This is a genomic window from Citrobacter sp. Cpo037 (assembly GCF_030332945.1).
GTDB classification, from domain to species: domain Bacteria; phylum Pseudomonadota; class Gammaproteobacteria; order Enterobacterales; family Enterobacteriaceae; genus Citrobacter; species Citrobacter portucalensis.
The window spans coordinates 1-57,671 of the sequence record NZ_JAOWGW010000070.1 but is presented as its reverse complement, the minus strand read 5'-3'; the positions used below and the strand labels follow the sequence as shown (position 1 = coordinate 57,671).

At 52.2% G+C, this 57,671-nt stretch carries 52 protein-coding genes and 1 rRNA gene; 22 read left to right on the top strand and 31 right to left on the bottom strand.

What is annotated here, in order from left to right:
* The first annotated feature begins 73 nt into the window (after positions 1-73).
* Positions 74-406, top strand: a complete 333-nt coding sequence (locus OGX94_RS17205) for a YceK/YidQ family lipoprotein (RefSeq protein ID WP_164084788.1) — start codon at positions 74-76, stop codon at positions 404-406.
* 1 nt (position 407) lies between these two features.
* Here the strand turns inward: OGX94_RS17205 and OGX94_RS17200 are convergent, their stop codons facing one another.
* Positions 408-1,634: a YidR family protein gene (locus tag OGX94_RS17200; RefSeq protein WP_063941193.1), complete on the bottom strand. Its 1,227-nt coding sequence runs from the start codon at positions 1,632-1,634 to the stop codon at positions 408-410.
* A 99-nt stretch (positions 1,635-1,733) separates the two neighbouring features.
* On the opposite strand from OGX94_RS17200, the gene cbrA reads away from it, so the two are divergent.
* Positions 1,734-2,852: a colicin M resistance lipid reductase CbrA gene (gene cbrA / locus OGX94_RS17195; protein WP_257662160.1), complete on the top strand. Its 1,119-nt coding sequence runs from the start codon at positions 1,734-1,736 to the stop codon at positions 2,850-2,852.
* 4 nt (positions 2,853-2,856) lie between these two features.
* Here the strand turns inward: cbrA and yidA are convergent, their stop codons facing one another.
* The 5 genes from yidA to dnaA form a co-directional block, all read right to left on the bottom strand.
* Positions 2,857-3,669 (bottom strand): sugar-phosphatase, encoded by an 813-nt coding sequence (yidA, locus tag OGX94_RS17190; protein ID WP_003827086.1) that lies wholly within the window; start codon positions 3,667-3,669, stop codon positions 2,857-2,859.
* Between the two features lie 210 nt (positions 3,670-3,879).
* Positions 3,880-6,294, bottom strand: a complete 2,415-nt coding sequence (gene gyrB, locus OGX94_RS17185) for a DNA topoisomerase (ATP-hydrolyzing) subunit B (RefSeq protein WP_008786542.1) — start codon at positions 6,292-6,294, stop codon at positions 3,880-3,882.
* A 28-nt stretch (positions 6,295-6,322) separates the two neighbouring features.
* The gene (gene recF / locus OGX94_RS17180; RefSeq protein ID WP_200920959.1) at positions 6,323-7,396 is read right to left on the bottom strand and encodes a DNA replication/repair protein RecF; all 1,074 of its coding nucleotides are present in this window, start codon (positions 7,394-7,396) and stop codon (positions 6,323-6,325) included.
* A gap of 138 nt (positions 7,397-7,534) precedes the next feature.
* Positions 7,535-8,635 (bottom strand): DNA polymerase III subunit beta, encoded by a 1,101-nt coding sequence (gene dnaN, locus OGX94_RS17175; RefSeq protein ID WP_003023863.1) that lies wholly within the window; start codon positions 8,633-8,635, stop codon positions 7,535-7,537.
* 4 nt (positions 8,636-8,639) lie between these two features.
* Positions 8,640-10,043, bottom strand: coding sequence for a chromosomal replication initiator protein DnaA (gene dnaA / locus OGX94_RS17170; protein WP_003827078.1), 1,404 nt, complete (start codon positions 10,041-10,043; stop codon positions 8,640-8,642).
* A gap of 222 nt (positions 10,044-10,265) precedes the next feature.
* Here dnaA and OGX94_RS25000 point away from each other — a divergent pair, with 222 nt between their 5' ends.
* From OGX94_RS25000 to OGX94_RS17125, 10 genes are all read left to right on the top strand, one after another.
* The gene (locus OGX94_RS25000; RefSeq protein ID WP_418219453.1) at positions 10,266-10,421 is read left to right on the top strand and encodes a hypothetical protein; all 156 of its coding nucleotides are present in this window, start codon (positions 10,266-10,268) and stop codon (positions 10,419-10,421) included.
* A gap of 228 nt (positions 10,422-10,649) precedes the next feature.
* Positions 10,650-10,790, top strand: coding sequence for a 50S ribosomal protein L34 (gene rpmH / locus OGX94_RS17165; RefSeq protein ID WP_003023858.1), 141 nt, complete (start codon positions 10,650-10,652; stop codon positions 10,788-10,790).
* 17 nt (positions 10,791-10,807) lie between these two features.
* Entirely contained in the window at positions 10,808-11,167 is a 360-nt protein-coding gene (gene rnpA, locus OGX94_RS17160) for a ribonuclease P protein component (protein ID WP_003844432.1), read from the top strand.
* Positions 11,131-11,388 carry a membrane protein insertion efficiency factor YidD gene (gene yidD, locus OGX94_RS17155; protein ID WP_003023846.1) on the top strand — a complete coding sequence of 86 codons (258 nt, stop codon included), beginning with the start codon at positions 11,131-11,133 and terminating at the stop codon, positions 11,386-11,388. Before rnpA ends, yidD begins: the two co-directional genes overlap by 37 nt.
* A gap of 2 nt (positions 11,389-11,390) precedes the next feature.
* On the top strand, positions 11,391-13,037 hold the full coding sequence (gene yidC / locus OGX94_RS17150; RefSeq protein WP_003827058.1) for a membrane protein insertase YidC: 1,647 nt from the start codon (positions 11,391-11,393) through the stop codon (positions 13,035-13,037).
* 105 nt (positions 13,038-13,142) lie between these two features.
* On the top strand, positions 13,143-14,507 hold the full coding sequence (mnmE, locus tag OGX94_RS17145) for a tRNA uridine-5-carboxymethylaminomethyl(34) synthesis GTPase MnmE (protein ID WP_164563293.1): 1,365 nt from the start codon (positions 13,143-13,145) through the stop codon (positions 14,505-14,507).
* A gap of 183 nt (positions 14,508-14,690) precedes the next feature.
* A complete protein-coding gene (locus OGX94_RS17140) occupies positions 14,691-15,872 on the top strand; it encodes an MFS transporter (RefSeq protein WP_003827053.1) in 1,182 nt (393 codons plus the stop codon).
* Positions 15,841-16,800, top strand: a complete 960-nt coding sequence (yidZ, locus tag OGX94_RS17135; RefSeq protein ID WP_126956572.1) for an HTH-type transcriptional regulator YidZ — start codon at positions 15,841-15,843, stop codon at positions 16,798-16,800. The genes OGX94_RS17140 and yidZ overlap by 32 nt, the downstream gene beginning before the upstream one ends.
* 166 nt (positions 16,801-16,966) lie before the next feature.
* Positions 16,967-17,713, top strand: coding sequence for a 4'-phosphopantetheinyl transferase family protein (locus tag OGX94_RS17130; protein ID WP_003827048.1), 747 nt, complete (start codon positions 16,967-16,969; stop codon positions 17,711-17,713).
* Between the two features lie 30 nt (positions 17,714-17,743).
* The gene (locus OGX94_RS17125) at positions 17,744-18,310 is read left to right on the top strand and encodes an NADPH-dependent FMN reductase (protein WP_003827046.1); all 567 of its coding nucleotides are present in this window, start codon (positions 17,744-17,746) and stop codon (positions 18,308-18,310) included.
* 56 nt (positions 18,311-18,366) lie between these two features.
* On the opposite strand, the gene adeP is transcribed toward OGX94_RS17125, so the two are convergent.
* Positions 18,367-19,704, bottom strand: a complete 1,338-nt coding sequence (gene adeP, locus OGX94_RS17120) for an adenine permease AdeP (protein ID WP_003827042.1) — start codon at positions 19,702-19,704, stop codon at positions 18,367-18,369.
* 167 nt (positions 19,705-19,871) lie between these two features.
* Between adeP and yieH the strand changes: the two genes are divergently transcribed.
* The gene (gene yieH / locus OGX94_RS17115; RefSeq protein WP_003827040.1) at positions 19,872-20,537 is read left to right on the top strand and encodes a 6-phosphogluconate phosphatase; all 666 of its coding nucleotides are present in this window, start codon (positions 19,872-19,874) and stop codon (positions 20,535-20,537) included.
* 121 nt (positions 20,538-20,658) lie between these two features.
* Here the strand turns inward: yieH and phoU are convergent, their stop codons facing one another.
* The 20 genes from phoU to asnC all read right to left on the bottom strand — a co-directional run bounded on the left by phoU (position 20,659) and on the right by asnC (position 41,174).
* Complete coding sequence (phoU, locus tag OGX94_RS17110; protein ID WP_003023824.1) at positions 20,659-21,384, bottom strand: phosphate signaling complex protein PhoU; 726 nt, start codon at positions 21,382-21,384, stop codon at positions 20,659-20,661.
* A gap of 14 nt (positions 21,385-21,398) precedes the next feature.
* Positions 21,399-22,172: a phosphate ABC transporter ATP-binding protein PstB gene (gene pstB, locus OGX94_RS17105; RefSeq protein WP_003023821.1), complete on the bottom strand. Its 774-nt coding sequence runs from the start codon at positions 22,170-22,172 to the stop codon at positions 21,399-21,401.
* 46 nt (positions 22,173-22,218) lie between these two features.
* Positions 22,219-23,109: a phosphate ABC transporter permease PstA gene (gene pstA, locus OGX94_RS17100; RefSeq protein WP_003827037.1), complete on the bottom strand. Its 891-nt coding sequence runs from the start codon at positions 23,107-23,109 to the stop codon at positions 22,219-22,221.
* Entirely contained in the window at positions 23,109-24,068 is a 960-nt protein-coding gene (pstC, locus tag OGX94_RS17095) for a phosphate ABC transporter permease PstC (RefSeq protein WP_003827035.1), read from the bottom strand. Before pstC ends, pstA begins: the two co-directional genes overlap by 1 nt.
* 143 nt (positions 24,069-24,211) lie before the next feature.
* Complete coding sequence (pstS, locus tag OGX94_RS17090; RefSeq protein WP_003827033.1) at positions 24,212-25,252, bottom strand: phosphate ABC transporter substrate-binding protein PstS; 1,041 nt, start codon at positions 25,250-25,252, stop codon at positions 24,212-24,214.
* A gap of 334 nt (positions 25,253-25,586) precedes the next feature.
* Positions 25,587-27,416: a glutamine--fructose-6-phosphate transaminase (isomerizing) gene (glmS, locus tag OGX94_RS17085; RefSeq protein ID WP_003827031.1), complete on the bottom strand. Its 1,830-nt coding sequence runs from the start codon at positions 27,414-27,416 to the stop codon at positions 25,587-25,589.
* A 240-nt stretch (positions 27,417-27,656) separates the two neighbouring features.
* Entirely contained in the window at positions 27,657-29,027 is a 1,371-nt protein-coding gene (glmU, locus tag OGX94_RS17080) for a bifunctional UDP-N-acetylglucosamine diphosphorylase/glucosamine-1-phosphate N-acetyltransferase GlmU (protein ID WP_003827028.1), read from the bottom strand.
* Between the two features lie 663 nt (positions 29,028-29,690).
* On the bottom strand, positions 29,691-30,110 hold the full coding sequence (locus OGX94_RS17075) for a F0F1 ATP synthase subunit epsilon (protein WP_003023809.1): 420 nt from the start codon (positions 30,108-30,110) through the stop codon (positions 29,691-29,693).
* 20 nt (positions 30,111-30,130) lie between these two features.
* On the bottom strand, positions 30,131-31,513 hold the full coding sequence (atpD, locus tag OGX94_RS17070; RefSeq protein ID WP_003023806.1) for a F0F1 ATP synthase subunit beta: 1,383 nt from the start codon (positions 31,511-31,513) through the stop codon (positions 30,131-30,133).
* Positions 31,514-31,539: 26 nt separating this feature from the next.
* A complete protein-coding gene (gene atpG / locus OGX94_RS17065; protein ID WP_003023804.1) occupies positions 31,540-32,403 on the bottom strand; it encodes a F0F1 ATP synthase subunit gamma in 864 nt (287 codons plus the stop codon).
* Between the two features lie 50 nt (positions 32,404-32,453).
* Positions 32,454-33,995: a F0F1 ATP synthase subunit alpha gene (gene atpA / locus OGX94_RS17060; protein ID WP_003827026.1), complete on the bottom strand. Its 1,542-nt coding sequence runs from the start codon at positions 33,993-33,995 to the stop codon at positions 32,454-32,456.
* A gap of 12 nt (positions 33,996-34,007) precedes the next feature.
* Positions 34,008-34,541, bottom strand: coding sequence for a F0F1 ATP synthase subunit delta (atpH, locus tag OGX94_RS17055; protein WP_003827024.1), 534 nt, complete (start codon positions 34,539-34,541; stop codon positions 34,008-34,010).
* 14 nt (positions 34,542-34,555) lie between these two features.
* Positions 34,556-35,026 (bottom strand): F0F1 ATP synthase subunit B, encoded by a 471-nt coding sequence (gene atpF / locus OGX94_RS17050; RefSeq protein WP_003827022.1) that lies wholly within the window; start codon positions 35,024-35,026, stop codon positions 34,556-34,558.
* Positions 35,027-35,085: 59 nt separating this feature from the next.
* Positions 35,086-35,325, bottom strand: coding sequence for a F0F1 ATP synthase subunit C (atpE, locus tag OGX94_RS17045; RefSeq protein ID WP_003023794.1), 240 nt, complete (start codon positions 35,323-35,325; stop codon positions 35,086-35,088).
* A 46-nt stretch (positions 35,326-35,371) separates the two neighbouring features.
* The gene (gene atpB, locus OGX94_RS17040; protein ID WP_003023792.1) at positions 35,372-36,187 is read right to left on the bottom strand and encodes a F0F1 ATP synthase subunit A; all 816 of its coding nucleotides are present in this window, start codon (positions 36,185-36,187) and stop codon (positions 35,372-35,374) included.
* 7 nt (positions 36,188-36,194) lie between these two features.
* A complete protein-coding gene (gene atpI / locus OGX94_RS17035) occupies positions 36,195-36,575 on the bottom strand; it encodes a F0F1 ATP synthase subunit I (protein ID WP_003827019.1) in 381 nt (126 codons plus the stop codon).
* Positions 36,576-37,189: 614 nt separating this feature from the next.
* Entirely contained in the window at positions 37,190-37,813 is a 624-nt protein-coding gene (gene rsmG, locus OGX94_RS17030) for a 16S rRNA (guanine(527)-N(7))-methyltransferase RsmG (RefSeq protein ID WP_003827017.1), read from the bottom strand.
* Between the two features lie 102 nt (positions 37,814-37,915).
* Entirely contained in the window at positions 37,916-39,805 is a 1,890-nt protein-coding gene (gene mnmG, locus OGX94_RS17025) for a tRNA uridine-5-carboxymethylaminomethyl(34) synthesis enzyme MnmG (RefSeq protein WP_257662158.1), read from the bottom strand.
* 372 nt (positions 39,806-40,177) lie between these two features.
* The gene (gene mioC / locus OGX94_RS17020) at positions 40,178-40,627 is read right to left on the bottom strand and encodes an FMN-binding protein MioC (protein ID WP_003827013.1); all 450 of its coding nucleotides are present in this window, start codon (positions 40,625-40,627) and stop codon (positions 40,178-40,180) included.
* A gap of 88 nt (positions 40,628-40,715) precedes the next feature.
* On the bottom strand, positions 40,716-41,174 hold the full coding sequence (asnC, locus tag OGX94_RS17015) for a transcriptional regulator AsnC (RefSeq protein ID WP_003023780.1): 459 nt from the start codon (positions 41,172-41,174) through the stop codon (positions 40,716-40,718).
* A gap of 151 nt (positions 41,175-41,325) precedes the next feature.
* On the opposite strand from asnC, the gene asnA reads away from it, so the two are divergent.
* Complete coding sequence (gene asnA, locus OGX94_RS17010; RefSeq protein ID WP_257662157.1) at positions 41,326-42,318, top strand: aspartate--ammonia ligase; 993 nt, start codon at positions 41,326-41,328, stop codon at positions 42,316-42,318.
* A gap of 3 nt (positions 42,319-42,321) precedes the next feature.
* On the opposite strand, the gene viaA is transcribed toward asnA, so the two are convergent.
* Positions 42,322-43,773 carry an ATPase RavA stimulator ViaA gene (viaA, locus tag OGX94_RS17005; protein ID WP_286569625.1) on the bottom strand — a complete coding sequence of 484 codons (1,452 nt, stop codon included), beginning with the start codon at positions 43,771-43,773 and terminating at the stop codon, positions 42,322-42,324.
* On the bottom strand, positions 43,767-45,263 hold the full coding sequence (gene ravA / locus OGX94_RS17000; protein ID WP_257662155.1) for an ATPase RavA: 1,497 nt from the start codon (positions 45,261-45,263) through the stop codon (positions 43,767-43,769). The genes viaA and ravA overlap by 7 nt, the downstream gene beginning before the upstream one ends.
* A 329-nt stretch (positions 45,264-45,592) precedes the next feature.
* Between ravA and kup the strand changes: the two genes are divergently transcribed.
* The 7 genes from kup (at position 45,593) to rbsR (ending at position 53,557) form a co-directional block, all read left to right on the top strand.
* Entirely contained in the window at positions 45,593-47,461 is a 1,869-nt protein-coding gene (gene kup, locus OGX94_RS16995; RefSeq protein WP_003827003.1) for a low affinity potassium transporter Kup, read from the top strand.
* 192 nt (positions 47,462-47,653) lie between these two features.
* On the top strand, positions 47,654-48,073 hold the full coding sequence (gene rbsD, locus OGX94_RS16990) for a D-ribose pyranase (protein WP_003827001.1): 420 nt from the start codon (positions 47,654-47,656) through the stop codon (positions 48,071-48,073).
* A 7-nt stretch (positions 48,074-48,080) separates the two neighbouring features.
* Complete coding sequence (gene rbsA / locus OGX94_RS16985) at positions 48,081-49,586, top strand: ribose ABC transporter ATP-binding protein RbsA (RefSeq protein ID WP_003023764.1); 1,506 nt, start codon at positions 48,081-48,083, stop codon at positions 49,584-49,586.
* 5 nt (positions 49,587-49,591) lie between these two features.
* Positions 49,592-50,557, top strand: coding sequence for a ribose ABC transporter permease (rbsC, locus tag OGX94_RS16980; protein ID WP_003826999.1), 966 nt, complete (start codon positions 49,592-49,594; stop codon positions 50,555-50,557).
* A 24-nt stretch (positions 50,558-50,581) separates the two neighbouring features.
* Complete coding sequence (gene rbsB, locus OGX94_RS16975) at positions 50,582-51,472, top strand: ribose ABC transporter substrate-binding protein RbsB (protein ID WP_003023760.1); 891 nt, start codon at positions 50,582-50,584, stop codon at positions 51,470-51,472.
* Between the two features lie 141 nt (positions 51,473-51,613).
* Positions 51,614-52,543: a ribokinase gene (rbsK, locus tag OGX94_RS16970; protein WP_003826997.1), complete on the top strand. Its 930-nt coding sequence runs from the start codon at positions 51,614-51,616 to the stop codon at positions 52,541-52,543.
* Between the two features lie 3 nt (positions 52,544-52,546).
* Positions 52,547-53,557, top strand: a complete 1,011-nt coding sequence (gene rbsR, locus OGX94_RS16965) for a ribose operon transcriptional repressor RbsR (RefSeq protein WP_257662154.1) — start codon at positions 52,547-52,549, stop codon at positions 53,555-53,557.
* Here the strand turns inward: rbsR and mdtD are convergent.
* A complete protein-coding gene (gene mdtD / locus OGX94_RS16960) occupies positions 53,505-54,932 on the bottom strand; it encodes a multidrug transporter subunit MdtD (RefSeq protein WP_257662153.1) in 1,428 nt (475 codons plus the stop codon). The genes rbsR and mdtD overlap by 53 nt on opposite strands.
* A gap of 1 nt (position 54,933) precedes the next feature.
* Positions 54,934-55,638 (bottom strand): FadR/GntR family transcriptional regulator, encoded by a 705-nt coding sequence (locus OGX94_RS16955; RefSeq protein ID WP_003023753.1) that lies wholly within the window; start codon positions 55,636-55,638, stop codon positions 54,934-54,936.
* Between the two features lie 481 nt (positions 55,639-56,119).
* Here OGX94_RS16955 and OGX94_RS16950 point away from each other — a divergent pair.
* Positions 56,120-57,661 (top strand): 16S ribosomal RNA (locus OGX94_RS16950).
* Positions 57,662-57,671 lie beyond the last annotated feature (10 nt).

Genomic DNA, 57,671 nt, shown 5'->3' with positions numbered 1-57,671 from the left:
AATGGTGATGTTATTTTCGCAACGGATCGCTTTAACTCACCATGCAAACACGATAAATACAGATGAATAAATGATGATTAAAAAAATGTTGGTAACACTGACGATGTGTAGTGGGATGGTGTTTGTAAGCGGCTGTTCCAGCATCATGTCACATACAGGTGGCAAAGAAGGGACGTATCCTGGCACGCGAGCCAGTGCCACAATGATTAGCGAAAGTGATACGAACTGGGGAACCAAGTCGCTGGCGATTCTGGATATGCCTTTTACCGCGGTGCTCGATACGGTATTGCTACCTTGGGATCTCTTTCGCAAAGATAACTCGGTGAGATCCCGCGTAGAAAAGAGCGAGGAGAGAACCCAGGCCACGAACGCCGTTATTCCCCCGGCAGAAATGTCTGCTCCATAAATTAACGCCCGGTTTCAGTCACCCACAGCTGGCGGAAACCCTCGACGTCTTCCATCCACGCAACCTGTCGACCATCAGGGGAGAAGACGATCGCATCGGCCGACGGCGGGTTATCATGACGTTCCGTTAAAAAATCAATTTCGCCCGTTTGAACATCACAACAGGCAATTCTGTTCTCCAGTACAAATCCCAGCCATTTCCCCGATGGGTGCCAGTTAAAGGCTGACTGAATATTCGTAGCGCACTGGGTAAGCTGACGCAGCGATCCGCCCTGTGGGGAAATCAGCCATAGCTGCACAATACCGTTGTCATCACGCATTAAAAACGCAATCTCAGATGCCTTTGGATTACTGCGTACCCAGTGGCGAGGCTGATTCACCAGCCCCGGAAAGGCGCGCTCATGGGTAAACGTCAGACGGCGTTGGCGAATACCGGATGGCGGCGCAGGCATGGTCATGTCAGTCCCCTCCAGAGGCGCGTCCCCCGGCTGTTTCCAGCCGCTTTCATCCTGTGGCAAATCAACAATAAACAGCTCCGGTACTTTCTCGCCAGTGGCTGATAGCGTATCACCGATAAACGCCAGCCTGTTTTCTCCAACCCAGCCCTCTTCATAGGCGCGGTTAATCTCATCGCTACCCGGTTTTGGCGTTGGTGTCGTCTGGCTCACCAGCACACACCAGTAGCTACCGCTGTATTCACGGGGATGCTGCGCGGAGACATTCACCGGACCATACGGTGCAGCCACGCCGACGTTGCGTAAATCGAGCGCCGGAGAGCGCTCATGCAGAACATGGTCGTTATAGGTGAAACTGACAAACTCACCGTTTGGGCTAAAGACATGCACATGACTCCCGCCGCGCAGCGCACCTGGCGTATAGGGCGCAGTAATATCCATTGCATCCAGATTCTCCACCCCAGCCTGCGTAACAATCACCCCACGGCGATGATGGAAGTCGTAATACCATGTTTCATCAGGATTTTCAGGCCCGTGAATGAATACATATTTTTCCGACTTTGGATGAACGGTCACCACGCCAACGTGCGATCCCTGAGTAGCCCGGTAAATCACCTCCAGCTCGCCAGTATGGATATTGACGCGCTCAATTGTTTCACCGGTAAAGGAAGCGCCGGAAGGGCGCACATCAAAGACCAGCCACTGGCTGTCCGGTGTCCAGGTGTTGATATTGGTAAGCTGATGATTACGCGGCGTAAAGGTGATTTGCTTCATGGGATGCCCTGATACAAGACGATTAAAACAATCATACTTCACAAGCACTTCACTTTCAGGCTTTAGCGTATCGCCATCTTCATTTTTGCGGACAGAAAGATGGAACATTTTGACGTAGCGATTATCGGTTTAGGTCCGGCAGGCGCAGCGCTGGCGCGACAGTTAAGCGGAAAAATGCGCGTGATTGCGTTGGATAAAAAACGCCAGTGCGGTAACGAAGGTTTCACTAAACCCTGCGGCGGTCTGCTGGCCCCGGACGCCCAGCGTTCGTTTATCCGCGACGGGATAACCTTACCCGTTGATGTTATCGCCAACCCGCAGATTTTTAGCGTTAAAACGGTTGATGTTGCCGCTTCTTTGACGCGTAACTACCAGCGCAGCTACATTAATATCAACCGCCATGCTTTTGATTTATGGCTTAAATCTCTCATCCCTGATGATGTGCAGGTGTATCACGACAGCCTGTGCCGGAAAATCTGGCGCGAGGGCGATAAATGGCATGTTATCTTCCGCGCCGACGGTTGGGAGCAGCAGATCACTGCACGTTATCTGGTGGGGGCAGACGGTGCGAACTCACTGGTGCGCCGTCATCTCTATCCACAGCACCAAATCCGTAAATATGTCGCGATTCAACAATGGTTTGCGGAAAAGCATCCCGTACCGTTCTATTCCTGTATTTTTGATAACGATGCAACTGACTGTTATTCCTGGAGTATCAGCAAAGATGGCTATTTTATCTTTGGTGGCGCCTACCCCATGAAGGACGGACAGGCACGCTTTGACGCGCTGAAAGAGAAGCTGGAAGCGTTCCATTTCCAGTTCGGCAAACCGGTGAAAAGTGAAAAATGTACGGTGCTATTCCCCTCACGCTGGAAAGACTTCGTCTGCGGCGAGGACAACGCATTTTTGATTGGTGAAGCGGCCGGTTTTATCAGCGCCAGCTCGCTGGAAGGGATTAGCTATGCGCTGGACAGCGCGGAGATCCTCAAATCGGTACTGCTGCGGGATACGCCAGATATGAATCACGCTTACCGTAAAGCCACCCGCAAGTTACGACTCAAACTGTATGGCAAAATCCTGAAAAGCCGGGCCCTGACGTCGGCATTTTCCCGTAAATGGATTATGCGCAGCGGCGTTGCGCGTATTCCCCAGGGAGACCATTCAGCACCACAAATCATGGCTGAAACGGGGCAAATACGACGAAGCATTTGCCCATAACATCTTAATTCAGTGCAAACTTCTCTATGGCGTACGCGACGCCATCTTCAAGATTGGATTTGGTCACGAAGTTGGCGATTTCTTTGACTGATGGAATAGCGTTGTCCATGGCAACGCCCACACCTGCGTATTCAATCATCGCGATGTCGTTTTCCTGATCGCCAATCGCCATCACCTCTTCGGCTTTAATGCCTAACGCATCGGCCAGCGATTTTACGCCCGTCCCTTTATTGACGCGTTTATCGAGGATTTCGAGGAAATACGGCGCACTTTTCAGCACGGTGTACTTCTCTTTTACTTCCGCAGGTAGACGAGAGATAGCTTTATCGAGGATCTCCGGCTCGTCAATCATCATCACTTTCAGGAACTGGGTTGCGGGATCCATTTTCTCGGCTTCACAGAACACTAGCGGGATGGTCGCGACAAACGATTCGTGCACCGTGTAGTAGCTGATATCACGGTTCGCGGTATACAGCGTATTGCGATCGAGGGCGTGGAAATGCGAGCCGACTTCCCGGGAGAGCTGCTCCAGGTAACGATAATCATCATAGCTCAGCGCGGTTTGCGCCACGGTACTGCCATCCCCTGCTTTCTGCACCAGCGCACCGTTGTAGGTAATGCAGTAGTCACCGGGCTGTTCCATATGTAGTTCTTTCAGATAGCTGTGAACGCCGGCATACGGGCGTCCCGTGGTCAGCACCACATTCACACCACGCGCGCGTGCCGCGGCAATCGCCGTTTTGACCGCTGGTGAAATGGTGTGATCGGGTAGCAGAAGTGTGCCATCCATGTCGATAGCAATAAGTTTGATAGCCATGAGTTCCCCGGATTAAATGAGTCCGTCCTCATGCTAACGCGATTCCGCTCAAAAAACAGCTACGAAAAGGGGGATAGAAAGGGGAATCGAGATTCCCCTTTTTGTAGATTGGTTGTCGTTTGTAGGTCTGATAAGCAACGCGCCATCAGGCACAATACAACGTCTTGCCGGATGGCGGCGTAAACCGCCTTATCCGGCCTACAGATTGGCTTAAATATCGATGTTCGCCGCTTTCAGGGCGTTTTCTTCGATAAATGCGCGACGCGGTTCAACGGCATCGCCCATCAGCGTGGTGAACAGCTGGTCGGCAGCAATCGCATCCTTCACGGTAACGCGCAGCATACGACGGCTTTCCGGATCCATGGTGGTTTCCCACAGCTGTTCCGGGTTCATCTCGCCCAGACCTTTATAACGCTGGATAGCGAGGCCACGACGAGACTCTTTCTGCAGCCATTCCAGCGCCTGCTCAAAGCTGGCAACCGGCTGGCGACGCTCGCCACGTTCGATAAACGCATCGTCTTCGATCAGCCCACGCAGCTTCTCGCCAAGCGTACAAATACGATGGTACTCGCCACCGGTCACAAATTCATGTTCCAATGGATAGTCAGTATCGACACCGTGGGTACGCACCCGGATCACCGGTTCGAACAGGTTCAGTTCAGCGTCTTTACGCACGAAGCTATTCCAGGTGCTGCCGTGCATTTCGTTTTCATTAAGCACGTTAACCAACTGGGAAACCCAGGCCGTAACTTTCGCTTCATCAGCCAGATCGGCTTCAGGCAGCGTCGGTTGATAAACCAGCTCTTTCAGCAGCGCTTTCGGGAAACGACGTTCCATACGGCCAATCATTTTCTGCGTCGCGTTGTATTCAGAAACCAGTTTCTCTAACGACTCACCGGAAAGGGCCGGTGCGCTGGCGTTGGTGTGCAGCGTTGCGCCATCCAGAGCGATAGAGATCTGATACTGATCCATCGCTTCGTCATCTTTAATGTACTGTTCCTGCTTGCCTTTTTTCACTTTGTACAGCGGTGGCTGTGCAATGTAAACGTGGCCGCGTTCAACGATTTCCGGCATCTGACGATAGAAGAAGGTCAACAGCAGCGTACGAATGTGCGAGCCGTCGACGTCGGCATCGGTCATGATGATGATGCTGTGATAACGCAGTTTGTCCGGGTTGTACTCGTCACGACCGATGCCACAGCCGAGCGCGGTGATCAGCGTCGCAACTTCCTGAGAGGAGAGCATCTTGTCAAAGCGCGCTTTCTCGACGTTGAGGATTTTACCCTTCAGCGGCAGAATCGCCTGGTTTTTACGGTTACGGCCCTGCTTCGCAGAACCGCCCGCGGAGTCCCCTTCCACAAGGTACAGTTCGGACAGCGCCGGGTCACGTTCCTGACAGTCCGCCAGCTTGCCCGGCAGACCGGCTAAGTCGAGCGCGCCTTTACGGCGGGTCATTTCACGCGCACGACGTGCAGCTTCACGAGCACGCGCAGCATCAATAATTTTGCCGACAACGATTTTCGCGTCAGACGGGTTTTCCAGCAGATATTCGCTCAGCAGTTCGTTCATCTGCTGTTCTACCGCCGATTTCACCTCAGAGGAGACCAGCTTGTCTTTGGTCTGTGAGGAGAACTTCGGATCCGGTACTTTCACGGAAACAACGGCAATCAGGCCTTCACGGGCATCGTCACCGGTAGCGCTGACTTTCGCTTTTTTACTGTAGCCTTCTTTGTCCATGTAGGCGTTCAGGGTACGGGTCATCGCCGCACGGAAGCCTGCAAGGTGAGTACCGCCGTCACGCTGTGGAATGTTGTTGGTGAAGCAGTAGATGTTTTCCTGGAAACCATCGTTCCACTGCAGCGCAACTTCAACGCCGATACCGTCTTTTTCGGTGGAGAAGTAGAAGATATTCGGGTGGATCGGCGTTTTGTTTTTGTTGAGGTATTCAACAAACGCCTTGATGCCACCTTCGTAGTGGAAATGGTCTTCTTTGCCGTCACGCTTGTCGCGCAGACGAATAGAGACGCCGGAGTTCAGGAATGACAGCTCACGCAGACGTTTCGCCAGAATGTCGTATTCAAATTCAACAACATTGGTAAAGGTTTCGTGGCTTGGCCAGAAACGGACCTGAGTCCCCGTCAGTTCTGTTTCACCAGTTACTGCCAGCGGCGCCTGCGGCACACCGTGCACGTAAGTTTGCTGATGCACTTTGCCTTCACGACGAATCACCAGTTCCAGCTTCTGTGACAGGGCGTTAACGACGGAAACACCCACGCCGTGCAGACCGCCGGAAACTTTATAGGAGTTATCATCGAATTTACCGCCTGCGTGCAAAACGGTCATGATAACTTCCGCTGCCGAAACGCCCTCTTCCGGGTGAATACCGGTTGGGATACCACGGCCATCATCGGTAACGGACACGGAGTTGTCAGCGTGAATCGTTACCACGATATCTTTACAGTGACCCGCGAGCGCTTCGTCGATAGCGTTATCTACCACCTCGAATACCATGTGGTGCAGACCGGTGCCGTCATCCGTGTCGCCGATATACATACCCGGGCGCTTACGCACCGCATCCAGTCCTTTCAGGACTTTGATACTGGAGGAGTCATAAGAATTCGACATCAACGTTTCTCGCTCATTTTATCTTGGGTTAATCCGTTATTTTACCCTTTTCCACGGTAAACATCTTCGAATTTTCATCGGACATGTCTATAACGTGTTCAGCGCTTATTGCGCTGACAAAGACCTGAGATTGCGTGGCTTTTAAGCGGCTGGCCAGCAGTCCGCGACGCGCGTCATCCAGTTCAGAGGCAAAATCATCTATCAGGTACAGGCAGCGCCGCCCGCTTTCACGGGTCAGGAACTCCCCTTGCGCCAGACGTAAGGCGCACATCAGCAGCTTTAGCTGCCCACGCGACAACGTATCTTCCACCGGCGCACCGTCGGCGCGAATGCGGAAATCCGCCTTATGCGGGCCGTGCGCAGTGTAGGTCAACATGCGATCGCGTTCAAAACTGCGTTCCAGCACTTCGGCATAATCAGTCTCTTTCTCCCAGCCGCGCTGGAATGAGAAGGAGAGCGAAAACTCGGGAAGAAACTGCTGGCAGGTATCCGCCATATCCTGCGCGATACCGGCGCTGTACTCCGCGCGCCAGGTGCTGATTTGTTCCGCCAGTGGGATCAGTTCTTTATCCCACAGGCGCAGTTGCTCATAACGACTCACCTGGCGCAGCGCTGCATTGCGCTGCTTGAGCAGTCGCTTCAGGTTGCTCCAGGCGGTGAAAAATCCGACTTCATTGTGAAAACATCCCCAGTCAAGGAATGCTCTTCTGTATTTGGGGCCGCCATTGAGTAAAGTAAACCCCTCAGGCGTGATCAGCTGCATCGGCATCAGGTGCGCCAGTTCTGCGACCTTGTGCCCGTCAGTGCCGTCAATGCGCACTTTGCTGTCGCCCAGTTTGTCTTTAGTCAGGCCAATCGACGTCTCACGTTCTTCACCCTGCAAGCGCCCGTGTAAAACAAACGACTCCTGCTCGTGGCGAATCACGCGGCCAATCTGCAAACTGCGAAACGCCCGACCGTGGCCGAGCGTATAGATAGCTTCCAGTACGCTGGTTTTGCCGCTGCCGTTCGCGCCAACCAGGAAGTTAAAGCCAGGGGATAAAGCGAGATCCGCGCTTTCAATATTGCGGAAATCTTTGATTAGCAGTCGGGATAGCGACATATCAACTCATAACCAGGGCGTTATCGTCGCAGTTAGTCTGGTTACGGCCAGCGCACAGCAACCGGAGCGTACTGAAGTACGTGAGGATTGCGAGCACTGCCCGGAGCCAGAATAACAAGTAAGATAGCCCGATATTCTTTACAAGCGCATAGGCATGACGACATAGGCTGCGGATTGGCTGGCCGCATCTTCAATCTGTACGCTCGATACGGAATCGGTCAGCAGAATACGCACGTTCTCGCACTTCAGCGCGTTCAGAACGTCCAGTACATAGCTAACGTTAAAGCCGATTTCCAGTTCTGTACCAGGATAGGAGACATCCAGAATTTCTTCTGCTTCTTCCTGTTCCGGGTTGTTGGCGGTGATTTTGAGCTGGTTTTCGCTAACATACAGACGCACGCCGCGGAATTTCTCGTTCGAGAGGATCGCCGCACGCGCAAACGCCTGTTTGAGGATATCGCAACCGGCTTCCAGATGTTTGTCCGGGTTCTTCGGCAATACGCGGCGATAATCCGGGAAACGGCCATCAACCAGCTTGGAGGTGAAGATGAAATCACCAACGTGCGCACGAATGTTGTTGCTGCCAATCTGCACGCGCAGCGGGTTATCGCCGCCGTCGAGCATACGCATCAGTTCAATCACGCCTTTACGCGGTACGATCACCGAATGGCTTGGCAACGGTTGACCAACAGGCATTGAACAGACCGCCAGGCGGTGGCCGTCGGTCGCCACGGTACGCAGCTCTTCCCCTTCGGTTTCAAACAGCATGCCGTTTAAGTAGTAACGTACGTCCTGATGCGCCATCGAAAACTGCGTGGCTTCAATCAGGCGCTTCATCGTCGCCTGCGGCAGGGTGAATTCGACTTCGCTCTGCCAGTCGTCCAGATTCGGGAAGTCGGCGGCAGGCAGCGTAGACAGCGAGAAACGGCTGCGGCCAGAACGCACCAGCATACGGTCGCCTTCCAGTTGAACGGCAATTTCCGCGCCTTCCGGCAATCCACGGCAAATATCGAAGAATTTACGCGCCGGAACGGTGGTAGCACCAGGTTCATGAGGCTGGATCAGCGCCACGCGCGCCACCATCTCCATTTCGAGATCGGTACCGGTCAGCGAAAGCGTGCCGTCAGCAACCTGCAGCAGCAGGTTTCCGAGAATAGGCAGTGTAGGACGTCCACCCAGCGGGCCGCTGACCTGCTGAAGCGGTTTTAATAAATGTTCACGTTCAACGGTAAATTTCATAGCGTCACGAAGATAATGTTCTGATTAAATTGGAGAAATCTTCTTTAATATCATGGCTTTCTTCACGCAACTGCTCAATCTTCCGGCAGGCATGAAGCACGGTAGTATGGTCACGCCCACCAAACGCGTCGCCGATTTCCGGCAAACTGTGGTTAGTGAGCTCTTTTGCCAGCGCCATCGCCATCTGGCGCGGGCGAGCTACCGAGCGAGATCGACGCTTAGAAAGCAGATCCGCAATTTTGATTTTGTAATACTCCGCCACCGTCTTCTGAATATTGTCGATGGTGACCAGCTTTTCCTGCAAAGCCAGCAGATCGCGCAGCGCTTCGCGCACGAAATCGATAGTAATCGCCCGGCCGGTAAAATTGGCGTTGGCGATCACGCGGTTCAGTGCGCCTTCCAGCTCACGTACGTTAGAGCGTAGACGCTTGGCAATAAAGAACGCTACTTCACCTGGCAGACGAATGTCGTTTTCGTCGGCTTTTTTCATCAGGATCGCAACACGCGTTTCCAGTTCAGGCGGTTCGATCGCGACAGTCAGTCCCCAGCCAAAGCGGGATTTCAGACGATCTTCAACGCCGTTGATCTCCTTCGGATAGCGATCCGAGGTCAGGATGATCTGCTGATTGCCTTCCAGCAGGGCGTTAAAGGTGTGGAAAAACTCTTCCTGCGATCGCTCTTTATTCGCGAAGAATTGGATATCGTCAATCAGCAGCGCGTCAACGGAACGGTAGTAGCGTTTAAACTCTTCGATCGCGTTGTTTTGCAGGGCTTTGACCATATCCTGCACAAATCGCTCGGAGTGCATATACACCACTTTGGCGTTTGGCTTACGCGCCATAATGCCGTTACCGACAGCGTGCAGCAGGTGGGTTTTACCCAGACCCGTACCGCCATAAAGGAATAACGGATTGTAGGCGCCGCCAGGATTGTCCGCCACCTGACGTGCCGCCGCGCGCGCCAATTGGTTAGATTTACCTTCAACGAAGTTATCAAACGTGTGTTTGACGTTGACGTTAGAACGATAGGTAGGTTCTGCCGGAGCCGGGACGTTATCCCAGCCTGGACGCGCCGCCGGAGCAGCACGTTGCGGTTGCACTTGCTGAGCCACGTGGGCGGGCGCAACAACGTTGTTGACCGGCGTTTTCAGCGTTTGCGTGACGGGTTTAGTGCCGACTTCAAAGCGCAGCTGTGGGGCATCCGCGCCACAGAAATTATTGAGTAATCCATTAATATTATTAAGGTATTTATCCCTTACCCAATCGAGCACGAAACGGTTTGGCGCATACAAAGCCAGCGTGTTATCGCTCAGTTCCGCCTGCAACGGGCGTATCCACATACTGAACTCTGTGGCTGGTAACTCATCCTGCAATCGGGCAAGACACTGCTGCCAAAGCGAAAGTGACACGGCGGACTCCACTCGAACAAAAGTCGATAAATGACAAAGGCTGAAACATTCATGATTGTTGACGCACATCGACAAGACCCTATGCAAAGGGTGACGTGCGAATTGCTATCTGCAATTTTTACCCGATCAGGATCCATTGAAACGATCAGGACCGCGGATCATAGCGTAAACTGAGAAAGAGATCTTCTGTTTCTCACAGATTCTTCCCGATTTATCCACAGGATGATCCAGAATCGGCTAAGTGTAAACGATCCTGGAGAAGTGCTGCAGGTTTTAGCGCGCATATTGAAAAAATTAATGAGTAAAGATGCTTTACTGCTTAAACGATCTAATAAAGATCCCGAGCGATCCTTGCGCTTTATCCACCAGCCCGTATAATTCTTACCCCCAGCGAGTAACGGTCGCCTTACGGCGTCAACGCTGCCTGTTTTTTACGCGAAACCATGCGGAAAAAAGCGGGAAATAAGGAAAGAGAATTGACTCCGGAGTGTACAATTATTACAATCCGGCCTCTTTAATCACCCACACTGTGGCGTAAGTCGTTCGAAATTCGTTCGGGTATACGCAAAAGTCAGTGAATTTATTCAAGTTTAGGTAGAAATCGCCATGAAACGCACTTTTCAACCGTCTGTACTGAAGCGCAACCGTTCTCACGGCTTCCGTGCTCGTATGGCTAATAAAAATGGTCGTCAGGTTCTGGCACGTCGTCGTGCTAAAGGCCGTTCTCGTCTGACCGTTTCTAAGTAATAAAAGCTAGCCCCTGAGTGGTTAAGCTCGCATTTCCCAGGGAGTTACGTTTGTTAACTCCCACTCATTTCACATTCGTCTTCCAGCAGCCACAACGGGCTGGCACGCCGCAAATCACCATCCTCGGCCGCCTGAATTCGCTGGGGCATCCCCGTATCGGTCTTACAGTCGCCAAGAAAAATGTTAAGCGTGCGCATGAACGCAATCGGATTAAACGTCTGACGCGTGAAAGCTTCCGTTTACGTCAGCACGAGCTTCCAGCAATGGATTTCGTGGTGGTGGCGAAAAAAGGGGTTGCTGACCTCGATAACCGTGCTCTCTCGGAAGCGTTGGAAAAATTATGGCGTCGCCATTGTCGCCTGGCTCGCGGGTCCTGATAGCCCTCATTCGGGTCTATCAACGCCTGATCAGTCCGCTGCTTGGGCCGCATTGCCGTTTCACTCCAACCTGTTCGAGCTACGGAATTGAGGCATTGCGCAGGTTTGGAGTGATAAAAGGCAGTTGGTTGACGGTGAAACGCGTATTAAAATGCCACCCTTTACACCCTGGTGGTGACGATCCCGTCCCGCCCGGACCATTTGATACCAGAGAACACTAACGATGGATTCGCAACGCAATCTTTTAGTCATCGCTTTGCTGTTCGTGTCTTTCATGATCTGGCAAGCCTGGGAGCAGGATAAAAACCCGCAACCTCAGGCCCAACAGACCACGCAGACAACGACCACCGCAGCGGGTAGCGCCGCAGACCAGGGCGTACCGGCCAGTGGCCAGGGGAAACTGATTACGGTTAAAACTGACGTGCTTGATCTGACCATCAACACCCGTGGTGGTGATGTGGAACAGGCTTCACTGCCAGCTTACCCGAAAGAACTCGGTTCTACCGAACCGTTCCAGTTACTGGAAACCACGCCACAGTTCATCTACCAGGCACAGAGTGGCCTGACAGGTCGTGACGGCCCGGATAACCCGGCTAACGGCCCGCGTCCGCTGTACAACGTCGATAAAGACGCGTTTGTACTGGCTGACGGTCAGAACGAACTGCAGATCCCGATGACCTATACTGACGCAGCGGGTAACACATTCACTAAAACGTTTGTTCTTAAGCGTGGTGAATATGCTGTCAACGTTAACTACAGCGTGCAGAACGCCGGCGAAAAACCGCTGGAAATCTCCACCTTTGGTCAGCTGAAGCAATCCATCAATCTGCCATCTCATCGTGACACCGGTAGCAGCAACTTTGCGCTGCACACTTTCCGTGGCGCGGCGTACTCCACGCCGGATGAGAAGTATGAGAAATACAAATTCGACACCATTGCTGAAAACGAAAACCTGAACGTCAATGCTAAAGACGGCTGGGTCGCAATGCTGCAACAGTATTTCGCAACGGCATGGGTTCCGCGTAACGACGGCACCAACAACTTCTATACCGCTAACCTGGGTAACGGCATTGCCGCTATCGGCTATAAATCACAGCCGGTACTGGTACAGCCTGGCCAGACTGGCGCGATGACCAGCACCCTGTGGGTCGGCCCGGAAATTCAGGATAAAATGGCGGCCGTTGCACCGCACCTGGATCTGACCGTGGACTACGGCTGGTTGTGGTTCATTTCTCAGCCGCTGTTTAAACTGCTGAAGTGGATCCATAGCTTCCTGGGTAACTGGGGCTTCTCCATCATCGTTATCACCTTTATCGTTCGTGGCATCATGTACCCGCTGACCAAAGCGCAGTACACATCCATGGCGAAGATGCGTATGCTGCAGCCGAAGATTCAGGCTATGCGTGAACGTCTGGGCGATGACAAACAGCGTCAGAGCCAGGAAATGATGGCCCTGTACAAAGCTGAGAAGGTAAACCCGCTGGGCGGCTGCTTCCCGCTGATCATCCAGATGCCAATCTTCCTGGCGTTGTACTACATGCTGATGGGCTCCATTGAACTGCGTCATGCGCCGTTCGCCCTGTGGATCCATGACCTGTCTGCACAGGACCCATACTACATCCTGCCGATTCTGATGGGCGTGACGATGTTCTTCATTCAGAAGATGTCTCCGACCACCGTAACCGACCCGATGCAGCAGAAGATCATGACCTTCATGCCGGTCATCTTCACCGTGTTCTTCCTGTGGTTCCCGTCAGGTCTGGTGCTGTACTATATCGTCAGCAACCTGGTAACCATTATTCAGCAGCAGCTGATTTACCGTGGTCTGGAGAAACGTGGCCTGCATAGCCGCGAGAAGAAAAACTCCTGATTCGGTGTAGGCCGGATTAGGCGAAGCCGCCATCCGGCAAACGGAACATAAAGTAAAGGGCGGTCATTAGACCGCCTTTTTTATTGCATTAAGAAGAGACAAACCATGAGCCATAACGACACCATCGTCGCTCAGGCCACGCCACCGGGACGTGGTGGCGTGGGTATCCTGCGTATCTCCGGCCTGAAAGCGCGTGAGGTCGCAGAAACCGTACTTGGGAAACTGCCCAAACCGCGTTATGCCGATTATCTGCCGTTCAAAGACGCGGATGGCAGCGCGCTGGATCAGGGGATTGCCTTGTGGTTCCCCGGCCCAAACTCCTTTACCGGTGAAGACGTTTTAGAGCTTCAGGGCCACGGCGGTCCGGTGATTCTTGACCTGCTGCTCAAACGTATTCTGACCATTCCCGGGCTGCGCATTGCCAGACCGGGTGAATTCTCCGAGCGAGCGTTTCTCAATGATAAGCTCGATTTAGCCCAGGCCGAGGCGATTGCCGACCTGATCGATGCCAGCTCAGAGCAAGCCGCTCGCTCGGCGCTGAACTCGTTGCAGGGCGCATTTTCCGCACGGGTAAATCATCTTGTGGAAGCGCTCACTCACCTGCGCATCTATGTTGAAGCAGCGATCGACTTCCCGGATGAAGAAATCGACTTCCTGTCTGACGGCAAGATTGCAGCGCAACTCAACAGCGTTATCACCGATCTTGATGCCGTGCGTGCGGAAGCGCGTCAGGGCAGCCTGCTGCGCGAAGGGATGAAGGTGGTGATTGCCGGTCGGCCAAATGCCGGGAAATCAAGCCTGCTGAACGCGCTGGCTGGCCGTGAGGCGGCCATTGTCACCGATATCGCTGGGACTACTCGCGACGTGCTGCGTGAGCATATTCATATCGACGGTATGCCTCTGCACATCATCGACACCGCCGGTCTACGTGATGCCAGCGATGAAGTTGAACGCATCGGTATCGAACGTGCCTGGCAGGAAATTGAACAGGCCGACCGTGTACTGTTTATGGTGGATGGCACCACCACCGACGCCGTGGACCCGGCAGATATCTGGCCAGACTTTATTGCCCGTCTGCCAGCCAAACTGCCGATCACCGTGGTACGTAACAAAGCGGATATTACCGGTGAGACGCTGGGCCTTAGCGAAGTAAATGGCCACTCACTGGTTCGCCTCTCCGCGCGTACCGGTGAAGGCGTTGACGTGCTGCGTAACCATCTCAAACAGAGCATGGGCTTTGAAACCAATATGGAAGGCGGCTTCCTGGCCCGTCGTCGTCACCTGCAGGCGCTGGCAGAAGCGGCGGAGCATCTCGAGCAGGGTAAAGCCCAACTGCTCGGAGCATGGGCCGGAGAATTGCTGGCTGAGGAGCTACGCCTGGCGCAGCAGAACCTCAGTGAGATCACCGGAGAATTTACCTCCGACGATCTGCTGGGACGGATTTTCTCCAGCTTCTGTATTGGTAAGTAACGTTGTGTTGCCCGGTGACGCGATGCTAACCGGGCCTACAGGCCCCGTAGGCCGGGAGAAGGCGTTTACGCCGCCACCCGGCAACAACAATTTCCCATGTGGAAATCACTGTTGTCCAAATGGCAACTCGTGCAGTTGACTCTCTGACCGTATGCTTAGCGCCACATTTCTTATGAGGTCGCTATGACACGCTTTCTAATCTGCAGTTTCGCCCTGGTTCTTCTTTATCCTGCCGGTATTGATATGTATCTGGTGGGGCTGCCCCGTATTGCTGCCGATTTACAGGCCAGCGAGGCACAACTGCATATCGCGTTTTCGGTTTATCTGGCGGGAATGGCGACGGCGATGCTGTTCGCCGGTAAAATTGCCGACCAGTCAGGTCGCAAACCGGTCGCCATAGTCGGCGCACTCATCTTTATTTTCGCCTCTGCACTATGTTCTTTCGCCGAAAGCGGTACGCCATTCCTCATAGGTCGTTTTATTCAGGGCGTAGGTGCGGGCTGTTGCTACGTGGTGGCTTTCGCTATCCTGCGCGACACACTCGACGATCGCCGTCGGGCGAAGGTACTGTCGTTGTTGAACGGTATTACCTGTATCGTGCCGGTGCTGGCTCCGGTGATGGGGCATCTGATTATGCTCAAATTCCCGTGGCAGAGCCTGTTCTACACGATGATGGGTATGGGCGTTGCCGTTTGCCTGCTGTCGGTATTTGTCCTGCGAGAATCGCGCCCAGCAACGCTTATGGCGACGACGGAAAAGAACCACACAACCGAATCACTGGTAAACCGTTTTTTCTTAAGCCGTCTGGCCATTACCACCCTCAGCGTGTCGGTGATCCTGACCTTCGTGAACACATCTCCGGTGCTGCTGATGGAAGTGATGGGCTTCGACCGTGGTGAGTACGCTACCACGATGGCCATGACCGCAGGCATCAGTATGGCGGTCTCTTTCTCTACGCCATTTGCTCTGAGCGTATTTAAGCCTCGCGTTCTGATGCTGACCTCACAGGTGCTGTTTCTGTGTGCCGGCGTGGTGTTAACCCTTGCCACTTCACACGCAGTAACGCTTTTCGGGCTGACGTTAATCTGCGCTGGATTCTCGGTCGGCTTCGGTGTTGCGATGAGCCAGGCGCTTGGGCCGTTCTCGCTGCGCGCGGGCGTCGCCAGCTCGGCATTAGGTATTGCGCAGGTTTGCGGTTCCTCGCTGTGGATTTGGCTGGCGGCGGTTCTTGGCCTTGATGCGCTGAATATGCTGATCGGGATTCTGATTGGCTGTAGCATAGTGAGTATCATGCTGATTATCACTGTTGCACCTAACCGGTCCGCGCCAACTCATGAAGAAATCCCTCAGCAGTCTCGATCTTAATTTATTGCTCTGCCTGCAGCTGTTGATGCAGGAACGCAGCGTCACTAAAACCGCCAAACGGATGAACGTCACGCCGTCGGCGGTCAGTAAGTCGCTGTCGAAGCTGCGGACCTGGTTTGATGATCCCTTGTTTGTGAACACCCCGCTGGGGCTATCGCCGACGCCGCTGATGGTCAGCATGGAGCAGAGCCTTGCTGAATGGATGCAGATGGGCAATCAGTTGCTCGATAAGCCGCACCATGAGTCTCCACGCGGGCTGAAGTTTGATCTGGCGGCCGAGACGCCGTTGGTGATGATCATGTTCAATGCGCTCTCCCAGCAGATTTATCTGCGCTATCCCCAGGCGACAATCAAAATACGCAACTGGGACTATGACTCGCTGGATGCCATTATTCGCGGTGAAGTGGATATTGGCTTTACCGGGCGCGAAAGCCATCCGCGTTCGCGCGAACTGCTGAGTTTGTTGCCATTGTCGATCGACCATGAAGTGCTGTTTTCCGATCTGCCTTGCGTCTGGCTACGTGAAGATCATCCCGCACTGCAGGAAGAGTGGAATCTGGACACCTTTCTGCGCTATCCGCACATCAGCATTAGCTGGGAGCAAAGCGATACATGGGCGCTGGATGAAGTCCTGCAAGAAATGGGACGCGCACGCAATATCGCGTTATGTCTGCCCGGTTTTGAGCAATCGCTGTTTATGGCCGCGCAGCCGGATCACGCGCTGATAGCCACCGCACCGGTCTATTGCCAGCGTTATAACCAACTCCACCAGCTTCCACTCGTTGCACGGCCGATGCCATTTGATACGGCGCAACTGGAAAAAATGCGCGTACCGTTCACTCTTCTTTGGCATAAACGCAACAGCCACAATCCTAAGATCGTCTGGCTAAAAGACACGATCAAGGCGCTTTATCGCGATATCTCCTGACGATCCTTCATTTTGGTGTTGCTAAATCGACCATTCTGGCAACAGAAATGTAAATATCGCGTAATGTCTCCCATTTTCGCTTAGTTTTTGGGCAGCAAAGCCTGCCCGGAGGCCGTGTAAATGTTACTCTGGTAATAATCACGGACCATTAATCACGGAGCGACAAATGGCGACACATTTTGCCAGAGGGATTCTTACGGAGGGACACCTGGTTTCAGCTCGCCTCCCTTCTCCATGTCATATCGAAGCAAGAGATCTACCCGCTCATCGCCGGACACGTTTCCTGGCTTCCCGAAGTCTTCTCGCTGAACTGATGTTTATGCTTTACGGCACCAGCACGCTGCCCGAAATTGTTACTCAGGCCAAAGGTAAGCCCGTTTTTCGCGATAAGAACCTGCCGGGTTTTTCGATTTCCTATGCCGGGAATATCGTCGGCGTTGTGCTAACAACTGAAGGAACGTGCGGCCTGGATATGGAACTTCAGCGGGCCACCCGCGGGTTTCACAATCCAAATTCAGCGGAAACGTGGCGCTTCTCCAGTAACGAAAACCTGTGGATCAATAACCAAAACGATCCCAACGAAGCACGCGCGCAGCTCATTACATTGCGCCAGAGCGTACTCAAACTCACTGGCGATGTGTGCAATGACGATCCGCGTGAGCTCCAGCTTTTACCCGGCGCAGGGCGTCTGAAATGTGCCCATGTGGCGCAGGTTGAAGCCATTTGCGATGCGGAAGATGTACTGGTGTGGTCAGTTGCGGTTACGCCAACCATTGAAAAACTCAAGGTTTGGGAGTTTGATGGTAAACAGGACTGGAAAAGTTTGCCTGATATCCAGACTCGCGCCAATGAGCCAACGGGTCGTCTGATCCGGTTCTCTCAATTATGTGCAGCGAAGAGCCATACGCTTTGATTTAACCTTCATGATGAAACAGGAGCCACCATGTCTGAAACATTGAATGTTGTTACGTTACTGGGAAGTCTGCGCAAAGGTTCGTTTAATGGAATGGTTGCCCGTACGCTGCCCAAGATTGCTCCAGCGGGAATGGAAGTGAACGCGCTGCCGTCGATTGGTGATATCCCTCTGTACGATGCCGACCTCCAGCAGGAAGAAGGTTTTCCGGCCAGCGTAGAAGCGCTGGCTGAGCAAATCAGAAAGGCTGACGGTGTCGTCATCGTCACACCTGAATATAACTATTCTGTTCCGGGCGGACTGAAGAACGCCATCGACTGGCTGTCCCGCCTGCCCGATCAGCCATTATCGGGTAAGCCGGTGCTGATCCAGACCAGTTCTATGGGCGCTATTGGCGGCGCGCGCTGCCAGTATCATCTGCGTCAGATCCTGGTATTCCTCGACGCCATGGTAATGAACAAGCCGGAATTTATGGGCGGCGTCATTCAGAACAAAGTAGACCCGCAGACAGGTGAAGTGATCGACCAAAGCACGCTGGACCATCTGACCGGTCAATTGACCGCATTTGGCGACTACATTCAGCGCGTGAAAGCATAAAAGAAAAAGCCCGGCGATATGCCGGGCTTGTTTACATATGGGCAAATAAACAGCGATTAGTGCGCGTCGATAAACACAATCTTCAGCACAAACAGCAGCGCGACAATGATGACGCACGGGCTGAGATCGCGGAAACGTCCGGTACCAATCTTCATCACGCAATAAGAAATAAAGCCCAGTGCAATACCTTCGGTAATTGAGAAGCTAAAGGGCATCATCACGGCGGTAATAAACGCCGGAACCGCTTCTGTCAGGTCATCCCACTTCACGCGCGACAGGCTTGATGTCATCAGGACGCCAACGTAAATCAGCGCACCAGCGGCTGCATAACCCGGTACCATCCCCGCCAGCGGCGACAGGAAGATAACCAGCAGGAACAGCAGACCAACGACCACAGCGGTCAGACCGGTACGTCCACCGACCGAAACCCCGGAAGAAGATTCGATATACGCAGTAACGGAAGAAGTCCCGATAAACGCCCCGGTAACCGACGACACGCTATCCACATACAGCGCTTGCTTCATGCGCGGGAACTTGCCCTTCGCATCCGCCAGACCGGCTTTATCCGTAACGCCAATCAGCGTACCGGAGGAGTCGAACAGGTTAACCAGCATGAACGAGAAAATCACACCCGCCAGGCCAATGTTAAACGAACCGGCCAGGTCGACATGTCCGATAACAGACATCACGCTCGGTGGCGCAGAAACGATACCGTTGTAATGGACATCGCCCAGCATCCAGCCCAGTAGCGTGGTTACAATGATAGAAATCAGCACCGCCGCGTGAATGTTACGTGACGCCAGAATCGCGATGATAAAGAAGCCCAGGATACCGAGCAGTACACTGTGGGACGTCAGGTTACCGATAGACACCAGCGTGTCTTTGTTGGCGACGATAACACCGGCGTTTTTCAGCCCCATCATGCCGATGAACAGACCAATACCGCTGGTGATCCCCACACGCAGGCTAACCGGGATATTGGCAATCATCCAGTAACGAACGCGGAAAATCGTCAGCAGCAGCAGACCAACAGCGCCCCAGAAGATAGCGCCCATACCAATCTGCCATGACAGCCCCATCGCGCCAACGACCACGAAAGCGAAGAATGCGTTCAGGCCCATAGCAGGCGCAAGTGCGACCGGCAGGTTGGCAAACAGGCCCATCAGGATGCTACCAAATGCAGCAATAAGGCAGGTGGTAACAAAGACAGCGCTGGTATCCATGCCAGCCACGCCAAGAATTTGCGGGTTAACAAAAACGATATACACCATCGTCAGGAAGGTCGTTAAACCGGCGATCACTTCGGTCCGTGCCGTCGTGCCATGTTCGCGCAGTTTGAACACGCGTTCCAGCATCCCCTGGCCAGAAGCCTGGGTTGTGTGTTGTTGACTCATTATCAATTTCCGAACAAGGAGGGAAAATTCGTCGCTATCCTATACCAAAATGCGACAATAGGGTTGGGTTATGAGCAACTTTTTTCATTGATTTTGCTTATACGGCAACGATTGCGTCGCCCAATAATGCATTACGAAAACGTTAAACTTGTTAAAACGGAAATGACATGTCCCAGATAGAAGCCGTATTTTTTGACTGTGACGGTACCCTTGTCGACAGTGAAGTGATTTGTTCTCGCGCGTATGTCAGCATGTTCCAGGCGTTTGGCATTACGCTCGATCTTGAAGAAATTTTCAAACGCTTCAAGGGGGTAAAGCTGTACGAGATCATCGACATTATCAACGAAGAGCACGGTGTCGAACTGGCAAAAGCCGATTTAGAACCGGTTTACCGCGCTGAGGTCGCACGTCTGTTCGATACGGAACTGGAGGTGATTGCCGGTGCCAATGCGCTACTGGACAGTATGGCCGTACCAATGTGTGTGGTCTCTAACGGTCCAGTCAGCAAAATGCAGCATTCGCTGGGTAAGCTGGGCATGTTGCACCATTTCCCTGATTTACTGTTCAGCGGCTACGATATTCAGCGTTGGAAGCCCGATCCGGCCCTGATGTTCCATGCGGCGAAAGCGATGGACGTTAACGTTGAGAACTGCATTCTGGTTGATGATTCCAGCGCAGGTGCGCAGGCGGGGATTGCCGCCGGGATGGAAGTGTTCTACTTCTGCGCCGATCCACATAACAAACCGATCGATCATCCAAAAGTGACGACGTTTACCGATCTGGCACAGTTGCCGGAATTGTGGAAGGCGCGGGGTTGGAATATCGTCGAATAAACAGTAGGCCCGATAAGTAAAGCGCCATCAGGCGAATGGCGCAGAATGCCGGATGCGGCGTAACACCTTATCCGGCCTACAATAGCGACGCCGGGGGAACCCGGCGAACGCAACAAACTGCTTATTCTTTCGGATCTTTGCCTGCCAGCAGCTTATCCAGCTCATCGCCGCCCACGTGACGGAAGTCTTGTCCCTTCACGAAGTAGAAGATGTATTCGCAGATATTCTGGCAGCGGTCACCGATACGTTCGATGGAACGTGCGCAGAACAGCGCGGTCAGCACGCTTGGAATGGTACGTGGGTCTTCCATCATATAAGTCATCAGCTGACGCACGATGCCTTCATATTCCTGGTCAACTTTCTTATCTTCGCGATAAATACGCACTGCTTCGTCCAGATCCATACGTGCAAACGCATCCAGAACGTCATGCAGCATTTGTACGGTATGGCGGCCCAGTGATTCCAGGCTTACCAGCAGCGGCTGGTGCTGTTGCGAGAACTTCTCCAGCGCGGTACGGCAAATTTTGTCCGCCACGTCGCCAATACGTTCCAGCTCAGCGATGGTTTTGATAATCGCCATCACCAGACGCAGGTCGCTCGCTGTCGGTTGACGCTTGGCGATGATACGCACGCAGGCTTCGTCGATCGCCACTTCCATCATGTTGACGTTCTTATCGCCTTCAATGACGCGCTTCGCCAGCTCGCTGTCCTGGTTGTGCATCGCCGTGATTGCATCAGAAAGCTGCTGCTCGACCATGCCGCCCATGGTCATCACCTGGGTACGGATGCTTTCCAGCTCTGCATTGAACTGGCCGGAAATATGTTTATTAAGGTTAAGGTTATCCACAACAAGCTCCTGAATCAGCCGTAACGACCGGTGATGTAATCTTCAGTTTGTTTCTTCGCGGGCTTGGTGAACAGATCGTCCGTGTTGCTGAACTCAATCAACTCGCCCAGGTACATAAATGCCGTGTGATCGGAACAACGCGCAGCCTGCTGCATGTTGTGGGTAACGATAACAACGGTGTAATCCTCTTTCAGCTCAGTGATCAGCTCTTCGATACGCCCGGTAGAAATAGGGTCGAGCGCTGAACATGGCTCATCGAGCAGAAGCACTTCCGGGCGAATGGCGATACCACGCGCAATACACAGACGCTGCTGCTGACCACCCGAGAGAGAGTACCCGCTCTGGTGTAATTTATCTTTGGTTTCGTTCCACAATGCGGCCTTGGTCAATGCCCACTGCACACGCTCGTCCATATCCGCACGCGAGAGTTTCTCAAACAGACGCACGCCAAAAGCGATGTTGTCGTAGATGGACATCGGGAACGGCGTTGGCTTCTGGAATACCATGCCCACTTTGGCACGCAGCAGAGCGATATCCTGGGTATTGGTGAGAATATTGTCGCCATCCAGCAGGATTTCACCTTCCGCACGCTGCTCCGGGTACAGTTCAAACATTTTGTTGAACGTACGCAGCAGCGTCGATTTACCACAGCCTGACGGCCCGATAAACGCCGTTACCTGGTTTTTAGCAATATCCAGGTTGATGTTCTTCAGGGCATGGAATTTGCCATAGTAGAAGTTCAAATCACGAACCTGAATCTTACCCGGGGCAGTATCAACCATACTCATTTCAATCTCTTCCTCATTCGGCGCCGCATCAGCCACGCCGTAAAAATTAACCGTGTTTCTTCTTCGCGAAAATGACGCGCGCCAGAATGTTCAGCAGCAGTACGCACAGGGTAATAATCAGTACCCCGGCCCAGGCCAGTTGCTGCCACTCAGCAAACGGGCTCATCGCAAACTTAAAGATAGTGACCGGCAGGTTGGCGATAGGCTGCATCATGTCGGTGCTCCAGAACTGGTTGGAGAGCGACGTAAACAGCAACGGAGCCGTTTCACCTGCGATACGAGCAATCGCTAACAGAACGCCTGTAATGATCCCCGAGACAGACGCCTTCAGGGTGATCGCAGAAATCATTTTCCACTTCGGCGTACCCAGTGCATAGGCGGCTTCACGCAGGCTATCCGGCACCAGCTTGAGCATGTTCTCCGTGGTACGGATAACAATGGGCACCTGCAGCAGCGCCAGCGCGATAACGCCTGCCCAGCCAGAGAAGTGTTCCATTTTTGCTACCACGATGGTGTAAACGAACAGACCGACCACGATTGATGGTGCAGACAGCAGAATGTCGTTGATAAAGCGGATAACCTCAGCCAGCCAGGACTTACGTCCGTACTCTGCCAGGTAGATACCCGCCATAATGCCAAGCGGTGTACCAAACACGGTCGCCCACAGAATTAACAGTCCGCTACCGGCCAGGGCGTTCGCCAGACCACCACCCGCTGTATTCGGCGGAGGCGTCATTTCGGTGAACAGCGCCAGCGACATACCGTCAATACCACGGGTGATCGTGGACATCAGGATCCAAATGAGCCAGAACAGACCGAACGCCATGGTCGCCATAGAGAGCGTCAGCGCGATGCGGTTCTTCAGACGGCGACGTGCCTGCATTTTACGGCGGGACTCCGCCAGCGCAGTGGTGTTTTGCATTTCAAGCGTAGCCATTAGCGTGCCCCCTCGTTCTTCGCAAGGCGCATGATCATGAACTTAGACGCCGCCAGTACGATGAAGGTGATCACAAACAGAATCAGACCCAGTTCCATCAACGCAGCAACGTGCAGGCCAGATTCCGCTTCGGCAAATTCATTCGCCAGCGCAGAGGTAATACTGTTGCCCGGCATGTACAGCGAGGCGCTATCGAGCTGGTAGGTGTTACCAATGATAAAGGTCACCGCCATTGTTTCACCCAGCGCGCGGCCCAGACCCAGCATCACACCGCCGATCACACCATTTTTGGTGAACGGCAGGACGATACGCCAGATAACTTCCCAGGTGGTACAGCCGATGCCGTAGGCTGACTCTTTCATAAGCACCGGCGTTTGTTCGAACACATCACGCATAACCGCAGCAATGTACGGAATGATCATGATAGCGAGGATCACACCAGCCGCCAGAATACCGATACCAAACGCCGGGCCGGCAAACAATGCGCCAACAAACGGAATGTTGGAAAGGATGTTCCCGACCGGCTCCTGGAAGTAAGTCGCAAACAGCGGGGCAAAGATAAACAGGCCCCACATGCCGTATACGATACTCGGAATTGCTGCCAGCAGTTCAATAGCGATACCCAACGGGCGACGCAGCCAGCCAGGTGCAAGTTCAGTCAGGAACAGCGCAATGCCGAAACTCACCGGAACGGCAATCAGCAATGCAATAAACGAGGTGACCAGCGTACCGTAAATAGGTACCAGCGCGCCGTAGATATCGTTCGGCGCATCCCAGTCTTTGGTCCACAAAAAGGAGAAACCAAATTTCTGAATGCTTGGCCAGGAGGAGATAACCAGAGAGACAATAATGCCACCCAACATCAATAGCACAATCAGCGCAGCCAGTTTTACCAGCACGCTGAATATCATGTCACCCTTTTTACCCGGTGGGTTAAAAGCAGGCTTGGTTGCAGCCATAAATCACTCTTTAAGTTAAACGCGTTTACGAAATTGCCCTGCCGGATGGCGCTACGCTTATCCGGCCTACAAATTGGGCCTACAGTCGGAACTGTAGGGCGGATAAGCGTAGCGCCATCCGCCAACTCGTTAAAGATATTCTATTAGTACAGCGCTTTACCGCTGCTGTCTTTCACGTTGGTCTTCCATGCAGCACGAATCTGCTCAACCACGCTGTCCGGCAGGCTGGCGTAATCCAGGTCATTAGCCTGTTTGCCACCATTTTTGTATGCCCAGTCGAAGAATTTCAGCACTTCAACGCCCTGCTCAGGCTTCTTCTGCTCTTTATGGACCAAGATGAAGGTGGTGGAAGTGATTGGCCACGCATCGTCACCTTTCTGGTTAGTCAGATCCTGAGCGAAGGTTTTGCTCCAGTCAGCGCCTTTAGCGGCGTTGGCAAAGTTTTCTTCGGTCGGGCTTACCGGTTTGCCATCAGCAGAGACCAGCTTGGTGTACGCCAGGTTGTTCTGCTTAGCGTAAGCGTACTCAACGTAACCGATAGAACCCGGCAGACGCTGTACGAACGCGGCGATACCGTCGTTACCTTTACCGCCCAGACCGGTCGGCCAGTTAACGGTAGAGCCGGAACCAATTTTAGATTTCCACTCTTCGTTCACTTTCGCCAGGTAGCTAGTGAAGACAAAGGAAGTACCAGAACCATCAGCGCGACGCACAACGGCGATATTTTGCGAAGGCAGCTTCAGACCTGGGTTCAGTTTGGTGATGGCTTCGTCATCCCACTTCTTAATTTTACCGAGGTAGATGTCGCCCAGCGTTTTACCGTCAAGCACCAGCTCGCCGGATTTCAGTCCTGGGATATTCACCGCCAGCACCACACCGCCGATAACGGTCGGGAACTGGAACAGGCCTTCTTGTGCCAGTTTCTCGTCAGACAGCGGTGCATCAGAAGCGCCGAAATCAACGGTATTGGCCGTAATTTGTTTTACACCACCGGAGGAGCCGATACCCTGGTAGTTTACTTTGCTACCGGTCTCTTTCTGATAGGTATCTGCCCATTTGGCATACACTGGCGCAGGGAAGGTTGCACCTGCACCTGTCAGGCTCGCTGCTGCAAACGCAGAGAACGCGCTCATGGATAAGGTCGCGGCGACAACAGTTGCGACAGTGGTACGCATAACTTTCATAATGTCTCCTGCACGGTTTTCGTAAATTGTTGTTTGAGTTGCTACTGTGAGCAAAATAGGACAAACAGGTGACAGTTAAATGTACGAAATATGACAGTTTTATGACAATGAAAAATACGGAAAACTATTTATCTAAAAATACATTTAAAACAAAATGTTAACTATTACCATGACAATAATATTTCGCTAAAATTTTCTTTTTATGACACTGCAAACAGTAGCTGAAGATGACGGTTTGTCACATAAAACAGGCGGGATAATTGATTAAAAACAGAACAAGTTTAAAAAAATGCCCCGCTTATAGCAGGGCATTTTCAGTTCAGTTAGGTACGGATTACTCTACGGTAACCGACTTAGCCAGGTTACGCGGCTGATCCACGTCGGTGCCTTTAATCAGCGCCACATGATACGCCAGCAGCTGCAGCGGAACGGTGTAGAAGATCGGTGCAATCACCTCTTCCACATGCGGCATCTCAATGATGTGCATGTTTTCGCTGCTGGTAAAGCCAGCATCCTGGTCAGCAAAGACGTACAGCTGACCGCCACGGGCGCGAACTTCTTCAATGTTGGACTTCAGTTTTTCCAGCAGTTCGTTGTTCGGCGCGACTACGATAACCGGCATATCGGCATCAATCAGCGCCAGCGGACCGTGTTTCAGTTCGCCTGCGGCATAAGCTTCAGCGTGAATATAAGAGATCTCTTTCAGCTTCAGCGCGCCTTCCAGCGCAATCGGGTACTGATCGCCACGGCCCAGGAACAGCGCATGGTGTTTATCAGAGAAACCTTCAGCCAGAGCGGCAATGCGTTTGTCCTGAGACAGCATCTGCTCAATACGGCTCGGCAGCGCCTGCAGACCGTGAACGATTTCCTGCTCAATAGCCACATCCAGGCCTTTCAGACGAGACAGTTTCGCCACCAGCATCAGCAGAACGGTCAGCTGAGTGGTAAATGCTTTCGTGGAGGCCACGCCGATTTCGGTACCAGCATTGGTCATCATCGCCAGGTCGGATTCGCGCACCAGAGAAGAGCCCGGTACGTTACAAATAGCCAACGAGCCCAGATAGCCCAACTCTTTGGATAAGCGCAGACCCGCCAGGGTATCTGCCGTTTCACCTGACTGGGAAAGGGTGATCATCAGGCTGTTACGACGCACGGCGGATTTGCGATAGCGGAATTCGGAAGCAATTTCGACATCACAAGGAATGCCAGCCAGCGATTCAAACCAGTAGCGGGACACCATACCGGAGTTGTACGACGTACCACAGGCGATAATCTGGATATGCTCAACCTGAGACAGCAGCTCGTTGGCATGCGAACCCAGCTCGCTTAAATCCACTTCACCGTGGCTGATACGGCCGGTCAGCGTGTTTTTAATTGCGTTCGGCTGTTCGTAGATCTCTTTCTGCATGTAGTGGCGATAAATACCTTTTTCGCCCGCATCGTATTGCAGATTAGATTCGATATCCTGACGTTTCACTTCCGCGCCAGACTTGTCGAAAATAGAGACCGAACGACGGGTCACTTCCGCGATATCACCCTCTTCCAGGAAGATGAAGCGACGGGTTACCGGCAGCAGTGCCAGCTGATCGGAAGCGATAAAGTTCTCCCCCATACCCAGACCAATCACCAGCGGGCTGCCAGAACGGGCCGCCAGCAGGGTTTCCGGGTTACGGGTATCCATGATCACCGTGCCGTAGGCACCGCGCAGCTGCGGAATAGTACGCAGCACGGCTTCACGCAGCGTACCACCCTGTTCCAGCTCCCAGTGCACCAGGTGAGCAATCACTTCGGTGTCGGTTTCAGAAACAAAGGTGTAGCCACGCGTTTTCAACAGCTCACGCAGTGGTTCATGGTTTTCAATGATGCCGTTATGCACCACAACAATGTGTTCAGAAACATGGGGATGCGCGTTCGCTTCTGAAGGTTCACCGTGTGTCGCCCAGCGGGTGTGAGCAATACCAGTACCACCATGCAGCGGATGTTCTTCCGCAGCAGCAGTCAGCATCTGCACTTTACCCAGACGACGCAGACGGGTCATGTTGCCTTCAGCATCGACAACGGCCAGACCAGCAGAGTCATAACCACGATATTCCAGACGACGTAAACCTTCGAGAAGGATTTCAGCTACATCACGCTGCGCGATAGCGCCAACAATTCCACACATATTTTTTGATTCCGAATTTAGGCATTGTGCCTGTCGTTGTCGGTCAACCTGATACCCGTATTCCGGGCGCCCCGAGCCTTGTAGAGAGTGGGGTTATTTTTATAGGTACTGCTTGTTGAGCGGAGGATTATATTATCCCCTCATCTCTTGTCTGCCTGATGGCGCTCACGGTTATCAGGCCTACAGAACGTCACCGCACGTAGGCCGGATAAGGCAAAGCCGCCATCCGGCAAAAATAAATTACTTCTTCTTCACCGGACGCTGCCAGCCCTGTTTATGAACCTGAGGTACACGGCTTAATACCAGTTCATTATCGGCGACATTACGCGTTACGGTGGTTCCGGCGGCAATCGTCGCACCTTTACCCACGGTGACAGGCGCCACCAGCTGAGTATCAGAACCCACAAACACATCATCACCAATAATGGTTTTAAACTTATTGGCACCATCGTAGTTGCAGGTGATCGTACCCGCGCCGATATTCACGTTATCGCCAATTTCCGCATCGCCCAGATAGGTCAAATGACCAGCTTTAGAGCCTTTACCCAGACGCGCTTTTTTCATTTCGACGAAGTTACCCACGTGTGCGCCTTCCTGCAGCTCAGCACCCGGGCGCAGACGCGCGAATGGACCGATGGTGCAAGCGGCTTCCAGATGGGCATCTTCCACCACACTGTACGGGCTAAGCTCACAACCCTCACCAATCACGCTGTTTTTGATGATGCAGCCAGCGCCAATCTTGACGCGATCCCCAACGGTTACGTTACCTTCAATGATAACGTTAGTATCAATTTCAACATCGCGCCCGTGAATCAGCGTACCGCGAAGATCAAAACGTGCAGGATCGCGCAGCATCACGCCCGCCAGCAGCAGTTTTTCTGCCTGCTCGGACTGATACACACGTTCCAGACGGGATAACTGAAGGCGGTTATTTACCCCTTCCGTTTCACTGATTCGTGCCGGATGTACCGCAGCAATTTCACGTCCTTCCTGATACGCCATCGCGATGATATCGGTGATGTAGTATTCACCCTGCACGTTGTTGTTGGTCAGTTTAGACAGCCAACGCTTCATGTCAGCGCCGTTGGCAATCAGAATGCCTGTGTTGATTTCCTGGATTTGACGCTGCTCGTCAGTTGCATCTTTGTGCTCGACGATCCCTGTGACGTTACCGTTTTCGCGCGTAATACGCCCATAGCCGGAAGGGTCGTCCAGTTTTACCGTTAACAAACCGATACCACCCTGCGGTTTGGCTTCACGCAGGCGACGTAAGGTATCGGTAGAGATCAGCGGCACATCGCCATAGAGCATTAAAATGTCTTCGTCATCACTAAAGAATGGCGCCGCCTGCTGCATTGCATGGCCGGTACCCAACTGCTCAGCCTGCAGAACCCAATTCAGATTGCCATCTTTCAGCGTTTGCTTAAGCAGATCGCCACCGTGTCCGTAGACAAGATGTACATGAGTCGCACCTAATTCATTAGCTGCATCAATGACATGCTGAACCATCGGCTTTCCTGCGAGGGTGTGCAGCACTTTAGGAAGATCGGAATACATACGCGTGCCTTTGCCTGCGGCAAGGATCACAACGCTCATAGCATTATTCAACATACACGTCCTGACTGTAATTTGAGAACGAATTTATACCGTTTCACATTGAAAATACTACATTTTTTTCAGCGTGAAATGGACCGAGGATAAAACGTTCAACAGGGGGGATTCCCCATCTGATAACTCACTATTTTCGTCTATATCTGCGTCTTTTGTCTCCCAAAAACCAGGAGTCTGCTCTTATTAAAGCCTTAGGTTAATGTTTTTGCTATTTTTTTACCGCATGAATAAAGCATTACATCAGCATAGAACGATTTTATTTATGTGATTCAGTGAGAAGCAGAAAAATGGATAAGACAAGAATTGGGGGGAGAGGAGGAGTGTACATACAAGAGGGTAAGGAGCTAAATAAATGGCGCTTGCTCTCAACGATGTGAAGCATCGCGCCACATAACAACAGGTATGGCTAAACGTCCATGTTGCTGAAAAGGGCGATGATTTTGTTAAACAATTTCATGTTGGTATCCTGTTTTTATCTGAATTAATTTTGTGACGCACATCACATAAAAAGAGTCTACGCCTCATTTTTTAACCGATCAACATTATTTGTGATGTAAATCACAAAATAATAAAACAGCTTTTTAGTTCCACTTTTACTGAAACAAATCCATAAAAAAAGCCAGCCTGGAAACCAGACTGGCCTTTGTGCTTTTCAAGCCGGTGTTACATCGCTTTTTTGGTCAACTCGATAACGCGCAGTTTCGCGATCGCTTTGGCCAGTTCCGCAGATGCCTGAGCGTAATCCACGTCACCATGAGAGCTCTTAATGTGCTCTTCAGCCTTACGCTTCGCTTCCAGGGCTCTCGCTTCATCGAGATCCTGTCCGCGAATCGCGGTATCAGCCAGTACGGTCACACTGCCAGGCTGCACTTCGAGAATGCCGCCGGACAGATAGATAAACTCTTCATGACCGAACTGTTTAACGATGCGGATCATACCAGGCTTAATGGCGGTGAGCAGCGGTGCGTGACCCGGGAAAATACCCAGTTCACCTTCACTACCCGTTACCTGGATTTTCTCGACCAGACCAGAGAACATTTGTTGCTCTGCGCTGACGACGTCCAGGTGGTAAGTCATTGCCATATCACCCTCCGATTAAGGCGTTAAAGTTTTTTGGCTTTTTCCACGGCTTCGTCGATAGAACCAACCATGTAGAACGCCTGCTCTGGCAGGTGGTCGTATTCGCCTTCCATGATGCCTTTAAAGCCACGGATGGTGTCTTTCAGGGAAACGTATTTACCCGGAGAACCGGTGAATACTTCCGCAACGAAGAACGGCTGGGACAGGAAGCGCTGGATCTTACGCGCACGTGCTACCACCAGTTTATCTTCTTCAGACAGTTCATCCATACCCAGGATGGCGATGATGTCTTTCAGTTCCTGATAACGCTGCAGCAGGGACTGTACGCCACGCGCGGTGTCGTAGTGTTCCTGACCAACAACCAGCGGATCCAACTGACGGCTGGTGGAGTCCAGCGGGTCAACTGCCGGGTAGATACCCAGAGAAGCGATCTGACGGCTCAGTACCACGGTTGCATCCAAGTGAGCAAAGGTGGTTGCTGGGGACGGGTCAGTCAAGTCATCCGCAGGTACGTATACCGCCTGAACGGAGGTGATAGAACCGGTTTTGGTAGAGGTGATACGTTCCTGAAGAACACCCATCTCTTCCGCCAGGGTCGGCTGGTAGCCTACCGCTGATGGCATACGACCCAGCAGTGCAGATACTTCTGTACCGGCCAGGGTGTAACGGTAGATGTTATCAACGAACAGCAGAACGTCACGACCTTCGTCACGGAACTTCTCAGCCATGGTCAGACCGGTCAGTGCAACGCGCAGACGGTTGCCCGGCGGCTCGTTCATCTGGCCATATACCAGGGATACTTTGTCCAGTACGTTGGAGTCGGTCATTTCGTGGTAGAAGTCGTTACCCTCACGAGTACGTTCACCTACGCCCGCAAACACGGAGTAACCGGAGTGTTCGATCGCGATGTTACGGATCAGCTCCATCATGTTTACGGTTTTACCTACACCCGCACCACCGAACAGACCGACTTTACCGCCCTTAGCGAACGGACACATCAGGTCGATAACTTTGATGCCGGTTTCCAGCAGTTCCTGAGAGCTGGACAGCTCTTCGTAGGAAGGTGCTGCGCGGTGGATAGCCCAACGCTCTTCTTCACCGATATCGCCTTTCATGTCGATCGGGTGACCCAGGACGTTCATGATACGACCCAGGGTTGCTTTACCTACCGGGACTTCGATCGGGTGTTCGAGGTCTTTAACTTCCAGACCACGACGCAGACCGTCGGAAGAACCCATGGCGATGGTACGTACGATACCGCCGCCGAGCTGCTGCTGAACTTCCAGCACCAGGCTCTCTTTACCATTCATAACCTCAAGAGCATCGTACACGCGCGGTACGGCATCCTGAGGGAATTCGACGTCAACCACGGCGCCGATTACCTGGACAATTTTTCCAGTAGCCATCTTGAATCCTCTACGAATTAACCTGGTTATACCGCGGATGCACCACCGACGATTTCGGTGAGTTCCTGAGTAATGCTGGCCTGACGAGCTTTGTTGTATACCAACTGCAGCTCTTTAATCAGGCTGCCGCCATTGTCGGTCGCGGCTTTCATCGCCACCATACGTGCGGCCTGCTCGCTGGCCAGGTTTTCTACCACGCCCTGATAAACCTGAGACTCGACATAACGACGCAGCAGGGTATCCAGCAGCGCTTTCGGGTCTGGTTCATACAGGTAATCCCAGGATTTACGCTTCAATTCATCATCATCTGATGCCGGCAGAGGCAGCAGTTGGGTGATGGTTGGCGTCTGAGACATGGTGTTAATAAATTTGTTGCTGACAACGTACAGTCTGTCCAGACGACCTTCATCGTAGGCTTGCAGCATCACTTTAACCGGACCGATCAGTTCGGACAGGGAAGGGTTATCCCCCATACCGGTTACCTGAGCGATCACGTTACCACCAACGGAGTTAAAGAAAGACACGCCCTTAGAGCCGATCATTGCGATATCGCACTGAACGCCTTTATCGGACCATGTTTTCATATCCGCCAGCAGCTTTTTGAACAGGTTAATGTTCAAGCCACCGCACAGACCACGGTCGGTCGACACCACCAGGTAGCCCACGCGTTTAACGTCGCGTTCTTCCAGGTAAGGGTGCTTATATTCCAGATTACCATTCGCAAGGTGACCAATCACTTTGCGCATGGTCTCTGCATAAGGACGGCTGGCCGCCATGCGATCCTGCGATTTACGCATTTTGGAAGCGGCGACCATCTCCATCGCTTTAGTGATCTTCTGCGTGTTCTGGACGCTTGCGATCTTACTACGTATCTCTTTTGCGCCGGCCATGAGCTTCTCCTCAATGCCTTGCGGTCCGCCCTAAAGCAGACCGCCAGACGTTACCAGGACTGGGTTGCCTTGAAGGAATCGAGGATAGCTTTCAGCTTGCCTTCGATTTCATCGTTATAGCCACCGGACTGGTTGATCTCTTGCATCAGCGGAGCGTGGTCACGGTCAACGTAAGCCAGCAGAGCGGCTTCGAAGCTACCGATTTTCGCCAGTTCCACATCTTCGAGGTAACCGCGTTCAGCCGCAAACAGCACCACACCCTGCTGTGCAACAGACATTGGCGCATACTGTTTCTGCTTCAGCAGTTCAGTTACTTTCTGACCATGGCTCAGCTGCTTACGAGTAGCTTCATCCAGGTCGGAAGCGAACTGAGAAAACGCAGCCAGTTCACGATACTGTGCCAGAGCGGTACGAATACCACCGGACAGTTTCTTGATGATCTTGGTCTGCGCTGCACCACCAACACGAGATACGGAGATACCCGGGTTAACTGCCGGACGAATACCGGAGTTAAACAGGTTGGTTTCCAGGAAGATCTGACCATCGGTAATGGAAATTACGTTGGTCGGAACGAACGCAGAAACGTCACCCGCCTGGGTTTCGATAATCGGCAGAGCGGTCAGGGAGCCGGTTTTACCTTTAACTTCACCATTGGTGAACTTCTCAACGTATTCCGCGTTTACGCGGGATGCGCGTTCCAGCAGACGGGAGTGGAGGTAAAATACGTCGCCCGGGAATGCTTCACGTCCTGGCGGACGACGCAGCAGCAGGGAAACCTGACGGTACGCAACGGCCTGTTTAGACAGGTCATCGTAAACGATCAGTGCATCTTCACCGCGGTCACGGAAGTATTCGCCCATTGCGCAACCGGCATATGGTGCCAGGTATTGCAGTGCAGCAGATTCAGACGCGGTCGCCACAACAACGATGGTGTTGGACAGTGCGCCGTGTTCTTCCAGTTTACGAACCACGTTGGAAATGGTGGACGCTTTCTGGCCGATAGCCACGTACACACATTTGATGCCGGAATCACGCTGGTTGATGATGGCATCGATTGCCATCGCAGTTTTACCTGTCTGACGGTCACCGATGATCAGCTCACGCTGGCCACGACCGATTGGGATCATGGCATCAACAGATTTATAACCGGTCTGTACTGGCTGGTCGACGGACTGACGTTCGATTACGCCTGGTGCGATAACTTCGATTGGCGAGAAGCCATCGTTATCAACCGGACCTTTACCGTCAATCGGGGAACCCAGAGTGTTCACCACACGACCCAGCAGGCCACGGCCAACCGGAACTTCCAGAATACGACCCGTACACTTAACCTTCATGCCTTCGGCGAGGTCGGCGTATGGACCCATCACAACTGCACCTACGGAGTCGCGCTCCAGGTTCAGTGCGATAGCGTAACGGTTACCCGGCAGGGAAATCATCTCACCCTGCATACAATCGGCCAGGCCGTGAATGCGGATAACACCGTCACTTACAGAAACAATAGTACCTTCGTTATGAGCTTCGCTCACAACACTGAACTGAGCAATGCGCTGCTTGATCAGTTCGCTGATTTCGGTGGAATTCAGTTGCATGCTCCAGTCCCCTTAAGACTGCAAGACGTCTGCAAGGCGCTCAAGACGGCCGCGTACGCTGCCATCAATGACCATATCACCCGCTCGGATGATTACGCCTGCCATTACAGACTTATCGATTTTGCAATTCAGCTTAACTTTGCGTGACAGACGTTTTTCCATCGCAGCACTAATCTTCGTAAGCTGTTCATCACTCAGTGCATTGGCAGAAGTGACTTCTACCTCAGAGATAGCCTCACTGGCTGCACGCAGGTGAATAAACTGCTCAAGAACATCCGGGAGCGCATTCAGACGGTTATTTTCAGCCATAACCCTAATCAGGTTTTGGCCGCTTTCGTCCAGCTGCTCACCGCACACGGCGATAAACGACTCAGCGAGCGTTTCCGGCGCCAGCGCGCCAGAGAGAAGCTCTGCCATTTGTTCGTTTTTTGTCACCTCAGCGGCGAACGTCAACATATCCTGCCAACGGTCAATGCTTTGGTGCTCAACGGCAAAGTCAAAAGCTGCTTTGGCGTAGGGGCGAGCTACCGTAATAAATTCAGACATCAGCCCCTCCCTCCTTACAGTTCAGCGACAAGTTTGTCCACGATGTCGCTATTAGCAGCTTCATCCACGGAACGTTCGATGATCTTCTCGGCGCCAGCAACAGCCAGGATAGCAACTTGCTTACGCAGCTCTTCGCGAGCACGTTTACGCTCGGCGTCAATTTCCGCCTGCGCCTGTGCCACGATTTTAGTACGTTCCTGCTCTGCTTCAGTTTTAGCTTCGTCCAGGATCTGAGCACGGCGTTTGTTCGCCTGCTCGATGATTACCTGAGCTTCCGCCTTCGCTTTTTTCAGCTGGTCGGTCGCGCTGGCCTTTGCAAGGTCAAGATCCTTATGTGCTCGTTCTGCAGAAGCAAGGCCGTCAGCAATTTCTTTTTGACGTTTTTCGATGGCAGCCATTAAAGGCGGCCATACGTACTTCATGCAGAACAGAACGAACAGGACAAACGCGATGGCCTGGCCGAGGATTGTTGCGTTAAGATTCACAGCACAATGCCTCTATCTAGTTAACGTTCTGATATTGCTCTTAATTCAAGCAACGCTTACTACGCGACAGCAAACATCACGTACAGACCCAGACCTACAGCGATCATTGGGATTGCATCCACCAGACCCATAACGATAAAGAACTGAGTACGCAGCAGAGGAATCAGATCCGGTTGACGCGCTGCGCCTTCCAGGAATTTACCCCCGAGGATGCCGATACCGATCGCAGCACCGATTGCCGCCAGACCCATCATCACAGCGGCAGCAATGTACAGCAGATCCATATTCAGGTTTTCCATGACAGTCTCCAGTTTGTTTCAGTTAAAACGTAGTAGTGTTGGTAAATTAATGCTCTTCAGATGCCATCGACAGATAGACAATCGTCAGAACCATAAATATGAAGGCTTGCAGCGTGATAATCAGTATGTGGAAAATGGCCCAAGGCACATTCAGGATCCACTGTGACCACCACGGCAACAGACCAGCAATCAGAATGAAAATCAGCTCACCGGCATACATGTTGCCGAACAGTCGCAGACCAAGAGAGATTGGTTTGGACAGCAGGCTTACCCCTTCAAGGATTAAGTTGACAGGGATGAACGCCCAGTGATTGAACGGCTGCAGCGTCAACTCTTTCGCGAAGCCACCGATGCCTTTCATTTTGATGCTGTAGAACAGAATGAGGATAAATACGCCCAGCGCCATCGACAGAGTGATGTTCACGTCAGCAGACGGAACCACACGCAGAGCCGGTAGGCCAAAGATATGCTCACCGATGTACGGCAGCAGGTCGATAGGCAGCAAATCCATCAAGTTCATCAGGAATACCCAGACGAAAATCGTCAGGGCCAGCGGAGCAATCAGCTTGCTTTTGCCATGGTACATGTCTTTCACGCTACCATGCACAAAGCCGATTACCAGCTCAATCGCGGTCTGAAATTTACCTGGTACGCCGCTGGTCGCCTTTTTGGCTACGCTACGGAACATAAGCAGGAACAACAGACCCAGAACCACCGAGAAGAAAATGGAGTCAATATTGAGCGTCCAGAAGGTGGCTGGGGGGTTGTGCGGATCCACCAGCGAGAATGTACGTAGGTCCAACTGAAGGTTATTCAGATGGTGTCCTATGTAATCCTGCGGCGTCATATTTTCTGAAGCCATGATGCCTTTACCCTTTGTTGTTAATTACAGCCGGCGCCAGTATCTGAACCACCAGCACCAAAACCCACGTAACGATCAGCGGCATGAATACCGCTTTCAAAACAGCCAACGCCACCACCAACAACACCAGCATCGCTAATACCTTGAAGGCTTCGCCGAAAGCGAACGACCAGGCTACTCGGCCCTTCGCTGGTGTATGTACCTGGTGACGCCAGGCAAATATCATAAACAACACATTAGGCAGTAACACTGCCAATCCTCCACACAACGCGGAGATGCCCCAGAAAGGGTCTTTGAGGCTAAACAGCAATCCACTTGCTATTACAACCAGAAGCTGTGTGAGCAAAAGCTTACGAGCAACGTTTCGACTCAAGAGCGACATAGACATCACGTTTTTACTCCTGCTCCCTTCGAGGTATGCCGCGTGTCGTATAAAACGTTCTTTATGGCTTAGAGTCAAGCATCAAAAAGCGGACAAATTATACGGTGCGCCTTCGTGATTTCAAACAATAAGTAGCTAAAAAGTGAATAAATGTTTAAATATTTTTCGCTGCCCCACATTTATTACTTTTAGGCAAACTGTGAACGATCATGCAAAACTGCAAATACCGCGAAAACACTGGCGTCAAAGCGTGCACCAGATCACATATTGAACATATTCACCTTCGCATAATTTATTTACGTGGCAATTGATGCCTTTTCATCTTTTTGATATTTAAGCGTAAAAATAGCCACTATTTCAAAAACAACGCCTAACAACAAAAAAACCGCTCATTGACATTTATAATAAAAAATTAACACGAACGGTGATTCTTACGTTCTATTTTTAGCAGACTGATATTTTCACAGCTGACTTGTTTCGCTTTTAACAAAAAACGGTACGTTATAGTTATGATGCAAAACCGTAAGGCACTAGTGAAATGTAACGACATTTAACCACACTATTACCTATGACTTTTAACACCTGAAAAGCCGTTTTTTCTCTATTTTTTTTGATAAAAATTAAATTTTGTTTGGCTTAATAACCACCAAATGACGTTCACCATCCAACTGCGGAACGCGTAATTTTTCGACGGACTCAACGCTGAATTCTGCTGGCAGCGAATCAATTTCATCTGCAGGCAACTGCCCTTTTAGCGCATAAAAACGCCCATTCTGGCCCGGCAAATGGTGACACCAGCTAACCATATCATTGAGTGAAGCGAAAGCACGGCTAATCACCCCATCAAACGGCGGTTCTGAAGGAAATTCTTCAACACGGCTTTGCACTGGAGTGATGTTAGTAAGCGCAAGCTCATGCTGCACCTGACGCAAGAAACGAACACGTTTTCCCAGACTATCGAGCAGTGTGAAATGCGCTTCTGGGCGCACGATAGAAAGCGGAATTCCCGGCAGGCCCGGTCCCGTACCTACATCGATAAAACGCTCACCCTTCAGATACGGTGCAACGACAATGCTGTCCAGAATATGGCGTACCAGCATTTCGTTGGGATCCCGCACCGACGTCAGGTTGTACGCTTTGTTCCATTTGTGCAGCATATCGACATACGCAATCAGCTGATTTTTCTGGTGATCGGTAAGAGAAATACCGGCATCAGCCAGCAGACGAGAGAGTTTGTTGAGCACGGTCGTTACCTGTTAATAATCAAATGCCCGATGCGCTTTCGCTTATCGGGCCTACAAATTCGTACGGCGGGCAAGCGAAGCGCCCCCGCCAAAATAGTGTTATCAAGCGCTGCGGCGCAGCATACCTTGTTTTTTCAGCCATACCAGCAGAATGGAGATGGCGGCAGGCGTTATGCCGGAAATACGCGATGCCTGACCGATCGAGACGGGTTTGTGATCGTTCAGCTTAGCGATAACTTCATTCGACAAGCCAGAAACCTGGCGATAATCCAGCGTTGCAGGCAACAGGGTGTTTTCATTGCGCTGTTGTCTTTCAATTTCTTCCAGCTGACGGGCAATATACCCTTCGTATTTCACCTGAATCTCAACCTGTTCTGCGGCCTGAGCATCATCAAGCGCGGGTGCGAACGCAGATAAAGAGGTCAACTGAGCATAGGTCATATCCGGGCGACGCAGCAGATCTTCACCGCTCGCTTCACGTGACAGAGGTGTAGCCAGGTGAGCATTCACTTCTGCTGCGGATTCCGCTAACGGATTCACCCAGGTTGATTTAAGACGTTGGCGTTCCTGTTCGATACGCTCCAGTTTCTCGTTGAAGCGAGCCCAGCGCTCATCGTCCACCAGACCCAGTTCACGACCAATTTCGGTCAGACGCAGGTCGGCGTTATCTTCACGCAGCATCAAACGGTATTCAGCGCGAGATGTGAACATACGGTACGGTTCTTTGGTACCCAGCGTACACAGGTCGTCCACCAGCACGCCAAGATAAGCCTGATCGCGACGCGGTGCCCACCCCTCTTTTTCAGCAGACAAACGCGCGGCGTTCAGACCAGCCAGCATGCCTTGTGCGGCGGCTTCTTCATAACCAGTTGTACCGTTAATCTGGCCCGCAAAGAACAGACCCTGGATGAATTTGCTTTCCAGAGTAGGTTTTAGATCACGCGGATCGAAGAAATCATACTCAATCGCGTAGCCAGGGCGGACGATTCTGGCATTTTCCATCCCCTGCATGGAGCGGACAATTTGCATCTGCACATCGAACGGCAGGCTGGTGGAGATGCCATTCGGGTAAATTTCGTTAGAGGTCAGCCCTTCCGGTTCGAGGAAGATCTGATGCTGGTTACGATCGGCAAAGCGCATCACTTTATCTTCGATCGACGGGCAGTAGCGTGGGCCGATACCTTCGATCACGCCAGCGTACATTGGGCTACGATCGAGGTTATTGCGGATCACGTCATGGGTTTTCTCATTGGTATGCGTGATGTAACACGGCATCTGGCGCGGATGTTGAGAAGCATCGCCCTGGAATGAGAAGACCGGCATCGGGTTATCGCTGTTTTGCTGGCCGAGCACGCTGAAATCAATCGTGCGCGCATCGATACGCGGCGGTGTACCGGTTTTCAGGCGGCTGACGCGCAGCGGCAGTTCACGCAGACGGCGTGACAGCGGGATGGACGGCGGATCGCCAGCGCGGCCACCGCTGTAGTTATCCAGACCAATATGAATTTTGCCGTCGAGGAAAGTCCCCACGGTTAATACGACCGCTTTGGCACGGAACTTCAGTCCCATTTGGGTTACTGCACCCACAACGCGATCGTTTTCGACAATCAGATCTTCAACCGCCTGCTGGAAGATCATCAGGTTGGGTTGATTCTCCAGCGCAGTGCGTACCGCCTGGCGATAGAGCACACGATCGGCCTGAGCTCGGGTAGCGCGAACGGCTGGCCCTTTGCTTGCGTTTAGTATCCTAAACTGGATACCCGCGTGGTCGATCGCTTTTGCCATCAACCCACCAAGCGCATCCACTTCTTTTACCAGGTGTCCCTTCCCAATACCGCCGATCGCCGGGTTGCAGCTCATCTGCCCCAGAGTGTCGATATTGTGTGTCAAAAGCAGAGTCTGTTGACCCATTCGCGCCGCGGCCATTGCGGCCTCGGTGCCTGCATGACCCCCGCCAATGATGATGACGTCAAAAGGATCCTGATAAAACATGGTAATTGCCTCGCATAACGCGGTGTGAAAATGGATTGAAGCCCGGGCCGTGGATTCTACTCAACTTTAGTCGATGGAGAAAGACCTGGGATCCTGGGTATTAAAAAGAAGATCTTTTTATTTAGAGATCTGTTTTATTGTGATCTCTTATTAGGATCGCACCTTTCTGTGGATAAGGACGATCCTTTAAGTAAGATCAACAGGTTGCTGAGGATCATTAGCTGTGAATGATCGGTGATCCTGGTCCGTATAAGCTGGGATCAGAATGAAGGGTTATACACAACTCAAAAACTGAACAACGGTTGTTCTTGGGATAACTACCGGTTGATCCAAGCTTTTAACCAGAGTTATCCACATAAAAAAGTACGATCTTTACAAATCTCTGAGCAACGGATGCCACGATCCCAGCCAAATTTCAGCCGGATCTTCCGGAATTTCATGTTCCAGTACGTTGATCCTGAGTGTTTCGCCGATCTGTTTTGCCCCACAGGCCTTCAATTCGGCTTCCAGCTTGTCGATTGCGCCGCAAAAGGTGTCATATTCACGACTGCCTATCCCGATTGCACCAAAGCGCACTTGTGACAGGTCCGGCTTTTGCTCGCGTAACGCATCATATAAAGGCTGTAGGTTGTCAGGAATATCTCCCGCACCGTGCGTGGAGCTGATAATCAGCCAGATCCCGTCAGTCGGAACCTCTTCAAGCATTGGCCCATGCAGTATTTCGCTGGAAAAACCGGCGTCGTCCAGCTTTTCAGCCAGATGCTCTGCTACATATTCCGCACTGCCAAGCGTACTACCGCTGATAAGAGTGATGTCTGCCATGATCGCCCACCTTTATAAAGAGGGCGTATTGTACGCTGTGAGCGAGCTGGGATCTACCTGTGGAAAAATAGGGGATTAAAAAAACCGATCATGGCTTGATGGTACGCATGATCGGGTTTTGCAGGACGATCAGGGTTTCAGTGGACTGAATTTCGTCAATTGTTTGGATCTTGTTGATAAGTACCTGCTGCAATGCGTCGATCGACTTGCACATCACCTTAATAAAGATGCTGTAGTGCCCGGTGGTGTAATACGCTTCGGTCACTTCATCGAGGCTTTCCAGTCTGGCCAGCGCTGACGGATAGTCTTTCGCACTTTTCAGGATGATGCCGATAAAGCAGCCGACGTCATAACCCAATTGTTTGGGACTGACATCAATCCGCGCGCCGGTAATAATCCCCGCCTGCTTCATCTTTTCTACGCGAACGTGAATTGTTCCTGGGCTGACGCCGAACTGTTTGGCTAATTCTGCGTAGGCGGTACGAGCATTTTCCATTAAGGCGTCAAGAATGCCGCGGTCCAGATTGTCGATCTGATAATTTTCCATAGGTTTTTCTTATGTAGATTAATGATTCCCTCTATTTTAGACGTAATTTTTAACGAATCAAAATCGAAGTCGGCTTTTTGTTTGTTGATTATTGAATATTACCTCCATTCTGTTGCTTAATCATAGGCAACAGGACACAGGAGTACACATAATGAAAACCGCTTACATTGCCAAACAACGTCAAATTAGCTTCGTAAAATCTCATTTTTCTCGCCAGCTGGAAGAGCGTTTAGGCCTGATCGAAGTTCAGGCGCCGATCCTCAGCCGCGTTGGAGATGGCACGCAGGATAACTTGTCAGGCTGTGAAAAAGCGGTGCAGGTGAAGGTTAAAGCATTGCCAGACGCTCAATTCGAAGTGGTTCATTCACTGGCGAAGTGGAAGCGTCAAACGTTAGGACAACACGACTTTAGCGCAGGCGAGGGGCTGTACACGCACATGAAAGCCCTGCGTCCCGATGAAGATCGCCTCTCCCCGCTGCACTCAGTGTACGTTGACCAGTGGGACTGGGAGCGCGTGATGGGCGACGGTGAGCGTCAATTCTCCACTCTGAAAAGCACGGTAGAGGCTATCTGGGAGGGAATTAAGGCCACCGAAGCTGCGGTTAGCAAAGAGTTTGGTCTGGCACCGTTCCTGCCAGAACAGATCCACTTTGTTCATAGCCAGGAGCTGTTATCTCGTTATCCGGATCTTGATGCAAAAGGTCGTGAACGTGCGATCGCTAAAGAGCTGGGTGCGGTATTCCTGGTGGGGATCGGCGGCAAGCTCAGTGACGGTCACCGTCATGACGTACGTGCGCCGGATTATGATGACTGGAGTTCAGCGTCCGAGCTGGGTCATGCCGGTCTGAACGGTGATATTCTGGTCTGGAACCCGGTTCTGGAAGATGCGTTTGAGCTGTCTTCTATGGGGATCCGTGTGGATGCTGACGCCCTGAAACACCAGCTGTCTCTGACCGGTGATGAAGATCGCCTGAGTCTGGAGTGGCACCAGGCGCTGCTGCGCGGTGAAATGCCGCAGACAATTGGTGGCGGCATTGGGCAGTCGCGTCTGACCATGCTGTTGCTGCAATTACCGCACATTGGTCAGGTTCAGTGTGGCGTATGGCCGGCCCAGGTTCGTGAAAGCGTCGCTTCTCTGCTGTAACAATTAACGCCGCCAGCGTCTGAGCAGGCGGCTTCGCATTCCGGTATCAAAGCGCCAGATATGATCGAAAATGCGCATGATGCCGGGTTTGCCATGTGCTGACATCGCTACCGCATGAAAACGGTGCTGGTGCACCCGCTGTAATTCTCCCACTTTGCTGACTACTTCATCGGGCAATCGCTGAGCGATAAAATCTGAGATAACCACCGCATCGGCATCAAACCATTCCCGACCCTGCATGCGTTCAATAATGGCGCGAAAACAGCTGGCAATATCAGTGCCGCCACGAAAGCGCTGACTTAAAAAGCGGATCGCCTGCTCGATGCCCTCCGGACCGGAAAGCTCATAGCGCACCACTTCTGTTGAAAACAGCATAATGAAACAGCGCCGGTTATCGGCAAGGGCAACGCGCATTAGCGCCAGGCAAAAGGCTTTCGCACACTGCTCATTAAATCCGCCCATCGATCCCGAGGTATCAACGCAGACGATAAAAGGCCCGCGCGGCTGCTCGTCAAAATCCTGATGCACCACCGGACGTTCCGTTACTTTCTCACGCCATGCTTCGCCGTGCAGGCGGTAGGTGAGCAGTTGCTTTTCCACCAGCCGTCGGTAGAACTCGTATTCCAGTTCGGTAATGCCCAGCGTGGCCAGCTCTGGCGGTAGCAGGCGCAGGATATCGTCACTTTGCAGGATGCCATCCACCTGCTCTGGGACGGTTGCAGGTTCGCGCACCAGCGTACGGAAGGTTTCCATTGGCGCATCTTTACGCGGCACGGATTTCGCCTCTCTGGAACGACCTAACTGTTCGGCCAGGCGCTGGAGTTCGGGTTGTTGCGTCAGAAATTCGCCGTATTTCACCATCAACTGATAATCACCGCGCTTGATTTGGCCCGCGCTCATATCCCACAACCGGCCTGCTGCGTTGTCATTTTCTGCCAGTACAGGTTCCAGTTGCCCGCTGAGGGTCATCCGTTCTTGTACTTCACTGAGCAAATGCTCGCGCTCTTCTTCCAGCAGTTGCTGATTCAGCGTTGTGGTTTGCACCACCAGGCTCAGGCGCCAGCGCTGGAGAAAAAGCGTATGTAGTGCGGGCGTAAAGGTGCTGTTGTCATTGACCAGTTGCTGCGCTTGCCCGGCCCACGGCGAATGGAGGCGGTGCAATAGGGATAATATTTGCGGTAGCTGAACGATAAACTGCGCATGAGAGAGGAGCTGGCTTTGTTGATAGCACATAACCTCCTCCATCAGCTCCGGCGGTACGTGGGTATCTTTGAGGCGGCTACGCAATGATTCACGCCAGCGGGGAATGTCGTCAGTGATCGCTTTTTTAAGGCGAGGAAATTTTTTAAAAAATACCACCATCTTTGGGGAAGCCAGCAGGGCGACGATCATCTCTTCGATCATTGCCTCTTCGCTGACTGCCAGCATGATGTTGAGCGTATCAAGGGTCAGCATTGTTGCGCCTGGCGGATTTGCGCCCCGACATCCTGCAGGCTGGCCTCAATGCGGCCTAACCAGTCGCTATGAATAAACAGGCATTTTTGCTGTTCGCTGAATGCGCTGTGCTGCTGATGCCACTCATTATCGAGCGCTTCAAACTCCTGTTTTATCTCTGCGGGCATACTCTCTTGCGAAGCACCCGGCAGCGCCAGGCGAGAACCTTGTAAACTGACATCGCGTACAACCAGATGCTGTGCGCTATCGACTTCCATATTCAGCGTTTGGGCAAAGCCGATCCCGTTTAGTTTTCCGCGGATCTCACCGCCTTTTGTTAGCCACAGTTCCAGCGCGCCACGTTCGAAAGCTATATGGATAACCTCCATATCATGCAGTTTTAAAGGCTTTTGCAGCAGTAATGTCACGACAGAAGACGAGGCTTCTGGCGGTAAATCATAATGAGGACGACGGCTGAAAATTCCGCCCTGGCGGATCACCGTGAACGCCGTTTTGTCACTTTGCTGCTGCTGGAGCTGAATGCGGCGCTGCACAATGCTGCCCAGGCGCGTCAGCATGGCTTGCTGCTGCCAGGCGTGTCCGGTCATCAATATTTCAAGCTGCTGTTGCATCAGATTAAGGCTTTGCGCGTCGTACCACAGGCAATCTTTCAGCAGGATCAGGTCGATAGGTACTACCGCATCGCGTCCGCTAAAGAAAGCACTGGCCTGGAGTAAGCGGATCGCTTTTTTCCAGCGACGATCGGACACATAAGGTGCATTCGGTAACACGTCCAACTGCTGGCGCAGCGTGAAAATGAGCTCAAACACGCGATCGGGAAGCTTGATCGCACCAATGTTTTTTTGCCACTGATGATACTCTTCATCCGTCACCTGCAATGATGCCGGGACCGGATTGTCGCTTTCATCCTGCTGACTTAACAGCATGGAGCGGAAATTGGCCTTGTCCTGAACTTTATCCAGCCACAGACGAATCAGCATACGGTCGTACAGCGCTTCCAGGCTGCTGTCGGCTTCAGGCAGTTCGTTGGAAGCAGCCACCAGCAGACGCATCGGAATTTTTTCTTCATACGCGCCGTTACGGAAATGACGTTCGTTAATGGCGGTCAACAGGGTGTTAAGAATTGCCGGGCCTGCTTTCCAGATTTCATCGAGAAAAACGATTTCAGCTTCAGGAAGATAGCCCGCCGTTAAGCGTTCATAGCGACCTTCGTCTTTTAACGCCTGAATGGACAGCGGACCAAACACCTCTTCGGGCGTAGAGAAGCGCGTCATCAGGTATTCAAAAGCGCGTGCGTTTTGGAAGGCAAACTTCAGTCGGCGGGCAATTAAGCTTTTTGCGATCCCCGGGGGGCCTAATAAGAAAACGCTCTCGCCGCTGAGTGCTGCCAGCAGACACAGACGAATGGCGTGGCTACGTTCATAAAGTCCCTTTTCCAGCGCATTGCTCAGACGGGAAATTCTTTCCGCTAATAAATGTGGGTGAGCCATAATGAAGTGGCGTCCTTTCGCCAAATGTACTGCATAAACTGCGAGTATAGATGCTTCACACCATTGCAGTAATAGACTGAAGGTGCGCTTATTTTTCTTTGAGCCAGATTAATCTGGTCTCATTTAGGGGTACGATTTTGTGATTAATCGTGCATACTGTGCGCCTTTTTGTGGGCCAAGGGACGACGCACACATTTCTTATATATACACCAAATCAATCAAGCTGCACCAAGGCGGCAATGGAGTTTTCTTCTGGGATGGGGGGAATAACGAATGCAGCCCATACGGAGTGGCTTGAAAGATGATGTGTATAAACGAAAGACGAGTCTATGAGCACTGATAATAAACAATCATTGTCTGCGATTACCCTTGCGGCCATTGGGGTTGTCTACGGTGATATTGGTACCAGCCCACTTTATACGCTTCGTGAATGTTTGTCCGGCCAGTTTGGTTTTGGCGTTGAACGTGATGCCGTATTTGGTTTTCTCTCGCTGATTTTCTGGCTGCTGATCTTTGTTGTCTCCATTAAATACCTGACGTTTGTCATGCGCGCAGATAACGCCGGAGAAGGCGGGATCCTGACGCTGATGTCATTGGCCGGGCGCAATACCTCGGCGCGAACAACCTCCATGCTGGTCATTATGGGATTGATAGGCGGCAGCTTCTTCTATGGTGAAGTGGTGATTACGCCAGCCATTTCGGTGATGTCTGCAATTGAAGGTCTGGAGATAGTTGCCCCGCAACTGGATACCTGGATTGTTCCGCTCTCAATAATTGTGCTGACCCTGCTGTTTTTGATTCAAAAACACGGTACCGGCATGGTCGGTAAGCTGTTTGCGCCGATTATGCTGCTATGGTTCCTGACGCTCGCGGTATTAGGTGTGCGCAGTATTATTGGCAATCCGGAAGTGCTGCAGGCGCTCAATCCGTATTGGGCGGTGCATTTCTTCCTCGAATTCAAAACGCTGTCCTTTATCGCGCTGGGTGCGGTGGTGCTGTCGATTACCGGTGTTGAAGCGCTGTATGCGGATATGGGCCACTTCGGTAAATTGCCGATTCGTCTGGCATGGTTCTCCGTGGTATTGCCTTCACTGGTGCTGAACTATTTTGGGCAGGGCGCGTTGCTGTTAAAGCATCCTGAAGCGATCAAAAACCCGTTTTTCCTGCTGGCGCCGGACTGGGCATTAATTCCATTGTTGATCCTCGCCGCGCTGGCAACGGTCATCGCCTCTCAGGCGGTTATCTCCGGTGTCTTCTCGCTGACGCGTCAGGCCGTACGTCTGGGGTATTTATCGCCGATGCGTATCATCCATACCTCGGAAATGGAATCGGGCCAGATTTACATTCCTTTCGTTAACTGGATGCTCTATTTTGCGGTAGTTATCGTGATAGTGAGCTTTGAACACTCCAGTAACCTTGCTGCGGCGTATGGGATTGCGGTAACGGGGACGATGGTACTGACTTCAATTCTGTCGACCACCGTGGCGCGCAAAAACTGGCACTGGAATAAATACTTCGTCTTCCTGATCCTGGTGGCGTTCTTGTGCGTCGATGTTCCGCTGTTCTCCGCGAACCTCGATAAGCTTATTTCCGGCGGTTGGCTGCCTCTGACGCTGGGTCTGGTGATGTTCACCATCATGACCACCTGGAAAAGCGAACGCTTCCGTCTGCTGCGTCGCATGCATGAGCACGGTAACTCTCTGGAGGCGATGATTGCTTCTCTGGAGAAATCGCCACCGGTACGCGTGCCGGGAACGGCGGTGTATATGTCCCGCGCACTGAACGTCATCCCGTTTGCACTTCTGCATAACCTCAAGCATAACAAGGTGCTGCATGAGCGCGTTATTCTGCTGACGCTGCGCACGGAAGATGCGCCCTATGTTCACAACGTGCGTAGAGTGCAGATTGAGCAGTTATCGCCCACCTTCTGGCGCGTGGTGGCCAGCTACGGTTGGCGCGAAACGCCGAACGTGGAGGAAGTGTTCCATCGCTGCGGTCTGGAAGGCTTAAGCTGTCGGATGATGGAAACGTCCTTCTTCATGTCGCATGAGTCGTTGATTGTTGGCAAGCGGCCATGGTACCTGCGTCTGCGCGGCAAGCTGTATCTGCTGCTACAGCGCAACGCGCTGCGCGCGCCGGACCAGTTTGAAATCCCACCGAACCGGGTTATTGAGCTTGGTACTCAGGTAGAGATTTAATCTCGTCGACGCCCTCTTTCATCGCGAAAGGGGGCGTTTTGTTTTGCCCCTCTCAGTTTTCATTTCATCGAATGATAATCCTTGCGAAACGTTTCGATGGCGATCACATTTTCGTAACGTCGCGGTGGTTTTCTGTCCACTCTTCGCAATACACTTATCTCTAGCGAAACGTTTCGCTAGTGGGGAAAGAAAATGAAGAAAGGCACGGTACTCAACTCTGAAATTTCAACGGTGATCTCCCGTCTGGGGCATACCGATACGCTGGTGGTGTGTGATGCAGGTTTACCCATCCCAAACAGCACAACGCGTATTGATATGGCATTAACCCAGGGCGTACCTTCTTTTATGCAGGTACTGGATGTGGTCACACGTGAAATGCAGGTCGAGGCGGCCATTCTCGCGTCGGAAATTAAACAACATAATCCGCAACTCCACGAAACGTTGCTCAGCCACATTGAGCAACTGCAACAACACCAGGGAAACACCATAGAAATTCGTTACACCACGCATGAACAATTCAAAAAACAAACCGCAGACAGTCAGGCGGTAATTCGCAGCGGAGAATGTTCTCCGTATGCGAATATCATTCTCTGTGCTGGCGTCACGTTCTGAGGCCATCATGAACGCATTACTGCAACTTAAAGGGATCGATAAAGCGTTCCCGGGCGTAAAAGCGCTATCCGGCGCCGCATTGAATGTCTACCCTGGCCGCGTAATGGCGCTGGTGGGCGAAAACGGCGCGGGCAAATCCACCATGATGAAAGTGTTGACCGGGATCTATACCCGTGATGCCGGCTCTTTATTATGGCTGGGGAAAGAGACCACCTTTAACGGCCCTAAATCCTCTCAGGAAGCTGGTATCGGTATCATCCACCAGGAGCTGAACCTGATCCCGCAACTCACTATCGCCGAGAACATTTTTCTTGGCCGTGAGTTTGTGAATCGCTTTGGCAAAATTGACTGGAAGAAGATGTACGCCGAAGCCGATCTGCTGCTCGCCAAACTGAATCTGCGCTTTAAAAGCGACAGACTGGTTGGTGAGCTATCGATTGGCGATCAGCAGATGGTCGAAATTGCCAAAGTGCTGAGCTTTGAATCGAAAGTCATCATTATGGATGAACCGACGGATGCCCTCACCGATACCGAAACCGAATCCCTGTTCCGCGTCATCCGCGAACTGAAATCCCAGGGACGCGGCATTGTCTATATTTCTCACCGTATGAAAGAGATCTTCGAGATTTGCGACGACGTAACCGTCTTCCGCGACGGGCAGTTTATTGCCGAGCGTGAAGTCGCCTCGCTGACTGAAGACTCGCTGATTGAAATGATGGTGGGACGTAAACTGGAAGATCAGTACCCGCGCCTGGAAAAAGCGCCGGGTGATATTCGCCTGAAGGTCGATAACCTGTGTGGCCCTGGCGTAAACGATGTTTCGTTCACGCTGCGTAAAGGCGAGATCCTTGGCGTATCCGGGCTGATGGGGGCCGGACGAACCGAACTGATGAAAGTGTTGTACGGCGCATTGCCGCGCACCAGCGGTTACGTCACGCTTGATGGCCATGAAGTGGTTACCCGTTCGCCGCAGGATGGGTTGGCTAACGGCATCGTCTATATTTCTGAAGACCGTAAACGCGATGGTTTAGTGCTGGGCATGTCGGTGAAAGAGAACATGTCACTGACCGCGCTGCGTTATTTCAGCCGCGCCGGTGGAAGCCTTAAACATAAAGATGAGCAGCAGGCGGTGGGTGATTTTATTCGTCTGTTCAATGTTAAAACACCATCAATGGAACAGGCTATCGGCCTGCTGTCCGGTGGTAACCAGCAGAAAGTGGCGATTGCGCGCGGTCTGATGACCCGGCCAAAAGTGCTGATCCTTGATGAACCAACGCGCGGCGTTGACGTTGGAGCCAAGAAAGAAATCTATCAGCTTATCAACCAGTTTAAGGCTGACGGGCTGAGCATCATTCTGGTCTCCTCTGAGATGCCAGAAGTATTGGGCATGAGCGATCGAATTATCGTTATGCATGAAGGGCATCTCGGCGGTGAGTTCACTCGCGAGCAGGCCACTCAGGAAGTATTAATGGCTGCCGCTGTGGGCAAGCTTAATCGCGTGAATCAGGAGTAAAAAAGATGACTACCCAGGCTGTTTCTGGTCGCCGTTATTTCACTAAAGCATGGCTTCTGGAGCAAAAGTCGCTCATCGCTCTGTTAGTGCTGATCGCGATTGTTTCCACCATGAGCCCTAACTTTTTTACCGTTAATAACCTGTTCAACATTCTCCAGCAAACGTCGGTGAACGCCATCATGGCCGTTGGCATGACGCTGGTTATCCTGACGTCAGGTATCGATCTGTCCGTCGGTTCCTTGCTGGCGCTTACCGGCGCGGTTGCGGCTTCAATTGTAGGGATTGAGGTCAATGCGCTGGTGGCTGTTGCTGCAGCCCTGGCGCTCGGCGCTGCCATTGGTGCAGTCACCGGGGTGATTGTTGCGAAAGGCCGGGTGCAGGCGTTTATTGCAACGCTGGTGATGATGCTGCTGCTGCGCGGCGTGACCATGGTGTACACCAACGGCAGTCCGGTTAATACCGGATTTACTGACAATGCCGATCTGTTTGGCTGGTTTGGTATTGGTCGTCCGTTAGGCATCCCTACGCCAGTGTGGATCATGGGGATTGTCTTCCTCGCGGCGTGGTACATGCTGCACCACACTCGTCTGGGCCGTTATATCTACGCGCTGGGCGGTAACGAAGCGGCAACGCGTTTGTCTGGTATCAGCGTCAGTAAAATCAAAATTATCGTTTACTCACTGTGCGGTCTGCTGGCATCGCTGGCGGGCATCATTGAAGTCGCGCGCCTCTCCTCTGCGCAACCAACAGCAGGTACTGGCTATGAGCTCGATGCGATCGCAGCGGTGGTGTTAGGCGGTACCAGCCTGGCGGGTGGTAAAGGACGTATTGTTGGGACGCTGATCGGCGCATTGATTCTTGGTTTCCTCAATAATGGTTTGAATTTGTTAGGTGTATCCTCCTATTACCAGATGATCGTCAAAGCGGTGGTGATTTTGCTGGCGGTACTGGTAGACAACAAAAAGCAGTAACAACGATTACAGGACATCTTAAATATGAACATGAAAAAACTGGCTACCCTGGTTTCTGCTGTTGCGCTGAGCGCCACCGTGAGCGCGAATGCGATGGCGAAAGATACCATTGCGCTGGTGGTCTCCACCCTCAACAACCCGTTCTTTGTTTCTCTGAAGGATGGGGCGCAAAAAGAGGCGGATAAGCTGGGTTACAACCTGGTGATTCTGGACTCGCAGAATAACCCGGCGAAAGAGCTGGCTAACGTTCAGGACTTAACGGTTCGTGGAACTAAAATTCTGCTGATCAACCCGACTGACTCTGATGCCGTTGGTAATGCTGTGAAGATGGCTAACCAGGCAAAAATTCCGGTTATTACCCTTGACCGTGTTGCCTCCAAAGGCGAAGTGGTAAGCCACATTGCGTCTGATAACGTGTTGGGTGGCAAAATTGCGGGTGATTACATCGCGAAGAAGGCCGGTGAAGGCGCGAAAGTTATCGAACTGCAGGGGATTGCCGGAACTTCAGCGGCGCGTGAGCGTGGTGAAGGTTTCCAGCAGGCCGTTGCGGCACACAAATTTAACGTACTGGCCAGCCAGCCGGCAGACTTCGACCGCACCAAAGGTCTGAACGTCATGCAGAACCTGCTGACCGCGCATCCTGATGTGCAGGCCGTATTTGCCCAGAACGATGAAATGGCGCTGGGTGCGCTGCGCGCACTGCAAACCGCGGGTAAATCTGATGTGATGGTGGTTGGATTTGACGGCACTCCAGATGGCGAAAAAGCAGTAAATGATGGCAAACTGGCTGCGACTATTGCTCAGTTGCCGGATCAGATCGGCGCGAAAGGCGTTGAGACTGCGGATAAAGTCCTGAAAGGCGAGAAGGTTCAGGCTAAATATCCGGTTGACCTGAAGCTGGTCATCAAGCAGTAATACCGATTCAGGTCGCTCGCGGCCTGATGGAGACATAAATACGCCATCCCCGTATCTGATTTTGGGGATGAAAGCGTAAAAAGAAAAGCAGGGCACGCGCCACCCTAACCCGGTGGCGCACTTTGACTTGGAACACCAAATATGAAAACCGCAGGCAACCTCGTTGTTCTTGGCAGTATCAATGCCGATCACATCCTTAACCTTAACTCTTTCCCGACACCTGGTGAAACCGTAACTGGTAGCCATTATCAGGTCGCATTTGGCGGTAAAGGCGCGAATCAGGCTGTTGCTGCGGGTCGTAGTGGCGCGAATATCGCATTCATTGCCTGTACGGGCGATGATGATATTGGCGAAAGTGTGCGTAAACAGTTAGCCAAAGATAACATCGATATCGCGCCGATTAGCGTAATTTCGGGGGAATCGACCGGTGTGGCGTTGATTTTTGTGAATGGTGAAGGTGAGAACGTTATCGGCATTCATGCCGGAGCGAACGCAGCTCTTTCGCCAGCGCTGGTGGAAGCGCAGCATGAGCGTATTGCTCAGGCGTCCGCCTTACTTATGCAGTTAGAATCCCCGATCGAAAGCGTACTGACTGCAGCAAAGATTGCACATCAAAATAAGACCATGGTCGCCCTGAACCCTGCACCGGCACGTGAACTTTCTGATGAACTGCTGGCGCTGGTGGATATTATTACCCCGAATGAAACCGAGGCTGAAAAGCTGACGGGGATCCGGGTCGAAAATGATGAAGACGCGGCCAAAGCGGCGCAGGCATTGCACGCTAAAGGTATCCATACTGTACTGATTACTTTAGGTAGTCGCGGTGTGTGGGCCAGCGTTAATGGCGAAGGTCAGCGTGTGCCCGGTTTTAAAGTGGAAGCCGTTGATACTATTGCCGCTGGAGACACCTTTAATGGCGCGTTAATTACAGCGTTGCTGGAAGAGACTCCGCTGCCTGAAGCGATCCGTTTTGCGCATGCCGCTGCGGCGATAGCGGTTACCCGTAAAGGCGCACAGCCTTCCGTTCCGTGGCGCGAAGAAATAGAAGCGTTTTTAAGTCAACAGAGGTAACGCTTGGCTACAATGAAGGACGTCGCCCGCCAGGCGGGTGTTTCCACGTCGACGGTTTCTCACGTCATTAATAAAGATCGCTTTGTCAGTGAGTCCGTCACTGACAAAGTAGAAGCTGCAATTAAAGCGCTGAACTACGCGCCCTCAGCGCTGGCGCGTAGCCTCAAGTTAAACCAGACCCGCACGATTGGCATGTTAATCACTGCCAGTACCAATCCCTTCTATTCTGAACTAGTGCGCGGCGTTGAACGTAGCTGTTTCGAGCGCGGCTACAGTCTGGTGCTGTGCAATACCGAAGGCGATGAACAGCGCATGAACCGTAATCTGGAAACTCTGATGCAAAAACGTGTGGACGGCTTGTTGCTGCTCTGCACCGAAACACATCAGCCTTCCAGAGAGATAATGCAGCGTTATCCTTCTATACCGACCGTGATGATGGACTGGTCGCCTTTTGATGGTGAAAGCGATCTGATTCAGGATAATTCCTTGCTGGGCGGGGATTTAGCCACGCAACATCTTATCGAAAAAGGTTTTACGCGCATTGCCTGCATCACCGGGCCGCTGGATAAAACCCCGGCGCGTTTGCGTCTGGAAGGATATCGGGCAGCAATGAAGCGGGCGGGGTTGCCTGTTCCGGAAGGCTACGAGATTACCGGTGACTTTGAGTTCGGCGGCGGCTTTGAAGCTATGCAAACGTTGCTGTCGCATAAACAGCGACCGCAGGCCGTTTTTACAGGCAATGATGCAATGGCAGTTGGCGCGTATCAGGCTCTGTACCAGTCAGGATTGCGCATTCCGCAGGATATGGCTGTGGTGGGTTACGATGATATCGAGCTGGCGCGTTATATGACGCCGCCCCTGACGACCATCCACCAACCAAAAGATGAATTGGGCGAACTGGCCATCGATGTATTAATTCACCGGATGGCGCAGCCCGCATTACAGCAACAGCGTTTGCAGCTTACTCCTGTTCTGATGGAGCGGGGGTCGGTTTATGTTTGTGCCGATCTTTGATCAGGTTACGTCCATCTTTGGCTTTTAGCAGCATGAACATCAGCGCGGATATTACCGTGATAGCGCCCATCGTCATAAAGGTGTAGTGGAACTGCTCGACCGTATTGGTTCCTTCCATACCTTCATAGATACGCAGAACGGCGGCGCTGATGGCAACCCCTAAACTGATTGATAACTGCTGAGTAACGGCCAATACGCTGTTGCCGCTGCTGGCGTTTTCATCGGTCAGATCCGCCAGAGTGATGGTATTCATTGAAGTAAACTGGGTGGACATCGCCATACCTAAAATGAACAACGGCAGGATTAGCATCCAGACCGGCATGGCAGGAGATTGCAAAGCGAACTGCGCAATCATCAGGCCGATAAATACCGTAACACCCACCAATGTGGTCCTGTAGCCGAGTTTGCGCAGAACCTGCGTCACCATGGATTTTGCCAGAATTGAACCTAACGCTGTTGGCGCCATCATGCAGCCGGCTATCAGAGCCGGATATCCAAATCCTACCTGCAACATCAGCGGCATTAAGAAGGGCACGCAGCCTGTGCCCAGGCGAGTGGCGAGGTTTCCGGCGATCCCAACAGAAAAGGTCCGAGTCTTAAATATCGGAAGCGATATCAGCGGCGTTGGGTGGCGACGCGCATGGCGAATATAGGCGAGTAGTAACAACACACTGGCAAGAATAATACCGAGTGCGACCCAGGTCTCGACAAGCTTCTCACCGAACAATTCAACGCCGCTGGAAAACAACACCAGGCTCAAACCAAACAGAAAGAAACCGGTCATATCAAAACCGCGGCGTGGCGTGGTGAAGTTCGGCATATATTTGCGGGCATAGAAGATACCGGCAATGCCAATTGGAATATTAATCAGGAAGATCCAGTGCCAACTGGCCCATGTAACCAGTACACCGCCCAATACCGGACCTAAAATTGGCCCCACAAGTCCTGGCATGGTGACGAAGTTAAGCACGGGAAGCAGTTCGCTGCGGGGGTAAGCACGCAATAACGCCAGACGGGCAACGGGCATCATCATGGCGCCACCGATTCCCTGAATGACACGGAAAATCACCAGTTCGCTTAGGGAGCTGGACAGCGCACAGGCCAGCGATCCCAATGTAAACAGGCTAACGGCAATCATAAAGACGCGTCGGGTACCAAATCGGTCTGCCAGCCAACCACTTACCGGGATCAGCATCGCGACAGTCAGGGTATAGCTGATAATGGCCGACTGCATGGCGAGTGGAGAGCGGTTAAGACTATGTGCTATTGCGGGTAGGGCGGTATTGAGGATCGTGGCGTCTAGTGCCTGCATAAAAAAGGCCATGGCTGCTATCCACGGTAGCCCGGCCATACTGCGTGATTTCTTTTCTGACATATTATTTATCCGGTAGCACGTTCGGTGCTATCAGCAATGCCTGACAGGCAGCAAAGGCACGATCGCCATCGTTATCATCTATTGCGTCGACAATGGCCTGGTGCAAATCCAGTTTCACCACATCGTTATAGGTAATAGAGGTAAAGTAGGTCTGGTAAACCGAATGGAACAGAGATGCAAAGGAAATAAGGAACGGATTCGCACTCATTTCATAGATGTGCTCATGCCAGGCGATATCAACCTCAATCCAGCGTTCGCGTCTGAAGTTTCTTTTCAGCTCGACCATCTCTTCCATCAGCGTGTTGAGGTGCGCTTTCTGTTCAGCCGTACCTATGGTCGCTGCCAGTAAGCACGCCTGAGGCTCCAGGCTGATACGCATCACCAGAAAATGTTTAATGACCTGCGGGAAATTATCTTCTGTCATCCACCAGGTGAGCAGCTCCTGGTCAAGGAAGTTCCAGTTTGCTTGCGGCATGACGCGTGTACCAATACGTGGGCGCGGTAATACCATACCTTTTGCCGTTAATGTTTTTACTGCTTCTCTTACCGCGGTGCGACTCACGCCAAACTGATCGCCCAGCTCTATTTCGCCAGGCAATATCGCACCCGGCGCGTATTCACCTTTTAATATTCGCTGAGCCAGCTTTTCGGCCAGAACGTAGGACAAGTTTTTCTGTGCGGCTAGCTGTTGGGCATTTAACGGCATGAATGTTCTTCCTTACTCTTTTTCTTATTCATTAGTATGCCACCTGGAAGTGTGATTGCGGCTGCAAAAACGGCAATTTGCTTATTTTATGGCATGTTAATGGTTGTTTTGGTGAAAAAACACGCACTCGGAAAGTTATTTTAAATTTCCCCTTGTCAGCCTGAAATAACTCCCTATAATGCGCCTCCACTGACACGGAACAACGGATTACAAGCCGCCGGGTCAGCGGGGTTCCACTGAGAACTCCGGCGAAGAAAGCGAAATTAAATGCTTGACTTCGTAGCGGGATGGCGTAATATGCACACCCCGCGCCGCTGAGAAAAAGCGAAGCGGCACTGCTCTTTAACAATTTATCAGACAATCTGTGTGGGCACTCGAAGATACGGATTCTTAACGTCGCAAGACGAAAAATGAATACCAAGTCTCAACGAGTGAACACGTAATTCATTACGAAGTTTAATTCATTGAGCATCAAACTTTTAAATTGAAGAGTTTGATCATGGCTCAGATTGAACGCTGGCGGCAGGCCTAACACATGCAAGTCGAACGGTAGCACAGAGGAGCTTGCTCCTTGGGTGACGAGTGGCGGACGGGTGAGTAATGTCTGGGAAACTGCCCGATGGAGGGGGATAACTACTGGAAACGGTAGCTAATACCGCATAACGTCGCAAGACCAAAGAGGGGGACCTTCGGGCCTCTTGCCATCGGATGTGCCCAGATGGGATTAGCTAGTAGGTGGGGTAACGGCTCACCTAGGCGACGATCCCTAGCTGGTCTGAGAGGATGACCAGCCACACTGGAACTGAGACACGGTCCAGACTCCTACGGGAGGCAGCAGTGGGGAATATTGCACAATGGGCGCAAGCCTGATGCAGCCATGCCGCGTGTATGAAGAAGGCCTTCGGGTTGTAAAGTACTTTCAGCGAGGAGGAAGGTGTTGTGGTTAATAACCGCAGCAATTGACGTTACTCGCAGAAGAAGCACCGGCTAACTCCGTGCCAGCAGCCGCGGTAATACGGAGGGTGCAAGCGTTAATCGGAATTACTGGGCGTAAAGCGCACGCAGGCGGTCTGTCAAGTCGGATGTGAAATCCCCGGGCTCAACCTGGGAACTGCATCCGAAACTGGCAGGCTAGAGTCTTGTAGAGGGGGGTAGAATTCCAGGTGTAGCGGTGAAATGCGTAGAGATCTGGAGGAATACCGGTGGCGAAGGCGGCCCCCTGGACAAAGACTGACGCTCAGGTGCGAAAGCGTGGGGAGCAAACAGGATTAGATACCCTGGTAGTCCACGCCGTAAACGATGTCGACTTGGAGGTTGTGCCCTTGAGGCGTGGCTTCCGGAGCTAACGCGTTAAGTCGACCGCCTGGGGAGTACGGCCGCAAGGTTAAAACTCAAATGAATTGACGGGGGCCCGCACAAGCGGTGGAGCATGTGGTTTAATTCGATGCAACGCGAAGAACCTTACCTACTCTTGACATCCAGAGAACTTAGCAGAGATGCTTTGGTGCCTTCGGGAACTCTGAGACAGGTGCTGCATGGCTGTCGTCAGCTCGTGTTGTGAAATGTTGGGTTAAGTCCCGCAACGAGCGCAACCCTTATCCTTTGTTGCCAGCGGTTAGGCCGGGAACTCAAAGGAGACTGCCAGTGATAAACTGGAGGAAGGTGGGGATGACGTCAAGTCATCATGGCCCTTACGAGTAGGGCTACACACGTGCTACAATGGCATATACAAAGAGAAGCGACCTCGCGAGAGCAAGCGGACCTCATAAAGTATGTCGTAGTCCGGATTGGAGTCTGCAACTCGACTCCATGAAGTCGGAATCGCTAGTAATCGTGGATCAGAATGCCACGGTGAATACGTTCCCGGGCCTTGTACACACCGCCCGTCACACCATGGGAGTGGGTTGCAAAAGAAGTAGGTAGCTTAACCTTCGGGAGGGCGCTTACCACTTTGTGATTCATGACTGGGGTGAAGTCGTAACAAGGTAACCGTAGGGGAACCTGCGGTTGGATCACCTCCTTACCTTAAAGAA

Bases quoted from the DNA above. Each gene is read 5' to 3' on its own strand.
- mioC (WP_003827013.1), bottom strand. From the start codon at position 40,627: ATGGCAGACATCACTCTTATCAGCGGTAGTACGCTTGGCAGTGCGGAA.
- gyrB (WP_008786542.1), bottom strand. From the start codon at position 6,294: ATGTCGAATTCTTATGACTCCTCCAGTATCAAAGTCCTGAAAGGACTG.
- atpI (WP_003827019.1), bottom strand. From the start codon at position 36,575: ATGTCTATGTCGCTCTTGAGTCGAAACGTTGCTCGTAAGCTTTTGCTC.
- yieH (WP_003827040.1), top strand. From the start codon at position 19,872: ATGTCCCAGATAGAAGCCGTATTTTTTGACTGTGACGGTACCCTTGTC.
- glmU (WP_003827028.1), bottom strand. From the start codon at position 29,027: ATGTTGAATAATGCTATGAGCGTTGTGATCCTTGCCGCAGGCAAAGGC.
- ravA (WP_257662155.1), bottom strand. From the start codon at position 45,263: ATGGCTCACCCACATTTATTAGCGGAAAGAATTTCCCGTCTGAGCAAT.
- asnC (WP_003023780.1), bottom strand. From the start codon at position 41,174: ATGGAAAATTATCAGATCGACAATCTGGACCGCGGCATTCTTGACGCC.
- rbsK (WP_003826997.1), top strand. From the start codon at position 51,614: ATGAAAACCGCAGGCAACCTCGTTGTTCTTGGCAGTATCAATGCCGAT.
- rpmH (WP_003023858.1), top strand. From the start codon at position 10,650: ATGAAACGCACTTTTCAACCGTCTGTACTGAAGCGCAACCGTTCTCAC.
- yidA (WP_003827086.1), bottom strand. From the start codon at position 3,669: ATGGCTATCAAACTTATTGCTATCGACATGGATGGCACACTTCTGCTA.
- dnaN (WP_003023863.1), bottom strand. From the start codon at position 8,635: ATGAAATTTACCGTTGAACGTGAACATTTATTAAAACCGCTTCAGCAG.
- rbsA (WP_003023764.1), top strand. From the start codon at position 48,081: ATGAACGCATTACTGCAACTTAAAGGGATCGATAAAGCGTTCCCGGGC.
- pstS (WP_003827033.1), bottom strand. From the start codon at position 25,252: ATGAAAGTTATGCGTACCACTGTCGCAACTGTTGTCGCCGCGACCTTA.
- recF (WP_200920959.1), bottom strand. From the start codon at position 7,396: ATGTCGCTATCCCGACTGCTAATCAAAGATTTCCGCAATATTGAAAGC.
- OGX94_RS17125 (WP_003827046.1), top strand. From the start codon at position 17,744: ATGTCTGAAACATTGAATGTTGTTACGTTACTGGGAAGTCTGCGCAAA.
- mnmE (WP_164563293.1), top strand. From the start codon at position 13,143: ATGAGCCATAACGACACCATCGTCGCTCAGGCCACGCCACCGGGACGT.
- atpE (WP_003023794.1), bottom strand. From the start codon at position 35,325: ATGGAAAACCTGAATATGGATCTGCTGTACATTGCTGCCGCTGTGATG.
- mnmG (WP_257662158.1), bottom strand. From the start codon at position 39,805: ATGTTTTATCAGGATCCTTTTGACGTCATCATCATTGGCGGGGGTCAT.
- atpA (WP_003827026.1), bottom strand. From the start codon at position 33,995: ATGCAACTGAATTCCACCGAAATCAGCGAACTGATCAAGCAGCGCATT.
- rbsB (WP_003023760.1), top strand. From the start codon at position 50,582: ATGAACATGAAAAAACTGGCTACCCTGGTTTCTGCTGTTGCGCTGAGC.
- kup (WP_003827003.1), top strand. From the start codon at position 45,593: ATGAGCACTGATAATAAACAATCATTGTCTGCGATTACCCTTGCGGCC.
- mdtD (WP_257662153.1), bottom strand. From the start codon at position 54,932: ATGTCAGAAAAGAAATCACGCAGTATGGCCGGGCTACCGTGGATAGCA.
- adeP (WP_003827042.1), bottom strand. From the start codon at position 19,704: ATGAGTCAACAACACACAACCCAGGCTTCTGGCCAGGGGATGCTGGAA.
- pstC (WP_003827035.1), bottom strand. From the start codon at position 24,068: ATGGCTGCAACCAAGCCTGCTTTTAACCCACCGGGTAAAAAGGGTGAC.
- asnA (WP_257662157.1), top strand. From the start codon at position 41,326: ATGAAAACCGCTTACATTGCCAAACAACGTCAAATTAGCTTCGTAAAA.
- OGX94_RS17200 (WP_063941193.1), bottom strand. From the start codon at position 1,634: ATGAAGCAAATCACCTTTACGCCGCGTAATCATCAGCTTACCAATATC.
- pstA (WP_003827037.1), bottom strand. From the start codon at position 23,109: ATGGCTACGCTTGAAATGCAAAACACCACTGCGCTGGCGGAGTCCCGC.
- cbrA (WP_257662160.1), top strand. From the start codon at position 1,734: ATGGAACATTTTGACGTAGCGATTATCGGTTTAGGTCCGGCAGGCGCA.
- atpB (WP_003023792.1), bottom strand. From the start codon at position 36,187: ATGGCTTCAGAAAATATGACGCCGCAGGATTACATAGGACACCATCTG.
- atpG (WP_003023804.1), bottom strand. From the start codon at position 32,403: ATGGCCGGCGCAAAAGAGATACGTAGTAAGATCGCAAGCGTCCAGAAC.
- glmS (WP_003827031.1), bottom strand. From the start codon at position 27,416: ATGTGTGGAATTGTTGGCGCTATCGCGCAGCGTGATGTAGCTGAAATC.
- atpD (WP_003023806.1), bottom strand. From the start codon at position 31,513: ATGGCTACTGGAAAAATTGTCCAGGTAATCGGCGCCGTGGTTGACGTC.
- OGX94_RS25000 (WP_418219453.1), top strand. From the start codon at position 10,266: ATGATCCAGAATCGGCTAAGTGTAAACGATCCTGGAGAAGTGCTGCAG.
- rbsD (WP_003827001.1), top strand. From the start codon at position 47,654: ATGAAGAAAGGCACGGTACTCAACTCTGAAATTTCAACGGTGATCTCC.
- yidZ (WP_126956572.1), top strand. From the start codon at position 15,841: ATGAAGAAATCCCTCAGCAGTCTCGATCTTAATTTATTGCTCTGCCTG.
- OGX94_RS17075 (WP_003023809.1), bottom strand. From the start codon at position 30,110: ATGGCAATGACTTACCACCTGGACGTCGTCAGCGCAGAGCAACAAATG.
- rbsC (WP_003826999.1), top strand. From the start codon at position 49,592: ATGACTACCCAGGCTGTTTCTGGTCGCCGTTATTTCACTAAAGCATGG.
- atpH (WP_003827024.1), bottom strand. From the start codon at position 34,541: ATGTCTGAATTTATTACGGTAGCTCGCCCCTACGCCAAAGCAGCTTTT.
- pstB (WP_003023821.1), bottom strand. From the start codon at position 22,172: ATGAGTATGGTTGATACTGCCCCGGGTAAGATTCAGGTTCGTGATTTG.
- OGX94_RS17140 (WP_003827053.1), top strand. From the start codon at position 14,691: ATGACACGCTTTCTAATCTGCAGTTTCGCCCTGGTTCTTCTTTATCCT.
- yidD (WP_003023846.1), top strand. From the start codon at position 11,131: ATGGCGTCGCCATTGTCGCCTGGCTCGCGGGTCCTGATAGCCCTCATT.
- yidC (WP_003827058.1), top strand. From the start codon at position 11,391: ATGGATTCGCAACGCAATCTTTTAGTCATCGCTTTGCTGTTCGTGTCT.
- OGX94_RS17130 (WP_003827048.1), top strand. From the start codon at position 16,967: ATGGCGACACATTTTGCCAGAGGGATTCTTACGGAGGGACACCTGGTT.
- OGX94_RS16955 (WP_003023753.1), bottom strand. From the start codon at position 55,638: ATGCCGTTAAATGCCCAACAGCTAGCCGCACAGAAAAACTTGTCCTAC.
- viaA (WP_286569625.1), bottom strand. From the start codon at position 43,773: ATGCTGACCCTTGATACGCTCAACATCATGCTGGCAGTCAGCGAAGAG.
- OGX94_RS17205 (WP_164084788.1), top strand. From the start codon at position 74: ATGATTAAAAAAATGTTGGTAACACTGACGATGTGTAGTGGGATGGTG.